This window comes from Thermocrispum municipale DSM 44069, from assembly GCF_000427825.1.
GTDB lineage: Bacteria > Actinomycetota > Actinomycetes > Mycobacteriales > Pseudonocardiaceae > Thermocrispum > Thermocrispum municipale.
This window is the reverse complement of record NZ_ATYT01000013.1, coordinates 1-57,671: the sequence shown is the minus strand read 5'-3', so window position 1 is coordinate 57,671 and position 57,671 is coordinate 1. Positions and strand designations below refer to the sequence as shown.

At 69.5% G+C, this 57,671-nt stretch carries 47 protein-coding genes and 2 pseudogenes (1 of these 49 running past the window's edge); 36 read left to right on the top strand and 13 right to left on the bottom strand.

What is annotated here, in order from left to right; all coding sequences use genetic code 11:
• The 3 genes in view from YWM_RS0112555 to YWM_RS0112545 are tightly spaced (each overlapping or abutting the next) and all read left to right on the top strand, a layout consistent with a single transcriptional unit that may run on beyond the window.
• On the top strand, positions 1–1,383 hold the 3' portion of the coding sequence (locus YWM_RS0112555; protein WP_028851026.1) for a xanthine dehydrogenase family protein molybdopterin-binding subunit. It extends 1,053 nt beyond the left edge of the window; only the last 1,383 of its 2,436 coding nucleotides appear in the window; the start codon falls outside the window, past its left edge; its stop codon occupies positions 1,381–1,383.
• Positions 1,380–2,231: an FAD binding domain-containing protein gene (locus tag YWM_RS0112550; RefSeq protein WP_028851025.1), complete on the top strand. Its 852-nt coding sequence runs from the start codon at positions 1,380–1,382 to the stop codon at positions 2,229–2,231. Before YWM_RS0112555 ends, YWM_RS0112550 begins: the two co-directional genes overlap by 4 nt.
• Positions 2,222–2,923 carry an SRPBCC family protein gene (locus tag YWM_RS0112545; protein WP_028851024.1) on the top strand — a complete coding sequence of 234 codons (702 nt, stop codon included), beginning with the start codon at positions 2,222–2,224 and terminating at the stop codon, positions 2,921–2,923. Before YWM_RS0112550 ends, YWM_RS0112545 begins: the two co-directional genes overlap by 10 nt.
• 50 nt (positions 2,924–2,973) lie before the next feature.
• On the opposite strand, the gene YWM_RS0112540 is transcribed toward YWM_RS0112545, so the two are convergent.
• Positions 2,974–3,732: a lysophospholipid acyltransferase family protein gene (locus YWM_RS0112540; RefSeq protein WP_084612369.1), complete on the bottom strand. Its 759-nt coding sequence runs from the start codon at positions 3,730–3,732 to the stop codon at positions 2,974–2,976.
• 195 nt (positions 3,733–3,927) lie between these two features.
• Between YWM_RS0112540 and YWM_RS0112535 the strand changes: the two genes are divergently transcribed.
• Entirely contained in the window at positions 3,928–6,354 is a 2,427-nt protein-coding gene (locus YWM_RS0112535) for an FtsK/SpoIIIE family DNA translocase (protein WP_084612368.1), read from the top strand.
• Between the two features lie 136 nt (positions 6,355–6,490).
• Here YWM_RS0112535 and YWM_RS0112530 read toward each other — a convergent pair whose 3' ends face one another.
• The gene (locus YWM_RS0112530) at positions 6,491–7,024 is read right to left on the bottom strand and encodes an amino-acid N-acetyltransferase (protein WP_052344839.1); all 534 of its coding nucleotides are present in this window, start codon (positions 7,022–7,024) and stop codon (positions 6,491–6,493) included.
• Between the two features lie 33 nt (positions 7,025–7,057).
• Between YWM_RS0112530 and rimO the strand changes: the two genes are divergently transcribed.
• From rimO to pspM, 6 genes are all read left to right on the top strand, one after another.
• Entirely contained in the window at positions 7,058–8,503 is a 1,446-nt protein-coding gene (gene rimO / locus YWM_RS0112525) for a 30S ribosomal protein S12 methylthiotransferase RimO (RefSeq protein ID WP_028851020.1), read from the top strand.
• Between the two features lie 109 nt (positions 8,504–8,612).
• Positions 8,613–9,179 (top strand): CDP-diacylglycerol--glycerol-3-phosphate 3-phosphatidyltransferase, encoded by a 567-nt coding sequence (gene pgsA / locus YWM_RS23435; protein WP_052344850.1) that lies wholly within the window; start codon positions 8,613–8,615, stop codon positions 9,177–9,179.
• A gap of 13 nt (positions 9,180–9,192) precedes the next feature.
• Entirely contained in the window at positions 9,193–9,663 is a 471-nt protein-coding gene (locus tag YWM_RS0112515) for a CinA family protein (protein ID WP_028851019.1), read from the top strand.
• Positions 9,664–9,797: 134 nt separating this feature from the next.
• The gene (locus tag YWM_RS0112510; RefSeq protein WP_028851018.1) at positions 9,798–10,163 is read left to right on the top strand and encodes a helix-turn-helix domain-containing protein; all 366 of its coding nucleotides are present in this window, start codon (positions 9,798–9,800) and stop codon (positions 10,161–10,163) included.
• Between the two features lie 444 nt (positions 10,164–10,607).
• Positions 10,608–11,474 carry a PspA/IM30 family protein gene (locus YWM_RS0112505; protein ID WP_028851017.1) on the top strand — a complete coding sequence of 289 codons (867 nt, stop codon included), beginning with the start codon at positions 10,608–10,610 and terminating at the stop codon, positions 11,472–11,474.
• A gap of 17 nt (positions 11,475–11,491) precedes the next feature.
• Positions 11,492–12,202: a phage shock envelope stress response protein PspM gene (pspM, locus tag YWM_RS23430; protein ID WP_156914760.1), complete on the top strand. Its 711-nt coding sequence runs from the start codon at positions 11,492–11,494 to the stop codon at positions 12,200–12,202.
• Between the two features lie 30 nt (positions 12,203–12,232).
• Here the strand turns inward: pspM and YWM_RS0112495 are convergent, their stop codons facing one another.
• Both YWM_RS0112495 and YWM_RS23425 read right to left on the bottom strand, forming a co-directional pair.
• Positions 12,233–13,285 (bottom strand): quinone-dependent dihydroorotate dehydrogenase, encoded by a 1,053-nt coding sequence (locus tag YWM_RS0112495; protein WP_425426549.1) that lies wholly within the window; start codon positions 13,283–13,285, stop codon positions 12,233–12,235.
• Between the two features lies 1 nt (position 13,286).
• A complete protein-coding gene (locus YWM_RS23425) occupies positions 13,287–14,222 on the bottom strand; it encodes a ParA family protein (protein WP_084612378.1) in 936 nt (311 codons plus the stop codon).
• A gap of 60 nt (positions 14,223–14,282) precedes the next feature.
• Here YWM_RS23425 and YWM_RS0112485 point away from each other — a divergent pair, with 60 nt between their 5' ends.
• The 3 genes from YWM_RS0112485 to YWM_RS0112470 all read left to right on the top strand — a co-directional run bounded on the left by YWM_RS0112485 (position 14,283) and on the right by YWM_RS0112470 (position 16,889).
• Positions 14,283–15,026 (top strand): class I SAM-dependent methyltransferase, encoded by a 744-nt coding sequence (locus YWM_RS0112485; RefSeq protein ID WP_028851015.1) that lies wholly within the window; start codon positions 14,283–14,285, stop codon positions 15,024–15,026.
• On the top strand, positions 15,016–16,335 hold the full coding sequence (gene dinB / locus YWM_RS23420; protein WP_084612367.1) for a DNA polymerase IV: 1,320 nt from the start codon (positions 15,016–15,018) through the stop codon (positions 16,333–16,335). The genes YWM_RS0112485 and dinB overlap by 11 nt, the downstream gene beginning before the upstream one ends.
• Before the next feature lie 149 nt (positions 16,336–16,484).
• Positions 16,485–16,889: a DUF3040 domain-containing protein gene (locus YWM_RS0112470; protein WP_028851014.1), complete on the top strand. Its 405-nt coding sequence runs from the start codon at positions 16,485–16,487 to the stop codon at positions 16,887–16,889.
• A 230-nt stretch (positions 16,890–17,119) separates the two neighbouring features.
• Here the strand turns inward: YWM_RS0112470 and YWM_RS0112465 are convergent, their stop codons facing one another.
• From YWM_RS0112465 to YWM_RS0112455, 3 genes are read right to left on the bottom strand one after another with little or no spacing between them, the layout of a single operon-like run.
• A complete protein-coding gene (locus YWM_RS0112465) occupies positions 17,120–19,669 on the bottom strand; it encodes a transglutaminase TgpA family protein (protein ID WP_028851013.1) in 2,550 nt (849 codons plus the stop codon).
• On the bottom strand, positions 19,666–20,928 hold the full coding sequence (locus YWM_RS0112460; protein ID WP_028851012.1) for a DUF58 domain-containing protein: 1,263 nt from the start codon (positions 20,926–20,928) through the stop codon (positions 19,666–19,668). Before YWM_RS0112460 ends, YWM_RS0112465 begins: the two co-directional genes overlap by 4 nt.
• Positions 20,929–20,937: 9 nt before the next feature.
• Entirely contained in the window at positions 20,938–21,900 is a 963-nt protein-coding gene (locus tag YWM_RS0112455) for an AAA family ATPase (RefSeq protein WP_028851011.1), read from the bottom strand.
• A 546-nt stretch (positions 21,901–22,446) separates the two neighbouring features.
• Between YWM_RS0112455 and mraZ the strand changes: the two genes are divergently transcribed.
• The 10 genes and pseudogenes from mraZ (at position 22,447) to YWM_RS0112405 (ending at position 34,649) form a co-directional block, all read left to right on the top strand.
• Positions 22,447–22,878 (top strand): division/cell wall cluster transcriptional repressor MraZ, encoded by a 432-nt coding sequence (gene mraZ, locus YWM_RS0112450; RefSeq protein ID WP_028851010.1) that lies wholly within the window; start codon positions 22,447–22,449, stop codon positions 22,876–22,878.
• Positions 22,879–23,057: 179 nt separating this feature from the next.
• Positions 23,058–24,008 carry a 16S rRNA (cytosine(1402)-N(4))-methyltransferase RsmH gene (rsmH, locus tag YWM_RS0112445; protein WP_028851009.1) on the top strand — a complete coding sequence of 317 codons (951 nt, stop codon included), beginning with the start codon at positions 23,058–23,060 and terminating at the stop codon, positions 24,006–24,008.
• On the top strand, positions 24,005–24,814 hold the full coding sequence (gene ftsL, locus YWM_RS23415) for a cell division protein FtsL (RefSeq protein WP_156914759.1): 810 nt from the start codon (positions 24,005–24,007) through the stop codon (positions 24,812–24,814). The genes rsmH and ftsL overlap by 4 nt, the downstream gene beginning before the upstream one ends.
• Complete coding sequence (locus tag YWM_RS0112435; protein WP_156914758.1) at positions 24,811–26,736, top strand: peptidoglycan D,D-transpeptidase FtsI family protein; 1,926 nt, start codon at positions 24,811–24,813, stop codon at positions 26,734–26,736. Before ftsL ends, YWM_RS0112435 begins: the two co-directional genes overlap by 4 nt.
• A gap of 240 nt (positions 26,737–26,976) precedes the next feature.
• On the top strand, positions 26,977–28,398 hold the full coding sequence (gene pyk, locus YWM_RS0112430; RefSeq protein ID WP_028851007.1) for a pyruvate kinase: 1,422 nt from the start codon (positions 26,977–26,979) through the stop codon (positions 28,396–28,398).
• Between the two features lie 53 nt (positions 28,399–28,451).
• Positions 28,452–29,321: an acyl-CoA thioesterase II gene (gene tesB, locus YWM_RS23410; RefSeq protein ID WP_043660897.1), complete on the top strand. Its 870-nt coding sequence runs from the start codon at positions 28,452–28,454 to the stop codon at positions 29,319–29,321.
• Between the two features lie 292 nt (positions 29,322–29,613).
• Positions 29,614–30,494 (top strand): annotated as a pseudogene (locus tag YWM_RS23405) (helix-turn-helix domain-containing protein).
• Positions 30,491–30,679, top strand: a pseudogene (locus YWM_RS26885) (DUF397 domain-containing protein); the annotation flags it as partial. The pseudogenes YWM_RS23405 and YWM_RS26885, both read left to right, overlap by 4 nt.
• A gap of 326 nt (positions 30,680–31,005) precedes the next feature.
• Positions 31,006–31,626: a CoA transferase gene (locus YWM_RS0112410; RefSeq protein ID WP_245566017.1), complete on the top strand. Its 621-nt coding sequence runs from the start codon at positions 31,006–31,008 to the stop codon at positions 31,624–31,626.
• An 11-nt stretch (positions 31,627–31,637) separates the two neighbouring features.
• A complete protein-coding gene (locus tag YWM_RS0112405; protein WP_028851005.1) occupies positions 31,638–34,649 on the top strand; it encodes a helix-turn-helix transcriptional regulator in 3,012 nt (1,003 codons plus the stop codon).
• 244 nt (positions 34,650–34,893) lie between these two features.
• Here the strand turns inward: YWM_RS0112405 and YWM_RS0112400 are convergent, their stop codons facing one another.
• Together YWM_RS0112400 and YWM_RS23395 are read right to left on the bottom strand one after the other, a co-directional pair.
• On the bottom strand, positions 34,894–36,528 hold the full coding sequence (locus tag YWM_RS0112400; RefSeq protein ID WP_084612365.1) for a succinic semialdehyde dehydrogenase: 1,635 nt from the start codon (positions 36,526–36,528) through the stop codon (positions 34,894–34,896).
• Positions 36,529–36,831: 303 nt separating this feature from the next.
• Entirely contained in the window at positions 36,832–37,461 is a 630-nt protein-coding gene (locus tag YWM_RS23395; RefSeq protein ID WP_052344848.1) for a TetR/AcrR family transcriptional regulator, read from the bottom strand.
• Positions 37,462–37,598: 137 nt separating this feature from the next.
• On the opposite strand from YWM_RS23395, the gene YWM_RS0112390 reads away from it, so the two are divergent.
• The 13 genes from YWM_RS0112390 (at position 37,599) to icmF (ending at position 53,946) form a co-directional block, all read left to right on the top strand.
• Entirely contained in the window at positions 37,599–38,747 is a 1,149-nt protein-coding gene (locus tag YWM_RS0112390) for an acyl-CoA dehydrogenase family protein (RefSeq protein ID WP_028851003.1), read from the top strand.
• Positions 38,748–38,779: 32 nt separating this feature from the next.
• A complete protein-coding gene (locus YWM_RS0112385; RefSeq protein ID WP_028851002.1) occupies positions 38,780–39,919 on the top strand; it encodes a CaiB/BaiF CoA transferase family protein in 1,140 nt (379 codons plus the stop codon).
• A 156-nt stretch (positions 39,920–40,075) separates the two neighbouring features.
• Positions 40,076–40,243 carry a hypothetical protein gene (locus YWM_RS26450; RefSeq protein ID WP_169720987.1) on the top strand — a complete coding sequence of 56 codons (168 nt, stop codon included), beginning with the start codon at positions 40,076–40,078 and terminating at the stop codon, positions 40,241–40,243.
• 369 nt (positions 40,244–40,612) lie between these two features.
• Positions 40,613–41,125: a hypothetical protein gene (locus tag YWM_RS0112375; RefSeq protein ID WP_028851001.1), complete on the top strand. Its 513-nt coding sequence runs from the start codon at positions 40,613–40,615 to the stop codon at positions 41,123–41,125.
• Between the two features lie 100 nt (positions 41,126–41,225).
• The gene (locus YWM_RS0112370; RefSeq protein WP_028851000.1) at positions 41,226–42,080 is read left to right on the top strand and encodes a lytic transglycosylase domain-containing protein; all 855 of its coding nucleotides are present in this window, start codon (positions 41,226–41,228) and stop codon (positions 42,078–42,080) included.
• A gap of 318 nt (positions 42,081–42,398) precedes the next feature.
• On the top strand, positions 42,399–42,800 hold the full coding sequence (locus YWM_RS0112365; RefSeq protein WP_211232491.1) for a hypothetical protein: 402 nt from the start codon (positions 42,399–42,401) through the stop codon (positions 42,798–42,800).
• 10 nt (positions 42,801–42,810) lie between these two features.
• Positions 42,811–43,176, top strand: coding sequence for a DUF3817 domain-containing protein (locus YWM_RS0112360; RefSeq protein ID WP_028850998.1), 366 nt, complete (start codon positions 42,811–42,813; stop codon positions 43,174–43,176).
• 663 nt (positions 43,177–43,839) lie between these two features.
• A complete protein-coding gene (locus tag YWM_RS23390) occupies positions 43,840–47,229 on the top strand; it encodes a nitrate- and nitrite sensing domain-containing protein (protein WP_245566016.1) in 3,390 nt (1,129 codons plus the stop codon).
• A complete protein-coding gene (locus YWM_RS0112350) occupies positions 47,226–47,666 on the top strand; it encodes a roadblock/LC7 domain-containing protein (RefSeq protein ID WP_028850997.1) in 441 nt (146 codons plus the stop codon). Before YWM_RS23390 ends, YWM_RS0112350 begins: the two co-directional genes overlap by 4 nt.
• Positions 47,667–47,713: 47 nt before the next feature.
• The gene (locus YWM_RS0112345; protein WP_052344847.1) at positions 47,714–48,046 is read left to right on the top strand and encodes a DUF742 domain-containing protein; all 333 of its coding nucleotides are present in this window, start codon (positions 47,714–47,716) and stop codon (positions 48,044–48,046) included.
• A gap of 40 nt (positions 48,047–48,086) precedes the next feature.
• Positions 48,087–48,650 carry a GTP-binding protein gene (locus YWM_RS0112340; RefSeq protein WP_028850995.1) on the top strand — a complete coding sequence of 188 codons (564 nt, stop codon included), beginning with the start codon at positions 48,087–48,089 and terminating at the stop codon, positions 48,648–48,650.
• 201 nt (positions 48,651–48,851) lie between these two features.
• Positions 48,852–50,552, top strand: coding sequence for a beta-propeller domain-containing protein (locus YWM_RS23385; protein ID WP_169720986.1), 1,701 nt, complete (start codon positions 48,852–48,854; stop codon positions 50,550–50,552).
• A 121-nt stretch (positions 50,553–50,673) separates the two neighbouring features.
• Entirely contained in the window at positions 50,674–53,946 is a 3,273-nt protein-coding gene (icmF, locus tag YWM_RS0112330; RefSeq protein WP_028850994.1) for a fused isobutyryl-CoA mutase/GTPase IcmF, read from the top strand.
• Positions 53,947–54,008: 62 nt separating this feature from the next.
• On the opposite strand, the gene YWM_RS25245 is transcribed toward icmF, so the two are convergent.
• The 4 genes from YWM_RS25245 to YWM_RS26445 form a co-directional block, all read right to left on the bottom strand.
• On the bottom strand, positions 54,009–54,623 hold the full coding sequence (locus tag YWM_RS25245; protein ID WP_052344834.1) for an Rv0361 family membrane protein: 615 nt from the start codon (positions 54,621–54,623) through the stop codon (positions 54,009–54,011).
• Between the two features lie 188 nt (positions 54,624–54,811).
• The gene (locus YWM_RS0112320) at positions 54,812–55,789 is read right to left on the bottom strand and encodes a DUF4878 domain-containing protein (protein WP_028850993.1); all 978 of its coding nucleotides are present in this window, start codon (positions 55,787–55,789) and stop codon (positions 54,812–54,814) included.
• Positions 55,790–55,843: 54 nt separating this feature from the next.
• Entirely contained in the window at positions 55,844–56,521 is a 678-nt protein-coding gene (locus YWM_RS25240; RefSeq protein WP_052344833.1) for an Rv0361 family membrane protein, read from the bottom strand.
• Between the two features lie 544 nt (positions 56,522–57,065).
• A partial coding sequence (locus YWM_RS26445) for an Rv0361 family membrane protein (RefSeq protein ID WP_028850992.1) occupies positions 57,066–57,671 on the bottom strand: 606 nt, incomplete at its 5' end.

The following is a 57,671-nucleotide window of genomic DNA, read 5'->3' as shown; positions in this document are numbered from 1 at the left end:
TACCGGTTCGAGTGCACCAACGTGTTCACGAACAAGACCCCGACGGACGCCTACCGGGGTGCGGGCCGTCCGGAGGCCACGTTCGGCATCGAGCGGATGATGGACGAGCTGGCCGCCGAGCTGGGCCGTGACCCGATCGAGCTGCGCCAGCAGAACTGGATCAAGCACGAGGAGTTCCCGTTCACCACGGTGGCCGGGCTGACCTACGACTCGGGCAACTACGAGGCCGCGACGGCCAAGGCGCTGGAGCTGTTCGGCTACGACGCGCTGCGTCAGGAGCAGCGCGAGCGTCGCGAGCGCGGCGACAAGGTGCAGCTGGGCATCGGTGTGTCGACCTACACCGAGATGTGCGGGCTGGCGCCGTCGCGGGTGCTCGGCGCGCTGCGCTACGCCGCCGGTGGCTGGGAGCACGCGTCGATCCGGATGCTGCCCACCGGCAAGGTGGAAGTGATCACCGGGACCTCGCCGCACGGCCAGGGTCACGAGACGGCGTGGAGTCAGATCGTGGCGGACCGGCTGGGCGTGCCGTTCGAGGACGTCGAGGTCCTGCACGGTGACACGCAGTCCTCGCACAAGGGCATGGACTCGTACGGGTCACGCTCGCTGGCGGTCGGCGGCACCGCGTTGGTGATGGCGGCCGACCGGGTGGTCGAGAAGGCCCGCAAGCTCGCGGCGCACATGCTCGAGTGCAGCGAGGACGACGTCGAGTTCTCCGGCGGCAAGCTCAAGGTGCGTGGGACGGACAAGTCGACCGACATCCAGTCGGTGGCGCTGCACGCGCACGTCGCGCACGACCTGCCGGACGGGATGGAGGCGAGCCTGGACTCCGAGGCGACGTTCGACCCGGAGAACTTCTCGTTCCCGCACGGGACGCACTTGTGCGCGGTCGAGGTCGACACCGAGACGGGGCAGACCAAGATCCGCTCGTATGTGTCCGTCGACGACGTCGGCGTGGTGGTCAACCCGCTGATCGTGGAAGGTCAGGTGCACGGTGGCCTGGCTCAAGGCATCGCGCAGGCGCTGTTCGAGGAGGCGGTGCACGACGAGTCCGGCACGTTGACCACCGGCACGTTCGCCGACTACCTGCTGCCGTCGGCGGCGGATCTGCCCTCGTTCACCACCGACCGCACCGAGACCCCGGCGACCACCAACCCGCTGGGTGCCAAGGGTGTCGGGGAAGCGGGCACGATCGCGTCCACGCCTGCCGTGGTGAATGCGATCGTCGACGCGGTACGCCACTACGGCGTGAACGACATCGAAATGCCCTGCACGCCGATGCGGGTGTGGAAGGCCATCCACACCGGTGAGCGCGCGGCGGGCGGGCCCGGCGACGAAGCCGGCGGCGGTCTCGGCTCGATCGACGCGTCTGGAGGTGCCCAGTGATTCCCGCGGCATTCGACTACGTAGTTCCCGCCTCGGTGGACGACGCGGTTCGTGAGCTGCACGACGCAGGCGAGGACGCCAAGGTGCTGGCGGGCGGGCAGAGCCTGCTGCCGGTGCTGCGGATGCGGCTGGCCGCGCCGTCGAAGATCATCGACATCGGCCGGATCCCGGAACTGAAGGGGATCCGGGACGAAGGCGATCATCTGGTGATCGGCGCGGCGACCCCGCACCACGAGGTGCAGAAGAACCAGCTGGTGCGCGACCACGCGTTGCTGATCGCACTGGCGACCGAGACGGTCGCGGACCCGCAGGTGCGGCATCTCGGCACGTTCGGTGGCGCGCTGGCGCACGCCGACCCGGCGGGTGACCTGCTGGCACCCGCGTTGGCGCTGGACGCGGTGTTCGTGGTGGCCGGCATGGACGGCAGGCACGAGATACCGGCGAGCGAGTTCTTCGTCGACTACTTCACCACCGCGCTGCGGCCGGGCGAGCTGCTGCTCGAGGTCAAGGTGCCGAAGTACACCGGCTGGCGGGCGCACTACGAGAAGTTCAACCGCGTCGCCCAGGCGTGGTCGATCTGTGGTGTGGCCGCGGCGTGCCGGGTCGACGGCGGCACGATCGCCGAAGCCCGGGTGGGGCTGACGAACATGTCGTCGGTGCCGGTCCGGGCCAGGGCGGTGGAGCAGGCGCTCGTCGGGCAGCAGGCGACCGCCGAGGTGATCAAGGCCGCGGCGAGCCACGCCGTGGACGGCACATTGCCCACCTCCGACGGCAACGCGGACGCCGAGTACCGCGAACACCTGGCGAAGGTCCTGACCGAACGAGCGGTGACCGCGGCATGCAGTTGAACCACGAGTTCACCGTCGACGCTCCGCTCGAGGAGGTGTGGCAGGCCCTGCTCGACCCGCATCGGGTGGCACCGTGCATGCCCGGCGCCACGCTCAACGAGGTCGACGGGGACGACTTCTCCGCGACCGTGCAGGTCAAGCTGGGGCCGGTCAACCTCAAGTACAAGGGCAAGGGCTCGTACGTCGACAAGGACGAGCAGGCCAAGAAGCTGGTGATCAAGGCGGCGGGCAAGGACGTCCGGGGCGCGGGCACCGCGTCCGGGTCGGCCACCGTCACGCTGACCGAGGCCGACGGTGGCACCCGCGGCGAGGTGGTCAGCGAGCTGAAGGTCACCGGTCGCCCGGCGCAGTTCGGCCGGGGGCTGATCTCCGAGGTCGGTGGGCGCTTGCTCGGCGAGTTCGCGAAGAACCTCGGAGTGGAGCTGGCGGGCAGCGGTTCCGCGCAGGAGTCGTCGGAGCAGCCGGCAAGTGAGCAGGCGCAAGCAAGCGGCGGCGGTGAGACGCAGGCGCAGTCGTCGGCCGAGCGGGAGAACGCGCCACCGGCGCAATCCGAGTCGTCGCAGGCGGAGCCGGAAGCCTTGAACCTGCTGCAGGTGGCCGGCGTGCCGATGCTCAAGCGGCTTGCTCCGGTGTTGGCGGTGCTCGCCGTGGCGCTCGGGCTGGCGGCGATCCTGCGTTCGCGGAGGAAATAGCGCACGTCAAGCGGCCCGGCCGGTCGTCACCGGCCGGGCCGCTTGACGTGTCATCGGGCGAAGTCCGGTTTCCACGGGCTGACGCTGTCGGTCGGCCGGGTGGGGTCGTGGAAGCGTGGCCGCACCGGTTCGTCGCGGCGCAACGGGATCAGGTTCTCGGTGATGGCGCGCATGATGCGGGTGTGCGCCTTCATACCCGCACCTGGCTGGCTCGGGTCGAGGTCGCTGAAGTCGATCGGGTCGCCGAAGTGCACCTTGAAGGTCGGTCGGCGCAGCGGCGAGGTGATGCCGGAGCGCACCAGCGGGATCACGTCCGCGATGCCGTTGACGGTCTCGGTACCCCAGTAGACGGCTTCGTGCGCGCCCCACTGGCTGATCGGCACGACCGGAACACCGGCGGACAGGGCGAGCCGGGCGGCGCCGGTCTTGCCGCGCTCGGGCCACAGGCCGGGGTCGTGGCTGATCCGGCCCTCCGGATAGACGATCAACGGCACATCGGCCTCGCGCAGCTGCTTGACCGCCGCGGCGAACTGCTCGATCGCGCTCATGCTGTCCTGCCGGTCCACCCGCAGGTGCCCGCTCGCCCGCAGCGCAGGCCCCAGCACCGGGGCGTCCAGCAGGCCGCCGGCGAGCATGAAGCGGGGCGCGATTCCGATGCGACGGCAGGCGGCCATCAACACGATCGCGTCGAAGACCCCGATGTGGTTGGCGGCCATCAGCAGTGAGCGGCCGCGCAGTTCGTTCGGGATGGTGCCGCTGACCTTGAGCCGGCCCATCCCGTTCACCACGCCCACGGACGTGGTAAGCATGCTTTTCCAGACTTGCGGAGTACGCTGATACGCCCATGACCGGCGTCCCTGGCCGATGCCGACTCTGCGTATACCCACCATGGGCGCCAAGCATGGCATGGGCCGCGCGCCGGTTGAAGCGGAGTCCGCGAAAACTGTGGCCCGGTACGCGAGTGGCGCATGTGGCTGGAGTGATGATCGAGCTACCGTGGGGGTATGGGCACGGTGACCAAGGGCCGTAAGTCCGGCCGCAGCACGGCGACGCGTAAGCGGAGCTCTGCTCGCCGGCCAGCCGCGCGCTCCTCGTCGGCGCGCCGATCACCCGCCCGTAAACAGTCGTCCAGCGCGCTCGGCGCTCTGATCAGAGGCACCTGGACCGTGGTGGCGCGCACCGTCGGTGCGGCGGCGCGGGCGGTCGGCCGCAGTCGTGATCTGGAGCCGGAGCATCGCCGCGACGGACTCGCGCTCGGTCTCATCGCGATCGCGCTGGTCACCGCGGTGGGAGTGTGGGCCCGCGCGGCCGGCCCGGTCGGACTGTGGGTCGAGATCGGCTTCCGCACGGTGGTCGGCGCAGGCGCGGTGATCGTCCCGCTGGCGCTGATCGTCACCGGTATCGCGTTGATGCGCAGCGAACCGCGTCCGGAAACCCGCCCCCGGATGGTCATCGGCACGCTGATGACCACGCTGGCCGGGCTGGGTCTGCTGCACATCTTCAGCGCCCGCCCGCAGGACCTGGAGGGCGTGCAGTTCGCAGGCGGCTGGGTCGGCTGGTTCTCCGGTGACCTGCTGGCGCAGGGCGTCACGTCGTGGGTGGCCGTGCCACTGTTGATGCTGGCCGGTGCGTGGGGCCTGCTGGTGTTCACCGGCACGTCCGTCCGGCAGATCCCGGAGCGGCTGCGCAACTGGGGCCTGACCGAGGAAGAACTCGAGTTCGCCGAGCAGGAGCGGGCCGAACAGGAGGAGTTGCAGCGCGCCCGCGAGGAGGAGCTGGCCACCCGTCGTGACGTCCGGCTGCGCAAGCCCGCCCGGCGCAGGCAGGCCGCGCAGGCCGACGAGACGGAGCCGCAGGCGGCGCCGCAGACCGCGCCGGTCAGCCGGGTGCAGCCGAAGGAGCAGAAGCCGGCCAAGCAGGAGCCCGCGCTGTCGGTCATCCGCACGGTGGAGGGCGATTACCAGCTCCCGCCGCCGAAGTTGCTGACGTTGGGGGACCCGCCGAAGGCGCGCAGCAAGGCCAACGACGCGATGATCGAGGCGATCACCGGCGTGCTGGATCAGTTCTCGATCGACGCCCAGGTCACCGGTTTCACCCGCGGTCCGACGGTGACCCGCTACGAGGTCGAGCTCGGTCCCGGTGTGAAGGTCGAGAAGATCACCGCGCTGACCAAGAACATCGCCTACGCGGCGGCCACCGACAACGTGCGGCTGCTCGCGCCGATCCCCGGCAAGTCCGCGGTCGGTATCGAGGTGCCCAACTCCGACCGTGAGCTGGTGCGGCTGGGCGACGTGTTGCGGTCGCCGACCGCGGCCAAGGATCCGCACCCGATGGTGATGGGCCTCGGCAAGGACATCGAAGGCCACATGGTCACGGCGAACCTGACGAAGATGCCGCACCTGCTGGTCGCCGGTTCGACCGGTTCCGGTAAGTCCAGCTTCGTCAACTCGCTGCTGGTGTCGTTGCTGACCAGGGCGACGCCGGACGAGGTGCGGATGATCCTGATCGACCCGAAGATGGTCGAGCTGACCCCGTACGAGGGCATCCCGCACCTGATCACGCCGATCATCACCCAGCCGAAGAAGGCCGCTGCCGCGCTGGCCTGGCTGGTGGAGGAGATGGAGCAGCGCTACCAGGACATGCAGGCGTCCCGGGTGCGGCACATCGACGACTTCAACCGGAAGGTTCGCAAGGGCGAGATCACCGCGCCGCCGGGCAGCGAGCGGGAGTACCGCCCGTATCCGTACATCATGGCCATCGTCGACGAGCTGGCCGACTTGATGATGACCGCGCCGCGCGACGTGGAGGACGCGATCGTGCGGATCACCCAGAAGGCGCGGGCGGCCGGTATCCACCTGGTGCTGGCCACCCAGCGACCGTCGGTGGACGTGGTCACCGGCCTGATCAAGACGAACGTGCCGTCCCGGCTGGCGTTCGCCACGTCGTCGCTGACCGATTCACGCGTCATCCTGGATCAGCCGGGCGCCGAGAAGCTGATCGGGATGGGCGACGCACTGTACCTGCCGATGGGTGCGTCCAAGCCGATCCGGTTGCAGGGCGCCTACGTCGACGACGACGAGATCGCCGCGGTCGTCAACTTCACCAAGGAGCAGGCGGAGCCGAGCTACACCGAGGGTGTCACGCAGGCCAAGGCCGCCGAGAAGCGCGAGGTCGACTCCGACATCGGCGACGACCTGGACATCCTGTTGCAGGCGGCGGAGCTGGTCATCACGTCCCAGTTCGGCTCGACCTCGATGCTGCAGCGCAAGCTCCGGGTCGGCTTCGCCAAGGCGGGCCGGTTGATGGACCTGCTCGAGTCGCGCAACATCGTCGGGCCGTCGGAGGGGTCGAAGGCACGCGAGGTGCTGGTGAAGCCGGAGGACCTGGACGACGCGCTGGCGATGATCCGCGGCGACGCGCCCGAGGACTGACAGCCTGGTCGCCGGCACGCCCGACACCCCTGCACCGGTGGGCTGGACGTCGATCGCAGCCTGGTCGTGGCGGCCGTGCGCGAGTTCCGGCCGTCGACCACACCTCGGCGGGGAACGCGCGCAGCTCGCCGGCTTCCTACAGCTCGAGCAGCATCCGCGTGTTGCCCAACGTGTTGGGCTTGGCGTAAGGCAGGTCGAGGAACTCCGCGACGCCCGGGTCGGGGGAGCGGCGCATCTCCTCGTACACCTCGGGCGGCACCGGTGTCCCCTTGATCTCCCGGAACCCGTGCTTGCCGAAGAATTTCGTCTCGAACGTCAGCACGAAGATGCGTGGCAGGCCGAGCTCCTTGGCGGTCTTGATCAACTCGGTGACCAGCGCGTCCCCGATGCCGCGCCGCCGCGCCGAGCGGTCGACCGCGACCGAGCGGATCTCCGCCAGGTCCTCCCACAGCACGTGCAGCGCGCCACAGCCGAGCAGTCGCCCGTCGGAGGCCTGCTCGGCGACGTGGAACTCCTGGACGTCCTCGTACAGGGTCACCAGCTCGCGCTCCAGCAGCACGCGTCCGGCGTACGAATCGATCAAGGCCTTGATCTGGGGAACGTCGGCGATGCGGGCCTTGCGGATGACGACGACTTCCGATTGCGGCTTCGCTGGTGAGGAATCCTGCACGCGCTCAATCTAGCGCCAGCTACCCTGAAGCCTGTGTCGAATCCCACCACACCAGCCGACAATGCCGCCGGCCGCCGCGTCACGCTCGTGACCCTGGGCTGTGCGCGTAACGAGGTCGACTCCGAAGAGCTGGCCGGACGGCTGCGCGCCGAAGGCTGGGAACTGTCCGACGACGCCGACGAGGCCGACGTGGTGGTGGTGAACACCTGCGGTTTCGTGGAGTCGGCGAAAAAGGACTCGGTGGACACGCTGCTGGCCGCCGCGGACACCGGCAAGAAGGTCGTGGCGGTCGGCTGCATGGCCGAGCGGTACGGCGCCGAGCTGGCCGAGAGCATGCCGGAGGCGGACGCCGTCCTCGGTTTCGACCACTACCCGCAACTCGGCGAGCGGCTCGACGACGTGCTGAACGGCCGCAAGATCGCCGCGCACACGCCGTCGGATCGACGCCAGCTGCTGCCGCTGTCGCCGGTGGCGCGCCAGCAGGCCAGCTCGTCGGTGACGGTTCCCGGGCACGGCTGGCTGCCGAGCGCGCGCCAGCGACTGAGCTCGTCGCCGACCGCGGCGCTGAAGATCGCCTCGGGGTGCGACCGGCGCTGCTCGTTCTGCGCCATCCCGTCGTTCCGCGGGTCGTTCGTCTCCCGGCATCCCGACGAGCTGGTCACCGAGGCCACCTGGCTGGCCGAGCAGGGCGTCAAGGAGCTGTACCTGGTCAGCGAGAACTCCACCTCCTACGGCAAGGACCTCGGGCGGGGTGCGGGCCGCGCGCTGGAGGAACTGTTGCCGAGGTTGGCGGAGGTCGACGGGATCCGGCGGGTGCGGGTGTCGTACTTGCAGCCCGCGGAGACCCGGCCGGACCTGGTGAAGGTGATCGCGTCCACCGCGGGCGTGGTGCCGTACTTCGACCTGTCGTTCCAGCACGCGAGCGCTTCCGTCCTGCGACGCATGCGCCGGTTCGGCTCGACCGAGACGTTTCTGTCGCTGATCGAGCAGGTGCGCGCCTACGAACCGGAGGCGGGCATCCGCACCAACGTCATCGTCGGATTCCCCGGTGAGACCGAGGACGACATCGGCGAGCTCGAGCGCTTCCTGACCGAGGCCCGGCTGGACGTGGTCGGTGTGTTCGGCTACTCCGACGAGGACGGCACGGAGGCCGAGCAGTTCGACGGCAAGCTCGAGCAGCAGGTGATCGAGGAGCGTGTACAGCGCATCCTGGACCTGGTCGAGCACCTGACCGCGCAGCGGGCCGAGGAGCGGGTCGGCCGCACGGTCGAGGTGCTGGTCGATCGCGTGGAGGACGGCGTGCCGGTCGGCCGGGCCGCGCACCAAGGGCCGGATGACGGCGAGTGCCTGCTGCACGGCGGGCCGGAGCTGGCGGAGATCCGACCGGGCGCCATGGTGTTGGGTGAAGTGGTCGAGTCCGAGGGGGTCGACCTGAAGGTCCGGCTCATCGGGCCGCAAGCACCGGCCGAGAGGTCGTGAACGACGGGTGAGCAAGGCTGGCGAGGTTCCGGACGCCGAACGGCCGCAGCCGGAGACCGGTACCCCCGCGACGGCGTCCGCGCCGTCGTCGGATGCCGTCACGGTGCCGATGCTGAACGTGGCGAATCTGCTGACCATCTTCCGGATGGTCATGGTGCCGGTGTTCCTGGTCGCGCTGTTCGCGGGGAGCGAGCCGGACGGCGACTACCACCTGGGCTGGCGGTTGGTCGCCACCGTGCTGTTCGCCGTGGCGTCGCTGACCGATCAGATCGACGGCTGGGTGGCCCGCAAGTACGGCCTGATCACCGACTTCGGCAAGATCGCCGATCCGATCGCGGACAAGGCGCTGACCGGCTCGGCGCTGGTCGGGCTGAGCATCCTGGGCGAGCTGCCGTGGTGGGTCACGCTGACCATCGCCGCGCGGGAACTGGGCGTGACGCTGCTGCGGTTCTGGGTCATCCGTTACGGCGTCATCCCGGCCAGCCGGGGCGGTAAGTGGAAGACCATGACCCAGATCGTGGCCATCGTGGTCTACCTGCTGCCGCTGCCGGACGCCGTGGACCCGGTGCGGTGGGTGCTGATGGGGCTTGCCGTGCTGCTCACCGTCGCCACCGGCATCGACTACGTGGTCCGGGCGTTGCGGTTGCGCGTGGTCGGCCAGAAGGTCGGCAAGTAGGGGGAGCGGTCCGGTGAACGAGCTGGCGGCCGTGGTCATCGAGCGCCTTCGTGCCCGGGGTGAGACGGTGGCCACCGCGGAATCACTCACCGGCGGTGGACTCTGTGCGGAGTTGACCTCGGTTCCCGGGGCGAGTGACGTGGTGCGCGGCGGGCTGATCGTCTACACCGACGAGCTCAAGATCCGGCTTGCCGACGTTCCGCGTGAGCTGCTGGAACGCGTCGGTGCCGTGGATGGCGACGTCGCGAAGTGTCTTGCTGCCGGGGCGCGCACGAAATGCCAGGCGGACTGGGGCATCGGGCTCACCGGTGTGGCGGGGCCGGGGCCGGCCGACGGTATCCCGGCAGGGACGGTCTACGTGGGTCTCGCCGGACCGGACAGCACCTCGGCGCGGCGCCTGCAGCTGTCCGGCGACCGGTCCGCTGTGCGGCAAGCCACGATCGAGCATGCATTGCGGCTACTCGGGGAACATCTTTCCCAGTGAACGCGTTGTCATCAACGACTGGTGACGTTCGCCCTTGGCGGAAGTTCGCTCGATGTTGTGCGGCCCGATGATCCCTGTGGGTACGGTGGAACCACCGCAGGGGGGATTCGGACCGAGCGGAGAGGAGGCTCGCGATGGCCGTGCTGTTGCGCGAGGCGATCGGTGACCGGCTACGTCATGCCCGCACGAACCAGCGGCGCACGCTGCGGGAAGTCTCGCGGTCTGCTCGGGTCAGCCTGGGCTACCTCTCCGAGGTCGAACGCGGACAGAAGGAAGCCTCCAGCGAGCTGCTCGCCGCGATCTGCGAAGCGCTTGAGTTGCCGTTGTCCGAGTTGCTGCACAAAGTGGCAGGCGACGTGGCCGCGATGGACGCCATGGAGCTCGAGTCGAGCGAGGCGTCCGGGCAGTCCGACGCCAAGGGCGAGATCGTCAACTCCAGCGGCAACATGCCGCTGCGCACCACGATCAGCTCGCCCGGCGTGCGCGTGTTCGCTGCCTGAGCTGCCTGGAGCAGGAACGGGATGCGGTCCGGGTGACCGTTGACTCGGCGCGGGTGCCGATCCGGCAACCGTCGAGTTGGGGCGTCCGGAGACCGTGTGATGATCGCTGCCCGGTGGGCGGCACACCGCCGGAGTAATCGTTGCGGTGGTGCGTCCGAAGAATGCGTAAGACGACGCGCGCGTGCGCGGGTAGCGTGGAATAACACCATGTCTGTGCGGCTGCGAGCATGCGGAGGATCACCGGACGCCGGGTCCGGACGGACCCCTCCGGGGCATCCCTGAATTTCCGCGGGTCGCCTGGTCGGTGCAGTCGGAACCTGACACGATGGAGGCGAACCCGAGGGGAGAACGTTCATCGCTACAGGTCGCGGCGGCCGATGAGGCGATCGGCGTGGGACTCGGGCAGCACAGACCAACTGGGAAGCGAGAAGGCAGGCAGAGACGATGGCCAAGCCCAACCCGTTCGTGAAGTTCTGGAAGTACCTGATGGCGGCGTTCTCGAGCAAGATCGACGAGCACGCCGACCCGAAGGTACAGATCCAGCAGGCCATCGAGGAGGCGCAGCGCAACCACCAGGCTCTGTCGCAACAGGCCGCCTCGGTGATCGGCAATCAGCGCCAGCTGGAGATGAAGCTGAACCGGCAGCTCGGTGAGGTGGAGAAGCTGCAGGCGTCGGCGCGTCAGGCGCTCGTGCTGGCCGAGGAGGCGCGGGCGAAGGGCGACGAGAAGAAGGCCGCCGAGTTCGAGGTGGCCGCGGAAGGCTTCGCCGCGCAGCTGGTCACCGCCGAGCAGAGTGTCGAGGACCTCAAGACGCTGCACGACCAGGCGCTGCAGGCCGCCGAGCAGGCCAAGCAGGCGGTGGAGCGCAACTCGCACATGCTGCAGGCCAAGCTGGCCGAGCGCACCAAGCTGCTCTCGCAGCTGGAGCAGGCGAAGATGCAGGAGCAGGTGGCCGCGTCACTGACCCAGATGACCGAGCTGGCCGCACCGAAGAACACCCCGTCGCTGGACGAGGTGCGGGACAAGATCGAGAAGCGGTACGCCACCGCGATCGGCTCCGCGGAGCTGGCGCAGAACTCGGTGCAGGGCCGCATGCTCGAGGTGCAGCACTCCACCACGCAGCTGGCGGGCCACTCGCGGCTGGAGCAGATCCGCGCTTCGTTGAAGGGCGAGTCGGTGGCGCAGGTGACCGACGGCTCGGAGAAGGCTGCCGCGCAGCCGAGCGCGGGCGAGGCCGAGAAGGCTGCGCCGAGCGCGGAGATCCAGGCCGAGATCGCCAAGCGCGTGCAGGCTGAGCAGAACAAGGCGTGAGAAGGCCGGTGGCGCTCGTGCGGCGTCCTGACCTGCGGGCGATCGCCGCTGAGGCGGCCCGGCAGTGGCTGGACTTCACCGATCCCGCGGCTCGTCATCAGCGACGCAAGGAGCGGGCGAGCCGCGGGCTGTTCATCTGGACCGTGCTGGCGTTGCTCAGCGCGGTCGCCGTGGGGTTCGGCAACTGGGTGTTCCTGACCGGCCTGGTGGTCACCGGTGCGTTGGCCGTGCGGTCCGGGGTCAAGCTGCGCAGGCTCAACGAGATGGCCCCGCCGCCGCCGCGCCGGCTGTTGCCCTCGAAGTTCTCGTCCGCTCGCGAGCCGCTGCAACGGCTCGCGCGAGCGGAGACGACGCTGCACGACCTTCTGCAGCAGTTGTCTGCCCAGGGCGCAGGGGTGACCGTCGACGAGGTGTCCGTGGCCGAGGCGAGACAGACGGCTGCGCAGGCCGCGGCCGCGTTGCACCAGCTCGGTGAGCGGATCGTGGCGGTCGAGCGAGCCCGCGATGCCGCGCCACCGGCAGAGCGCCAGGAACTGGACACGGCTGTCCGCCAGCTGCGCGCTCAGCTGGACGAGGGTATCGAGTCCTATCGCGGATTGATCGCCGCGGCGGGCAAAGCCGTGGCGGCCAGGGACAGCGGCGTGAGCGGCGCGCAAGCCGCGCTGACGGACGCGACCGATCGGCTCGCCGGCATGGCGTCGGCGTTGCGCGAGCTCAACGGCTCGTAGGGCACGGTCAGCCTGCGACGGAACTCGGGCTCACCCGTGCGCCAGCGCGCGTGCCATGTGTCGCACCAGCGACGGCCCGGAGTAGATGAACGCCGTGTAGAGCTGGACGAGGGAGGCTCCCGCGTCGATCATGCGCAGGGCGTCGTCCGGCGTGCTGATCCCGCCGACACCGATGATCGGCACGGTCCCGCCGGTCTGCTTGGCGATGAACCGCACCACCTCCAGCGAGCGCGCGGTCAACGGCCTGCCGGACAGGCCGCCGCTCTGCCTGCCGAGGTGCTGCTCGTCCGGGTGCAAGCCTTCCCGGGAGAGCGTCGTGTTGGTCGCGATCAGACCGGCCACCTGGTGCTCGTCGGCGACCTCCAGCAGCTCGGCCAGCGCCTCGTCGGTGAGATCGGGCGCCACCTTGACCAACAGCGGCGTCTTCGGGCGATCCCCGGCCAGCTCGGCCGACAGGCTTTGCAAGGCGCCGAGAAGCTCGCTCAGCGCGGATCGGTCCTGCAAGCGTCGGAGCCCCGGCGTGTTGGGTGAGCTGACGTTGATCGCGAAGTAGTCCGCGTACGGATACAGCGCACGGAGGGAATGCTGGTAGTCGGAGACCGCGTCGTCCAGCTCGGTGATCTTGGACTTGCCGATGCTCACGCCGAGCGGGACCGGCAGATCTCCGGTGGCGGCCAGCCGCTGCGCGAGTGCGTCGGCTCCGGCGTTGTTGAAGCCCATCCGGTTCAGCACCGCCCGGCTGCGCGGCAGGGAGAACAGCCGCGGGCGCGGATTGCCCGGCTGCGCGTGCCTGGTCACGGTGCCGACCTCGACGAAGCCGAAACCCAGCGCGGGCCACATCGGCAGCGCCAGGCCGTCCTTGTCCATGCCCGCCGCGAGCCCTACCCGGTTCGCAAACCGCACGCCGAAGACCGTCACCGGCGACCGCACGGCGAACGCCCGGCTCACCGCCGCCACCACGCGAGGGTGCCTGCCTGCGCGCTGCAGCACGGCCATCGTGCGCTCGTGCACCAACTCGGGGTCGCTACGGCCGGCGCGATACAGCGCCGGGCGGATCAGGCGCTCGAACAGCACGCCCGGCATGTCAGCGCCTGACCGGCTGCGGCTCGTCCGGGCGGCGCGGCTTGTTCGCCCTCGGGGGCTGCGCCTGCGTCGCCGCGCCCGAGCCGTTGGCTGCTTGGTCCGGCCCGTTCGTCGCCTCGGCCTCGTCGGCCTCCGGCGGATCCAGATGATGCCTGCCGCGGCGCGACGAACGCAGCATCCGGGCCAGCACCAGGTTGAACGCCAGCGCGATCTCGCGGCCGCCAGGGGTCGACCACTCGTGGATCGGCGTGCACGATCCCGCCGCCTGCTGCACGGCCAGCCGGTCCGGCAGGGCCACCGGCATGACCAGCGGCCCGAAGCTCTCCCGCAGCTCGGCGATCCGGTACATGTGTTCGTGCGAGCGGCTGCGGAACTTGTTCACCACCACGCCGAGCGGCCGCAGGCCGGGGTTGTGTTCCTTGCGGGTGCGCTCGATGGCGGCGAACGCGCGCTGGGCGCCGGAGACGGCATACAGCGTCGGCTCGGTCACCAGCAGGGCACCGGTCGCCGCCAGCAGCGCGGACCGGGTCAGCCTGCCGAGCGACGGTGGGCAGTCCAGCAGGATCAGGTCGTAGCGCGGCCCGGTGTTCGGGTCGGCGTACCACGCGATGGCTCGCGCCAGGTTGGGCAGCGTGCCCTCGTCCGGCCCTTCGTTGAGCTCTTCCAGGTCGTGGTTCCCGGTCAGCACGTGCACCGACTCGTCCCACGCCGAGCGGGACACCGCTTGGCTGAGGATCGGTGGGCGGGGTGTGGTGAGCACCTCGGCCAGGCCGAACTGGGCCGGCTGAGGGTCGAGCGTGGCGGTGGCGTTGCCTTGCGGATCGAGATCGATCACCAAGGTCTTGATGCCACGGCGGAGGGCGGCGGACGCGAGACCGAGAGCAACGGTCGTCTTGCCGACGCCGCCCTTCAGGCTCAGCACGGCGACAGTTTGCACGGCCACGAGACTAACCGCCCAGTCGAGCGAAGCAACCCCCGACCGGCCTAGGCTGCACGCATGCGGTTGGAGAGCGCGAGCGGTTTGCGCGGGGCGGACGTGGTTCACCGGGTGCTGGACGCCGAGCTGACGGCCGCTCGGCAACGAGGCAGGCAACAGCCCACCGTCGTCGACGTCGGCGGAGGTAGCGGCGGTTGGGCGGTGCCGTTGGCGAAGGCGGGCTGCGCCGTCACGGTGGTGGAGCCGAACCCGAATGCGGTGGCCACGTTGCACCGGCGCGCCGAGGACGAGGGTGTCTCGTCCCGCATCACGGTGATCACCGAGGACGTCGAGACGTTGACCACGGTGATCGCGGAGGGTTCGGCCGACCTGGTGCTGGCGCACGGACTGCTCGAGGTCGTCGACGACCCGGAGTCGGCGCTGACGGCACTGGCCGCGGTCACCTCCGCCGACGGCGCCGTCTCGGTCCTGGTGGCCAACCGGTACGCCGCGGTGCTCAGCCGGGCACTGGCCGGACGGTTGGACGAGGCTCGCGAGCTGTTGACCGCGCCGGAGGGTGTCGTCCCCGCCGGCGAACCGGGCGGTGAGCTGTTGCGTCGGTTCGACGTCGAGAGCGTGACGGCGCTGGTCGAAGGTGCCGGGCTGGGCATCGAGGTGCTGCAGGGCGACGGCGTGGTGTCGGACGCGGTGGCGGACGCCGGCGAGGGCGAGTTGACCGCGTTCGAGCTGGTCGCCGCCGAGCGATCCCCGCTGCGGGAGATCGCCGCGCGATTGCACGTGCTAGCACGGAAGCATGGGGCGTAACACCGATCTGCCCGCGGACCGTCGCCGGTTCCGGGTGGCGGCCGACACCGACCCGGCCGACTGGCCCGATGACACCGGCTGCGGCGTGCTGCACATCGACATGGACGCGTTCTTCGCGGCCGTCGAGCTGCGCACACGGCCGGAACTGGTCCATCGTCCCGTGGTCGTCGCCGGCAGCGGTGCGCGCGCTGTCGTGCTCTCCGCCAACTACCCGGCGCGGAAGTTCGGAGTGCGGTCCGCCATGCCGGTGGCGCAGGCCCGCCGGTTGTGCCCGCACGCGGTCTACCTCCCGCCGACGCGTGGCCTCTACTCGGAGGTCTCCCGCGCGGTCATGGCGCTGTTCCACGAGTTCACGCCGCTCGTTCAGCAGCTCAGCGTCGACGAGGCCTTTCTCGACGTCAGTGGCGCGCTGCGGCGGCTGCGGACCACGCCGGCGCGGATCGGTGCGGAGATCCGTGCCCGGGTCGCCGCCGACCACGGCATCACGTGCTCGGTCGGCGTCGCGCCGGTGAAGTTCGTGGCCAAGCTCGCCTCGGGCATGGCCAAACCCGACGGCATGGTCGTGGTGCCGGTCGACGAAGTGGTCTCGTTCCTGCGCCCGCTGCCGGTCACCGCGCTGTGGGGAGTGGGGGAGAAGACTGCCAGGGCTCTCGAGCGTACCGGATTCCGGACCGTCGCCGACATCGCCGACGCCCCGATCACCCGGCTCAAGCGCGCGGTCGGGGTGGCCATGGGCGAGCATCTGCACGAGCTGGCGAACGGCCGTGATCCGCGCCCGGTCGAGGTCGAGACCCCGGACAAATCCCTGGGGGCCGAGCACACCTTCGACGTCGACCAGGACGACGTCTCGGTCCTCACTCGCGAACTGCTCCGGCTGTCCGAGCGGGTGGCGGCGACCCTACGGGGGAAACGCGTCAAAGGGCGCACGGTGTCGATCAAGCTTCGCTTCGCCGACTTCACCACGATCACCAGGGCGCGCACGCTGCCGACACCGACCGATGTCGCGCGCGAGATCCACGCGGCGGCCGCCGACCTGCTGCGGGAGAATCTCCGGCCGTCCGCCCCGGTCCGGCTGGTGGGCGTTCGGGTGGAGGGATTGACCGAATCAGCCATGCCGGAGCAGCTCCGGCTGGCCGATGACGGAGTGCGGTGGCGCGACGTGGAAGTGGCCGCCGACGCGGCCAGGAATCGGTTCGGCGCGCAGGCCGTGCGGCCGGCGTCTCTGCTGTCCGAGCGGCCCGCGTCACCAGCGCGATCAACGCGGAAAACCGGTGATGGCGGGCCCGGCGGTGACGAGGGCAGAACGTGACGGAGAAGATGTGCACAGAAGTGGAGGATCGGGTAGTCCTGGAGTGTTCGTGCTCGTATCCTGGAGTCAGGAGACCGGAGACGCCGGGGCGATGATGGTGTGGAACAGGTCGAGCGCTGAGCCGCCGACATGCTGCGAGAGGAGGACGGATGCCACTCTCCGAGCATGAGCAGCGGCTGCTGGATGAGATCGAGCAGGCTCTGTACGCGGAGGACCCGAAGTTCGCGTCCAGCGTGCGGGGCAAGCGGCTGGGCAGGCCTTCGCGTGCGCGCAAGTTGCAGGGTGCCCTGCTGTTCGTGGTCGGCATGGCGCTGCTGCCGCTTGGTGTGATGATGCCGGTACGGCTGGCGGAGATCCCGATCGTCAGCGTGCTCGGCTTCCTGATGATGTTCTTCGGTGCGCTGCTCGTCGTGATGGCGTTCCGCGGTGACGGCGAGGGCGAACCGGCCGGAGGCAAGGCAGGCAAGGGCTCACCCAAGCAGGCCAAGCGCAGCGGCTTCGCGCAGCGTATGGAAGAGCGCTTCCGGCAGCGGTTCGAGGAAGACGGTCGCTGAACGCAGCGCGGAAGCCGACCCGATGACGGGTCCCCTTCTGCTGTGATCGTGTCGCTAGCTGACGGCTCGGCGCAGCCCTGGCCCCAGCGCACCACACAGCGTCCGATCTCCGTCTTTGATCACGCAATGCCCGGACGGTAGCGCTTGCTCATGCGGCCCGTAGCGCTTGCTCGCGCAGCGTCCCGGCCCCAACGCGTTCGACTCGCGGCGCCGGCCCGGGCGCTGGAGGCTCAGCGTCTGATCACCGAGCCCGGCAGCAGCCTGGCCTTCAGCGGCAGCGGAGCCGCGCGGTGAATCGCCTCGCGCAGACCCTCGAACGCGGCCACGAACTCCGCGTCCACCTCGCCCTGCGGGCTGTACCACGACCGCTCCAGCGCGCTGACCACCGTGCGCAGATGCCCGCGCCCCTCGGCGTCGAGGTTGAACTGGGTGGCCAGCCTCCGCGCGGTCTCGCGAACCGTCTCCGCCTCGCTGACCGGGTGTCCGCGGTCGGCGCACTCGTCCAGCAGCTCGCGCCAGGCGGCCTGCGGCGCTCGTGCGCGGTCCACCGTCAGATCGTGCAGCCTGTGGTTACGGCTCACCGCCCTGCGCAGCAACGGCACGCTGGCGACGCCTGCGATCAGCATCAGCAGCAGGGCGAGCCACCACGACACGATCCAGCCCAGCAATCCGAGCGACAGCAGCCATCCGCCTGCGGCAGCCAACGGCAACCATCGGTTGACCGCGGACAATCGCTGTTCCGACTCGCCCAGCTGCCGGTGGGTGAACTGGCGGCGTAGCTCGGCCGTGCGCCGCGCCACCAGCACACCGAACACGGTGGCCGCCGCGGCGAGCAACACGACGAACAGCGTCGACCAGCGCGCCCAGCTCGGGGCCTGTGCCAGGCTCTGCTCCTGGGCCCGCACGTCGTTCTCCTGGTCGGGCTGGAGGTCCTCCGGTGCCTGGGTGGACGGCGGAGCCGACGTCGGTTCTTCGGACTCGGGGGTGCTGGTGTCCGAGCTGTCACCACTGGTCGACGTCTGCTGCTGCAGGTACTCGGGGGTGACACCACGTCCACCGGACAACGGCGTGGGGTCGAAGACCACCCAGCCGAACTTCTTGCCCAGATAGACCTCGACCCACGCGTGCGCGTCGCGCGTGGTGATGGAGCGATAGGAGCCCTGCTTGGTGCCCGGGGTGAAGCCGACCGCGACACGGGCCGGAATGCCCTCGCTGCGCACCATGACCGCCATCGCCGAAGCGAACTGCGCGCAGAAGCCGCGCTTGCCGACCAGCAGGAAGTGGGTCAGCGCATCGGTGCCGGTGGCATCATCGGTCTCCACGTCGTAGGTGAACTCACCGGACTCGATGAAGTAGCTCCAGATCGCTCGCGCCTTGTCGAACGGCCGCCACTTGCCGGACACCAGCTTCTTGGTCAGCGACTTCACCCGCGGATCCAGCTCGGGCAGCTCGGTGTAGATCGGGGCCACCTCGTCCGGCGCCAGCGGGGCATCCCGCAACTCTTCGGCGGTCGGCTGATGCAGCGAGGTGAACAGCTGGTACGGCTTGGGCCGTTGGGCGCGCTCGCTGTAGATCGCTCCGCTGATGTCGTCGTAGATCCACTGATCGCCGATGCCGGTGAGCCTGCGCGGATGCCCGATGATCGGCAGCCACACGTCACGCCAGTTCACCGGGTTGATGCGCAGCGTGCGGACGGTCTTGCCGACGTCACCCGGAGCGCGGGGGAGCGGCTCGTTGGCCGGGACCCCGTGCGGCATCTCGCCGTCGTGCAGTTTCCAGCCGAGGTTCGGCTCGTAGGTGTCCAGGGTGAACGCGCGCAGCAGGCGTTCGTCGTCGCCGAGCCCCTCGACGCGGAACACCTCGGTGGTGCCCTGATCGGTGAGCAGGCCCTGCAGCTCGGTCAGCGGCTTGAGCCCGAGACCACCCGTGTACGAGGTGGACGGCCCGTTCTTCATGAACGGCAGCTGGCCGACCGTCCCGATGCCGGTGAACGCCGCACCGGCGAAGAGCCCGAGCGCCAGCGCGGCCGCGACCACCGCGGCAGGCAACGACGACGTCGTGGGAGACCGCTGTTGGGTGGTGCCGCGACCACGCCACTGCTGATGCCGGTGATTGCCTTCCACCGCGATCAGCACGGCGAACGCGGCGGCCCCCAGCGTGAACGACCACCACGGGAGCATCTCGTCGGCCAGCGAGGCCGGGACGGCGTACAGACACAGCAGCACCAGACCGGCGGCGGCCGGCGCGGCCAGCGAGACGGCCAGGGCGTCGACCACCACGGCGACCAGCCCGATGCCGATGGTGACCAGGCAGAGCAGGCCCACCTTCGCCTCGACCGGGGGAACACTGACCCGGATTTGTTCGCCCGCTTCGCTGAGTATCCGATTCAGTTCGGCGAATGCGTCGCCACCAGGGATGATGCCCAGATGGCCCGAGCTGGTGTACAGCCCGGTGATGAGCATCAGCAGCACCACGAGCTGGCCGATCGCGACGACGAGCGACGGCGCGCGCAGCGAGCGCAAGGCCAGACCGGTGCAGCCGACGAGGAGCACCGCCACCAGCACGTGCCCGAACCATTCCGCGCCGCGAATGACCCCGGTCAACGCGGTGGCGGCGCACAGCGTGGCGGCACCGGCCGCGGCGGGCGCGATGATCGAGCCGGTCCACGCGGCGTGCCCCGGCAGACCGTGGACCGGTTCCCGGGACGGCGGACGGCTGCCCCGCGGCGGTGGCGGCGGGGGAGCGGGCGGCCTGGTCGGCGGCGGCGCGTAGGTGGTCATGACTGTCCCGCTCCTGCCGGCTTACGCATGCTGGCCCGGCACAGCCGGGTCCACACCTGCTGCAGCGACGACGCCGGGTCGGCCACCACGACACCCCACCCGGCGGCCTCCAACAGGCGAGCGGACTCGCGGGCGGCCCCGGAGCGTTCGGCCGACGCGGTGACGCCGGTCGACCACGCCGCGGTGTCCAGCAGCACCGCGAGGCTGCGAACACCGCGCGGACGGTACTGACTCAGCTCGTGGATGGCCTGGTTGCTGACGCTGCCGAGCACCGCGACGAGTTCCTGGCCGACGGCAGGGTCGCCGCCCAGCGTGATGTCGCGCTGATGCGCGGGCTGCAGCACGGCCAGCGCGTCCAGGGCGACATCGTCGTAGGCCGCGCCGCTGTCCGGAGGAATGTCGGCGAGCATGTGCCCGTGCTCGGTCACCAGACGGACACGGTGGCCGGCCCGTCGCAGGTGCAGGCACACGCTGGCGGCGAACGACACCGCCCACTCGATGCTGGCGGCTCGGCCCGTGCCGTGGTGGGCGGCCGCCCGGTGATCGATCAGGACCGTGGTTCCGCCGTGCCCCGGCTGCTGTTCCAGGCGCACCATCAGCTCGTCGCGCCGGGCCGTCGAGGGCCAGTGCACCATGCGCAGGTCGTCGCCCTGGCGGTACTGCCGCACGATGGCGTCCGGGTCGCCCGGGCCGGTGCCGCGGCGGGCCGCACCCTCGTCGCCCGCGCCCACCCCGGAGCCGGCCAGCATGCCGGAGAGCCGCTCGGTGCGCGGGACGACCATCAGTCGCGACGGCTTGATCAGTTCGCGCTCGAACTCGCAGATGCCGAACGGATCGGTGACCTTGGCGCGCAGCGGGCCGATCTGCTGCACGCCGCGCAGCGTCGGCCGCAACGGATAATGCAGCGGGATGCGGTGGTCGTGCGGCAACCGCTCGACGATGAAGCGGGGGCGGGTGCCCAGTGAGTACGACACCCTGTCCTCCAGCAGCACCTCACCGGCCGGGAGAACGCCGGTCCGCCACAGCTCGAGCTGCACGTCGACCTGGTCGCCCGCGGCCACCCGCGGTGGATGGAGAACGCGGGTCGCGCCGATCCGCACCCGTGACGCCGACAGGAACACCACCACGAGCAACGGCAACGCGATGACGAACACCGCGACACGCAGCAGGTCGCGCTCGTTGAGCACCCAGGAGCACAATGCGGCCGCGATCCCGGCGGCCAGCAGACATCTGCCCCGGGTCGTCAGGCCGGACAACATGGCGGCCTCCTAGCGCTGTGCCGCGCGCGGCACCGGCACGCGCTGCAGCACCGAACGCACGATGTCCGCTGCGGAACGGCGCGCCGCATGCGCTTCCGTGGTCAGCACCAGCCGGTGCGTCAACACGGGGATGGCGACCGCGTGCACGTCGTCCGGAATGACGTACTCGCGCCCGGACAGGGCGGCCTGCGCACGGGCGGCGCGGATCAGCTGCAACGTGGCCCGCGGCGAAGCCCCCAGCCGCACCTCGTTCAACGTCCGCGTCGCGGTCACCAGGTCGACCGAGTACTTGCGCAACTCCTGGGAGATGTGCACCGACCGCACGCGCTCGATCAGCCGCCGCACCGTCTCGGCGTTGGAGACCGGTTGCAGTTCGGCGAGCGGGTCGTGCCCGGAGTGCTCGTCGACCATCGCCAGCTCGGCGGCCGGATCGGGGTAGCCGATCGACACTCGCGCGGTGAACCGGTCCCGCTGCGCCTCCGGCAGCGCGTACGTGCCTTCCATCTCGATCGGGTTCTGGGTGGCGATCACCATGAACGGCCGATCGAGCTGGTACGTGGTGCGGTCGACGGTGACCTGCCGCTCCTCCATGCACTCCAGCAGCGCCGACTGTGTCTTGGGCGAAGCGCGGTTGATCTCGTCACCCACCACGATGTTGGCGAAGACCGGGCCGGGCCGGAACTCGAACCCGCCGTTCTGCCGGTTGTAGATCGACACCCCGGTGACGTCGCTCGGCAACAGATCCGGGGTGAACTGAATGCGGCTGACCGAGCAGTCGATGCTGCGTGCGAGCGCTTTGGCCAACGACGTCTTGCCGACCCCGGGGACATCCTCGACCAGCAGGTGCCCCTCGGCGAGCAGTGTCACCAGCGCGACTCGCACGACCTCCGGCTTGCCGACCAGCACCCGCTCGATGTTCGTCGCGATCGCCGACACGGTGGCGTGCAGCTCGGACAGATCTGCCGCCCCCACCGGCTCCGACGGCGCGGGACGCGCACCGTTCGCGGAAAGGTCCGCGTCCTTCGTCGGATAGGACAGGTCTTGTCCGCCGACCGCCGACGTGTGGTGGATCCTGGACGTCACTCGGCCTCCCGGATTGCAGGTTTTTCCACGATAGCGCGTGAGTGTGCACCACACGGTGCGTGCGGCGGTCGCCGATCACATGTTCTCAGCAAGGGTGTCAAAGTTCTGTGCGCCGTTGCGTATCGAGCCGATATCCCCACTTCGCCCCACCGCGGAGCCGCGTCAGGTGCCGAAAGTCCGCCGGATCGTTCCACGAGACGCCGGTCGAGCGTGACCCAGGTGGGGGAGATCGGCCGGCGCCGACGGCCTCCCCCACTGCTCCCCACTCGCGCCCCCCTGCGCTGACCTGCAAAGACGGCGTGAGGTCGCCCGGTTTCTCGGCGCGAACCGCGTTGACTGTGGTGAAAAGTGGGGTACGGTGGTGACAAGTGGGGCGAAAGGGAGCTCCGTGGTCGGGTTCGTGTGGAGGCGGGCCCTGTCCGGGAGGTGGGAGCCGTGTTTCTGGGCACCCACACGCCCAAGCTCGACGACAAGGGGCGGCTGACGCTGCCCGCGAAGTTCCGGGATGCGCTGGCGGGAGGACTCATGGTGACGAAGGGGCAAGACCACTGCCTCTACGTCTTCCCGCGTGCCGAGTTCGAGCAGCTGGCGCGGAAGGTGGCGGAAGCGCCGTTCACCAACGAGGCGGTGCGGGCCTACCAGCGCTATCTGTTCGCCGGAACCGATGAGCAACGTCCGGACGGTCAGGGCCGCATCGCGATCGCGCCGGAGTTGCGCCGCTACGCCGGGCTGAAGAAGGAGTGCGTGGTGATCGGCGCGATCACCAGGTTGGAGATCTGGGACGCCGAGGCGTGGCAGGGCTACCTGGAAGAACACGAGGACAGCTACGCGAAGGCGCAAGAGGAGGTCTTGCCCGGGATCTTCTGAGGACGTGCCGTGCGGGCGGCCGCGCGGCACACGTGAGCGAAAGGCAGGAACGGGATGTGGTCAGGCCTCTGTCCGCACGTGCCCTGGTGCACCTTCCCCGGCATCAGGTCGCGGGCAGCGGGCGGAGACCTGACCGCATCCCGTCTCGGTAAGTGACGCGGTAAGGAAGGGGGCGCGGGATGCACGAACCGGTGATGCTCGACCGGGTTCTCGCCCTGTTCGCCCCCGCACTCGGCGACCGGGACGCCGTGCTGGTCGACGCCACGCTCGGGCTAGGCGGGCACGCCGACGCGTTGTTGTCCGAGCACCCGTCGCTGCGGTTGATCGGACTGGACCGCGACCCCGAGGCGCTCGATCGCTCACGTGACCGGCTCGCCAGGCACGGCAGCCGGGTGCACCTGGTGCACGCCGTCTACGACCGGATGCCGGAAGTGCTCGCCGACCTGGGGTTGGCGAAGGTCGACGGGGTGCTGTTCGACCTGGGTGTGTCGTCGATGCAGCTGGACATGCGGGAGCGGGGGTTCGCCTACTCCACCGACGCTCCGTTGGACATGCGGATGGATCCGACGGCAGGCATCACCGCGGCGGACGTCCTCAACACGTATCCGGTCGCCGAGCTCACTCGTGTGCTGCGCGAGTACGGCGAGGAGCGCTTCGCGCACCGTATCGCCCGCGCGGTGGTGGCCGAGCGGGAGCGCGAGCCGTTCCGGACCAGTGAACGCCTGGTCAAGCTGGTCTACGAAGCAGTGCCTGCGGCGACCCGCCGGACCGGTGGGCATCCGGCGAAGCGCACGTTCCAGGCGTTGCGCATCGAGGTGAACGGCGAGCTCGAGGCACTGCGCAGGGCGCTGCCCGCGGCGTTGGACGCGCTGGCCGTCGGGGGCCGGATCGTCGTGGAGTCCTACCACTCGCTGGAGGACCGGATGGTCAAGCGCGCGCTGGCGGCGCGGGCGCGATCGCGCACACCGGAGGGGCTGCCGGTGGAACTGGCCGGGCACGGGCCCGAACTACGCCTGCTGACCCGCGGAGCGGAGCAGGCATCGGAGGAGGAGGCACGGCGCAACCCGCGGGCCAAACCCGTGAAGTTGCGCGCGGCCGAGCGGATAGCGAACGGGGGGAACGCGGCATGACGATGGTGACGACCGGAACGAAGAGCCGGAGCAGGAAGAGCACGCGCACGTCGCGTCGGACCGCGACCCGGACGCGGGAGATCCCGGCTCGGCTCAATCGGCGTGGCCGTACCACTGCCGCGCAGAAGGCCTACGCCCGCCGGGCCCAGCGCACGGCGGCGGTCGAGCATGCCGGTGGGCAGGCGCCCGCGGGCCTGCTGGCTCCGGTGCGGCTGCGACTGCCCAAGTCGCGGGCCTCGTTCGTGCTGTTGATGATGTCGCTGCTGGCCACCGGCGTGGTGCTCACGTTGTGGCTGACCACGCAGGCGATCGCCGACTCCTACCGGCTGGACCGGGTCAGGGCGGAAACGGCCGCGCTGACCGAGAAGGCCGAGCGGCTGCAGCGTGAGGTGTCGCGGGAACAGACGGTGGCCGCGCTGGACCGCAAGGCACGTCAGCTCGGCATGGTGCCCTCCGGCGACCCGGCGCGGATCCTGGTCACGCCGATGGGCAAGAAGAAGCTGATCGGGGAGCCGCAGCCGGCCAAGCCCGCGACGCCGCCGCCGTCGCGGTCGCAGTCGACCAGCGGCGGGGAGCGCAACAGCGACCAGGGCCGAGCATCGTCCGACGAACGGGACAGTTCGTCTCGGCAGAGCTCGAGCGGGTCTCGGCAGGACTCGCGTGACAGCGAGTCGAGCTCGAGCGCGCAGCGGGGCGACTCCGCGCGCGAGGAGTCCACGAACACTCGGCGTAGCCAATCCGACGATCGTGACGAGGACAGCTCGCGCTCCAGCCGTCGGGCGTCCAGCCAATCGGCAGGAGGATGATCGTGGCGGGCAAGCGACCGGCACCGAGCCGACGGGGTGGATCGTCCCGGCGTAAGAAGCGTGCCAAGGCCAGCTTGCGGACGCGCGCCGGCAACGCACTGCGGAACTTGCCCGGCAACCGCTACGGCACAGCCTGTGTCGTTCTCGTGTTGATCCTGGTGGTCGCCGGGTTGAAGTTGATCTACGTCCAGGCGTTTCAGGCCGAGGCGTTGTCGGCGCGCGCCGAGCGGCAGCGAGCCACGGTCATCGACATCCCGGCGCAGCGCGGCTCGATCGTCGACCGCAACGGCACCGAGCTGGCGTTCAGCGTGAAGACGTACACGCTGCAGGTGAACCTGCGGCAGATGCGCAAGACGTGGGCGCAGGTCGCCAAGCAGACGAAGAACGAGCAGAACTTCCAGACCCGGGTGGCCGAGATCGCCGAGTACATGGCGGCGATGCTGCCCGACAAGACCACGGAAGCGGACCTGCTGAAGCGGTTCAACAAGCCCGCGCCGTTCACGTTCCTGGTGGACAACGTGGAGCCGTCGGTGGCCGAGCAGATCACGTCGCGCTACCCGGAGATCGCCGCCGAGGAGCGCGCGCTGCGGGAGTACCCGGGCGGCACGCTGGCGTCCAACGTGGTCGGGTACGCCAACTGGCGCATGGACGATCCCGACGTCGCCAAGCACAACTTGCACGGGCTGATCGGGCTGGAGAGCGCGCGGGACAACGACCTGGCGGGCAAGCCGGGCCGCAGGTTGGTCGACACCGGAGAGGGCGACAACGTCGTCATCCCCGGCACCGAGCGGGACATCCAACCCGCCGTGCCGGGTTCGGATCTCGAGCTCACGTTGGACAGTGATCTGCAGTACGACCTGCAGCGCCGGCTGAGCGAATACGTCAAGGAGACCAACGCCAAGGGTGGCTCGGCGGTGATCCTGGACGCCAAGACCGGCGAGGTCTACGCGCTGGCCAACGACAAGACGTTCGACCCGAACAACCTCTCCGAGGCGTCCGAGGCCGAGTTGAACAACCGTGCGGTGACCACGCCGTACGAGCCCGGTTCGGTGAACAAGGTGATCACCGCGGCGGCGGCGATCGAGCACGGCATCACCACGCCGAAGTCGGTGCACCAGGTGCCGGGCCAGATCCAGATCGCCGACCGCACGGTGCGGGACGCCTGGCCGCACGGCACGCAGGGTTTCACCACCACCGGCATCTTCGCCAAGTCGTCCAACGTGGGCACGCTGATGCTGGCGCAGAAGGTGGGGGAGGAGCGCTGGCTGGACATCGCCAAGAAATTCGGGCTGGGTCAGCGCACCGGCATCGGGTTGCCCGGGGAGAGCCCGGGCCGCGTGCCGCCGCGCAATCAGTGGTCCGGCTCCACGTTCGGCAACCTGCCGATCGGTCAAGGCTTGTCGATGACGGTGGTGCAGATGGCCGGGATGTATCAGGCCATCGCCAACGGCGGGGTGCGGGTCGAGCCGCGCATCGTGCGCGCGACGGTCAAGCCGGACGGCACACGGGTGCCCGAACCTGCGCCGGGCAAGACGCGCGTGGTGAGCAAGCGGACCGCGGACACCGTGCTGCGGATGCTGCGGGCGACGACCCAGGAGGGCGAGGGCCAGAACAGCGGCACCGCGCCCACGGCCGCGCTGGCCGGTTACCAGATCTCCGGCAAGACCGGGACCGCGCAGCAGATCAACCCGGCGACCGGCGCGTACTCGCAGTCGAAGTACAACATCACGTTCGCCGGGATCCTGCCCGCGGACAACCCCCGCTTCGTGGTCGGCATCATGCTCGACGCGCCGGACACCACCCTGCCGCAGGGTCACTCGGCGGCTCCGCTGTTCCACGACATCGCGTCGTATCTGGCGCAGAAGTACGAGATCCCGTTGAGCAAGCGAAAGGCGCCGGTCGTGCCGCTGGTGGTGGACTGATCGGGCGAGTCCGCGACGCAGTCACGGCGCCGACGGGCGCTCGATGCGCGGAGGGTGTGCCCGGCTGAGCGTGCGTCACCGTGTGCCGCGGCCGGTCGCCGCGACCCAACCACAGTTCGCCGCGCTGTGCGACCTGGAGGCGAACCGCCCGGGCCGTACGGGTATCGACTCGGTTACTTCCGGACAGTACTCATCGGTATCGGTTCAGTAGGGCGCGCGCTCCGGCTAGGCTGACTGGCTGTGAGTCGACGCGCGAAGATCGTTTGCACCATGGGCCCGGCGACCGCGAACCCGGAGAAGGTGCGCGACCTTCTCGCCGCGGGCATGAACGTGGCGAGGTTGAACTTCAGCCACGGGACGCACTCCGACCACAAGCAGACCTACGACATGATCAGGGCGGCCGCGGCCAAGTCCGGTCAACCCGTCGGCATCCTGGCCGATCTGCAGGGGCCGAAGATCCGGCTCGGCACGTTCGCCGCGGGGCCGGTGCAGTGGCGTAAGTCCGACGTCGTCCGCATCACCGTGGAGGACGTCTCGGGCACCCACGACCGGGTCTCCACCACGTACAAGGGCCTGGCCGACGACGCCAAGCCCGGGGACCGGCTGCTGGTCGACGACGGCAAGGTCGCGCTCGTGGTGCGCGAGGTCGAGGGCCCGGACGTGATCTGTGAGGTGACCGAGGGCGGCGAGGTCAGCAACAACAAGGGCGTCTCGCTGCCGAACATGGACGTGTCGGTGCCCGCGCTGTCCGAGAAGGACATCGAGGACCTCGAGTTCGCCATGCGGCTGGGGGTCGACTTCATCGCGCTGTCGTTCGTGCGCTCGCCCGCGGACATCGACCTGGTGCATCAGGTGATGGACCGCACCGGGTTGGACCGTGTCCCGGTGATCGCGAAGCTGGAGAAGCCCGAGGCGGTGGCCAACCTCGAGGCGATCGTGCTGGCGTTCGACGGGATCATGGTGGCGCGCGGTGACCTGGGTGTGGAGCTGCCGCTGGAACAGGTGCCGCTGGTGCAGAAGCGGGCCATCCAGATCGCCAGGGAGAACGCCAAGCCGGTCATCGTGGCCACCCAGATGCTCGACTCGATGATCAGCAACTCCCGGCCGACCAGGGCCGAGGCGTCCGACGTGGCCAATGCGGTGCTGGACGGTGCCGACGCGGTGATGCTGTCGGGGGAGACCTCGGTCGGGCGCTACCCGGTCGAAGCGGTGCAGACGATGAGCCGCATCGTCACCGCGGTGGAGTCGGAGTCGACCGCGGTGCCGCCGCTCAGCCACGTGCCGCGCACCAAGCGAGGTGTCATCTCCTACGCGGCCCGCGACATCGGCGAGCGGCTCAACGCGAAGGCGCTGGTCGCGTTCACTCAGTCCGGGGACACCGTCCGCCGTCTCGCTCGCCTGCACACCCGGTTGCCGCTGCTGGCGTTCACGCCGTTGGAGAGCGTGCGGAGCCAGCTGGCGCTGACGTGGGGTACCACGGCGCATCTGGTGCCGGCGGTGGATTCGACCGACGCCATGGTGCGTCAGGTGGACAGCGCGATGCTGCAGATGGACCGCTATCAGCCCGGCGACCTGGTCGTCGTGGTCGCCGGTTCTCCGCCGGGCACGGTGGGCTCGACCAACCTGATCCGCGTGCACCGGCTCGGCGAGGAAGACCTCTGACACCCGCCGGTCGACAGCGGCCGACGACGGGTGCGGCGGGATAAGGTTTCCCAATGGCCGAGCAAGCGCGCACGGTGCTGGACGAGCTGATTCACCTGCTCGACCTGGAGCGCATCGACGACAACATCTTCCGTGGCTTCTCCCCGGACCACGAGCAAAGTGTCCGGGTGTTCGGCGGTCAGGTCGCCGGGCAGGCGTTGGTCGCGGCGGGCCGCACGGTGCCTCCGGACCGGTACGTGCACTCGTTACATGCGTATTTCATCCGGCCGGGCGATACGAAGGTGCCGATCGTCTACGAGGTCGACCGCATCCGTGACGGGCGGTCGTTCACCACCCGCCGGGTGATCGCCATCCAGCACGGCAAGGCGATCTTCGCGCTGTCGGCGTCGTTCCAGATCGCCGAGGACGGCATCGAGCACACCGGGGTGGAGCTGCCGGACGTTCCGGAGCCGGAGTCGCTGCCGACGCTGCCCGAGCGGATGGCCGACTACAGCGAGGAGCTGGGCGGATTCGCCCGCCGCAGGCCGATCGACCTGCGGTACGTCAACGATCCGCCGTGGGTCACCCGAGGCAGCGACGAGCGCAACCACCGCAACCAGGTGTGGATGCGCGCCGACGGCGAGCTGCCGGACGACCCGCTGCTGCACGTGTGCGTGCTGACGTATGCCTCGGACATGACACTGCTGGATTCGGTGCTGGCGCGGCACGGGGTCTTCTGGGGGATGGACAAGGTGCTCGGCGCCAGCCTGGATCACGCGCTGTGGTTCCACCGGCCGTTCCGTGCCGACGAGTGGTTCCTTTACGACACCGAGTCGCCGACCGCGTCCGGCGCGCGCGGGCTGGCCACCGGTCGCTTCTTCACCCGCGACGGGCGGTTGATCGCGACCGTGGTGCAAGAGGGTTTGCTGCGCGTCGTGCGCTGATCTGCGAGCTCGATCGGGCCCCGGGTGGAGTCCGGGGCCGGTCGGGGGCGACCCCGGACTCGCCGGGTACCTGGTCGACGGCAGGGGAGCTGGGGGAGGGATGTGCCGTCGTGCAAGGCGTGCGCGGTGTCGCCTCGTGTCCAGGTGACTGCGCAGAGTGTACCCATGCAATGCAATTTGCAGATCCTCCGGCATCGTGTCGGCGTGCCGTGCTGGCTCGTTTGCGGGGGCGCGATCACGGCTGAGCTGATTAGATGTGCCAGCAGAAAATGATCTGCGCTGGGAGGTGGGGATGCCGCGAGGTACCGGGCCGACCGTCCGCAGGCGGCGGCTGGCCGCCGAATTACGCAGGCTGCGCGAGGCCGCGGATCTGACCATCGACGAGGTGGCGAGCAAGCTGGAGTGCTCGGCGTCGAAGATCAGCCGGATCGAGACCGGGCACGTCGGGGTCACGCCGCGCGACGCCCGCGACATGCTGGAGCTCTACGGCGTGTCGGGCAACGCCCGTGCAGAGCTGGTGCAGCTGGCCAGGGAGGCCCGCACGCGGGGCTGGTGGCACGCCTACAGCGAGGTGTTCACCGGAACCTTCGTGGGACTGGAGGCGGACGCCAGCTCGCTGCGCGCGTTCCAGGCGCTCCTGGTGCCCGGCTTGTTGCAGACCGAGGACTATGCGCGGGCGGTGATCCGGGCGCTGCGGCCGGACGCGGACGAAGGCGACATCGAGAAGCGGGTGTCCGCGCGGATGGAGCGGCAGCGGCCGCTCACCGACCCGGCACCCCCGAGTACTGGGCCGTCATCGACGAAGCGGTGGTGCACCGGTCGGTCGGCGGCCCGAATGTCATGGCGGCTCAGCTCCGCAGGCTGCTCGAGCTTGCGGCACTGCCGCACGTGACCATCCAGGTGGTTCCGTTCGGCACCGGGGCGCATCCGGGGATGGAGGGCCCGTTCCTCATCCTCAGCTTCCCGGAACCGGCCGATCCTGATGTGGTGTACGTGGACGCCACGATGGGCGGCGCCTATCTGGAACTGCCGGCCGACGTCCGTCGGTACTCATTGATGTTCGATCACCTGCGGGCGGCCGCACTGAAGCCGGACGACTCGGTCGATCTGATCGCCAGGCATGCCGAGGCCGCCGCCCGCGCCGACGAAGAGAAAGGGAGTGGGGACAGATGACTCCGGACAGCGTCCTTTCGTGGCGGAAGAGCAGCTACAGCGGCGGGGGCAACGACTGCGTCGAGGTCGCTTTCGACGGCGACGTCACGGCGGTGCGCGACTCCAAGAACCCCGACGTCGGCTCGGTGCGGTTCGGCCGCGACCAGTGGCAGGACCTGCTGGCCGCGATCCGCGCGGGCAAGCTCGGACAGCCGCTGCTCTGTACCGCGTCCGGTCACGTGCCGGACGCCCGGTGGGGACGACCAGACCGCGGTCCGGCCCGGCACCCGACGGGATGCCGGGCCGGACGCTTTTTCGGTGAGCGGGAGAAGCGCAGATTCGGCCTGTGCGGATGCGCGAGCCTGACCTCGGTGCCGGGCGGGCCGTGCGGCGACGCATGAGCAACGAGGGGAACGTCGGCTCCGTCGACCGTCGGCCGCTCCGTCGGCGCCGCCGTGCCTGCCTGCACCGGTGATCGTGGCGCGCCCGTGGGCGCGCCTGTGGGCTCGGGTGCACGGTGGAGGCCATTTTCGTGAACGACTTCTCGACCACGAGCGATGCTGCCGGCCTGTTGGCCGGGGTGCGGGTGCTGGACGTGACCAATGTGCTCGCCGGACCGTTCGCCGGCTACCAGCTGGCGCTGATGGGTGCCGACGTCGTCAAGGTGGAGACGCCGGGCAGCGGTGACCTCGTCCGCCAGCTCGGCGCCAGTCCGCAGCTGAGCGAGCAGCAGCTCGGGGTGTTGTTCCTCGCCCAGAACTCGGGCAAGCGGTCGGTGACGGTCAACCTCAAGTCCGCGGGAGGACGCGACGTGTTCGCCCGGCTCGTGGCAGGTGCCGATGTGCTGATCGAGAACATCCGGCCCGGCGTGCTGGAACGGCTGGGGTTCGGCTGGCCGAGGCTGCGCGAGCTCAACACCCGCCTGATCTACTGCGCGGTCTCGGGTTTCGGAGCGCCGCTGCGGCCGGTTGAGCGTCAGCACCCGCACGCGACCGCGCGTTTCGACAACCGGATCCAGCGGTCTGGCTGGACACGCACGTGGCGTCCCGACGATCGTCGAACACGGCCAGGTTCCGCCGGTAGCGAGTCCCCGGCCGAAATTGAGCCGAGATTGTCGGTGAGATCGGGGACAATGGGACGAGACCGGCGGTGACGAGGAGGACGATGCCGCGACTGGGAACGGGTGTGCCGCTCGTCGGCCGCCGTGCAGAACTCGCACTGATGCGAGATGCGCTCGATCGTGCCGATCGGGGCGTGGCCGGCTGCGTGCTGCTGTCCGGTGACGCCGGCGTCGGCAAGACGCGGTTGATCGCCGAGCTGCGCAGGCATGCCGAGGAACAGGGTGCGCTGGTGCTGTCCGGCGGCTGCATCGACATCGCCGAGGACAGCTTGCCGTATCTGCCGTTCGCAGACGCGTTGCTGCCGCTGGCCACCTCCGACGATGCCGCGATGCGCGCGGTGGTGCGTTCACATCCGGCGCTGCGTCGCCTGCTGCCGCACCAGGAGGACGGCAGCAGTGGCGCGGTCGAGCAGGAGATGCGCCGGGGCACGTTCTCGGCGCAGGATCTCGGCCAGCTGCAGCTGTTCGAGGCCGTGCTCGGCGCGCTGAGCGAGCTGGCGTCCGAGCGGCTCGTGCTGCTGGTGATCGAGGACTTGCACTGGGCGGACAGCTCGACCCGGGATCTGCTGTCGTTCCTGCTGGCCCGGCTGGGAGAGCAGCGGCTGCTGGTCGTGGCCAGCTACCGCGCCGACGACGTGCATCGCACCCACCCGTTGCGTCGCATGCTGGCCGAGTTCGCGCGCCTGCCTGCGGTGACGCGCGTCGCCCTCGAGCCTCTGGAGGAGGCGGACGCCCGGCGATTCGTCGAACAGGTGGCGGAGGAGCCGCTGACCGAGGACGTCATGGCGGGCATCGTGGAGCGCGCGGAAGGCAACCCGTTCTTCATGGAGGAGCTGACCGCCACCTGCCTGGAGTGCGAGGGAATCCCGGCGGCGCTGGCGGACGTGCTGCTCTCGCGCGTCGAGCGCTTGTCTCCGCGGGCGCAGCAAGTGGTCCGCATCCTGTCGGTGGCCGAGCGCGGCGCCTGGCATCAGGCTATCGCCGAGGTCACCGACATGAGCGAGGACGACCTCGACGCAGCATTGCGGGAGGCGGTCCAGCACAACGTGTTGGTCGTCAACAACGGCAAGCACTACGCGTTCCGGCACGCCCTGCTGCGCGAGGCGGTGTACGAGGACCTGCTACCCGGTGAGCGCGTGCGTACCCATGCCGCGTACGCGCGGCGGATAGCCAAGCAGGGTGGCCCCAAGCAGTACCGGCTGTTGGCCTATCACAGCTTGGAGAGCAACGATCTGCCCACGGCGTTGTCCGCGTCGGTGGCGGCCGCGGACGAGGCGGAGGCGCGCGGTGCTCCGGCGTCGGCGCTGCGCAGCGTCGAACTCGCTTTACGGCTGTGGGATTCCGTGCCCGCCGATCAGCGCCCGGAGGATGTCGACGAGCTGCGGCTGCTGGACATGGCGGCGGTGCTGGCCGGTCGTTCCGGGGAGGTCGATCGCGCCATCTCCTACGCCCGGTCGATGGTGAAAGCGCTCGAGTCGGGCCGTATCGAGGTGTCCGATCACCGTCGCCGTGCGCGCATCTACCGTCGCCTGGCGCAGACACTGCACGCCACGGACGGCACGTTCTGGGAGGCCCCGGACGCCATCGAGAAGGCGTGGCGCCTGGTTGCCGACGACGAGCCGAGCGAGACCAAGGCCTGGGTGCAGGTGACCCGTTCGTCGATCCAGCGGTCCATGGGCCACAAGGATCTGGCGCTGGCGAGTGCCCGGAACGCGATCGCGGACGCCAAGGCGGTCGGAGCGGTCAGCGCCGAGGCGGACGCTCTGGTCGCGTTGGCCATTCAGATCGAGGCGCAGGGCGACATCGCGGGATCGCGCGAACGCCTTCGGGAGGCCCGTCGCATCGCCGAACAGGCCGGCGCACTCAACGTCGAGCTCCGCGCGCGCTTCTACCTCGCGCTGAGCTATCTCGACAAGGGTGAGTTGCGGCAGGCGCTGGAGGAGTACACCGCCGGCGCCACCAGGGCCGCCGAGACGGGCCTGACCTGGAGCGAAGCGGGCGTCGAGCTGCAAGCCCACCGCCTTCAGGTGATGGACACGCTCGGGCTGTGGGACGAGGTGTCGGCCGAGGTGGGTCGCTACTCCGGGCCACCGTCGATCGGTGCCGCGCGCATGCGGGCCACCACCGCCCTGGTGGCGGTTGCGCGGGGTGATTTCGCCGAGGCGGAGCGCCAGGTCGAGGACCTGCGCGAGCAGTGGCATGTCGACGGGCAAGTGGCCGTTGCCGCGGCTGCCGCCGGTGCCGCGCTGGCCATGTGGCGGGGCGACCCGGTCGAGGCGATGGCGCGGGTCGAACAGGCCAAGGAGTGGATCTCCCATCTGCCGTTGACCGTGCTGGCCGGCGTCCGCATCGGGGCCATCGGTATCGCTGCGGCCGCCGACCGAGCCGAGACGGCACGGCTGATCTCGGACACGGACGTGGTCGCGGCCGCGCTGGCCGAAGGCGAAGAGATGTACAAGTGGGTGGGGGAGGCGTTCCACAACGGGCTCCCGCGCAGCGGCACGATGGGCCCGGAAGGTCTGGCGTGGATGGCCCGCGCGGAAGCCGAACGCAGCAGGCTGCTGGGCAAGTCGGACGTGCAGCTGTGGGAGCGTGCGGTCGAAGCGTTCGGCTACGGGGCGGTGTACCTGCAGGCGTTGTGCCGGTGGCGGCTCACGGAAGCTTTGCTGGCCGAGGGGGACGCGCGCCGCGCCGGTGAAGAGCTGCGCAGCGCCTATGACACCGCCCGCGATCTGAAGGCCCGGCCGCTGATGGAGGCGATCGAGCAGCTTGCCCGGCGTGCGCGGATCTCGCTGGACGGGGAGGCGGTGGCGGAGGTCCCCGCCCGGGTGCCGGAGGATCCACTCACCTCCCGCGAGCGTGCGGTGCTCGAACAGGTGGCACTGGGCCGCACGAACAGGCAGATCGGGGAGGCGCTGTTCATCAGCGAGAAGACGGTGAGCGTGCATCTGTCCCGGGTGATGGCCAAGCTCGGCGCCCGCCGTCGCACCGAAGCGGTCACGGTGGCTTACGAGCGTGGTCTGTTGGAGCGCCCGCGCCAAGCCACACCGCAGTAGGACAGCGTGAGCCAACCGAGACGGAAGGGCTTCAGCAGCTGTAGCCGGGACGTCGGGGCGGTGGCCGGCTCAGCGGCAGGGCGTCGCCGCGTCGTCCGACTGGTGCCGGGGCCCGCTTCTCCGTCGACATGCGCGACGGCCCACGCCGCGCACAGCGCAGCCCTTGCCGCTTTCGCCGACGGCATCCTGCTGCGCCGTGTGTGTCCGTCTGCCCCGGGCCTCGGGCCAGGACCGCAGACGAGCCCTACCGCCGCAGCTGGTGCAGCACCTTGACGCCCCGGCTGAGCAGCGCTGCCCACAGCTTCGCAGGCATCCCCTTGAACGGCCGCAGCTTCAACCCACGTTGAAGGGCGATCGTCTGCACCTCGGTGAACCGCTGGATGCCGTCCGCACCGTTGCGGCGGCCGACCCCGGACTCCCCGAAGCCACCCATCGGCGCATCGATCGAGCCGAAGCTCGCGGCGAACCCCTCGTTCACATTCACCGTGCCTGCGCGGATCCGCGCTGCCACCTCGCGCCCGAACCGAGGGCTGCTGGTCCACACGCTGGCGTTCAGCCCGTACTCCGTGTCGTTGGCCCGCGTGATCGCCTCGTCCACATCCGAGTAGGAGTAGACCGACACGACCGGCCCGAACGTCTCCTCGGCGTAGGCCTTCATGTCCGGCGTCACTCCGGTGAGCACGGTCGGCTCGTAGAACAACGGGCCGATGTCCGGCCGCGGCCGACCTCCCGTCAGGACCTCGGCGCCCTTCCGGCGGGCGTCCTCGACGTGCTCGGTCGTCGTCGCCAACTGACCGGCCGATGTCAGCGAGCCGACCTCGGCCGAGTAATCGAGCGCGGCGCCCAGCCGTAGGGACGCCGTCTTGGCCGCGAGCGCTCGGCAGAAGTCCTCGTACTGCGACTCGTGCACGTAGATGCGCTCGACCCCGACACAGATCTGACCCGCGTTGGCGAAGCACGCCGTGACCGCACCGGCCGCGGCCGAGTCCACCTTCGCGTCCGGCAGGACGATCATCGGGTTCTTGCCGCCCAGCTCCATCGAGTAGCCGCGCAGCCGCTGCGCCACCTGGCCGGCCAGCTGCTTGCCGGTCGCCGTCGACCCGGTGAAGGCGAAGTAGTCCGACTCGTCGATCAGCGCCTGCCCGATCACCGATCCGCGGCCGAGCACGACCTGCCACACCCTGTCCGGCAGTCCGGCCTTGGCCGCCAGTTCGTGCAGCCACAACGCCGACAGCGCGGTCTGGTTGTCCGGCTTGTGCACCACCGCGTTCCCGGCCGCCAGCGCGGGCAGTACGTCCATCGCGGTGAGCACCAGCGGATAGTTCCACGGCGTGATGATCCCGACGACTCCGCGCGGATGCCGCAGCTCGGTCGTCTTCGTCAGCAGCGGGAACACACCCGCACGGCGTCGCGCTCCGAGGTGCTTGGCGGCCGTGCGCGCGTAATAGGAAGCGGCCAGCGCCGATCCAGCTACTTCGTCGTAGGCGTCCATCCGGCTCTTGCCGGACTCCACCTGGATCAGATCGAGCGCCTCGTCCTGATGGTCCAGGATCAGCCGCATGAGCCGCCCCAGGAACTCCTGTCGCTCGGCCACCGGTGTGGCCGCCCACGACCGCTGCGCCTGCCGGGCCACGTCGAAAGCCACCCGGGCCTCGGCGTCCGACGCTTGCGGCAAGGAGACGATCGGCTGCCCGGTGAACGGCGCGGTCATCGTCACCGCATCCGCGCGGCCGCCGACGACCCGGGTCGTCAGGATCTGAGCTCGCGCCACGGACGGAGCGCCTGGCACGCCGCCGATCGGCTGCGTCGGGTCACCGTCCACCACCGGCTGGGTGCCGTTCGTCCCCATGGTCACGCTCGGCTTCGCGGTACTCGTCATCCGGCCCTCCGGTTACTGAGCAGTAGCTCCTGGTTCGACACTACCCACGCACCGCGAGGGCGGCCAACCATCGCGCGTCCGTGTGCCTTGCAGAGCGGGCGCTCGGACGACGGCAACGGACTTTTCGCGCGAAGACGTCATGGTCGGACGGCTTCGCTGTCTTACTCCTTGAGCGCGCAGCCGGTCCGTGCGAGGGCCGAACCGGCTCGCCGCTTCTCGCCGCGGCGCCGGCAGGTCGACCGGGTTCGATTCGCCGGCGCCAGGCGACCGACCTGCACGGTGCGTGATGACCTCGATCTGTTTTCAGCCCTCCAGTGCGGCCCGCGCGAGCCGCTTCCACGCGGCGATCAGTCGATCCCTCCGAGCGGGATCTCCGCCCAGGAATTCGTCCAGCGCCAGTCCGCGGATCACGTGCACGGTCAGCCAGTACAAGTCGTCGACGAGCGGCGTATCGGGCTTGCCCGCCAGCTCACGGAACGTCTCCAGCGTCGCCCTGCCCAACGTCCGGTCGACCGGCAGCATCGCCGCCGCCAGCTCCTCGTCGGTTCTGGCCGCCACCCACAACTCGACGAACGCCGCGGCGAGCTTGCCGGAGAACCCACGTCGGATGACCTCGATGCCTGCCTCGACCGGGTCGTGTTGACGCAGCGTGTCGGCGGAGGCGACCAGCTCGGCAGCGATGCGGTGGGTCAGGTGTTCGACCGCTGAGGCCATCAGCTCCGCCTTGGTGCTGAAGTGGTGCTGCTGGGCCCCCTTGGACACCCCGGCCCGGGCACAGATCTCCTGCACCGAGGTGCGCGCGTAACCCAGCTCCACCAGGCAATCCACGGTGGCGTCCAGCAGTGCGGTCCGCGTGTGCTCGCTGCGTTCGGCCTGCGTGCGATGGCCACGTGGGGCGCTGCGCCCGGCGTTCTCCCGATTGAGCGTCGTCACCGGTGCCTCCTTGATCCGACTCGGCGCCACCCGGTACATTCCGACCAGAACTTACATTCTGTTTGGAATGTTTTCCAGCTCGGCCGGACCGACCGGCGGAGCGGACAGGCCGACGCCTTGAGTCCGAAGGAGTGCCGATGCCGTTGCAGCTGCCGCCCAGCGCCTGGAGCGCCGACCTGGGGGACTTCCGGGAACTGGCCCGCGACTTCTGTCAGAAAGAGCTCGTGCCGCACCAACAGCGGTGGGCCGAACAGAAACATGTCGACCGCGAGCTGTGGACCAAAGCCGGCGAGGTGGGACTGCTGTGCCTGTCCGTCCCCGAGGAGTACGGCGGGGGAGGAGGCACGTTCGCTCACGAGGCCGTCCTCTACGAGGAGCAGGCGCGCAGTGGCGACGGTGCCTGGGGTGTGAGTGTGCACAGCGGCATCGTGGCGCATTACCTGCTGGCGTACGCCTCGGAATCCAAGAAGAAGGAATGGTTGCCCAAGCTGGCCAGCGGGGAATGGGTCGGCGCCATCGCGATGACCGAGCCGGGCACCGGTTCCGACCTGCAGGGCATCAAGACCAGGGCGGTGCGGGACGGTGACGAGTACGTCATCAACGGCGCCAAGACGTTCATCACCAACGGGCACCACGCCGACCTGGTCGTGGTCGCGGCCAAGACGGATCCGGACGCGGGCGCGAAGGGTGTCTCGCTGATCGTGGTGGAGACCGACCGGCCCGGCTTCCGGCGCAACCGGGTGCTGGACAAGATCGGCCTGAAGGGTCAGGACACCGCCGAGCTGTTCTTCGACGACGTCCGGGTGCCCGCGGAGAACCTGCTGGGCGACGCCGAAGGCCAAGGCTTCATCCACCTCATGCAGCAACTGCCGCAGGAGCGGCTGATCATCGGCGTGACCGCGGTCGCCGCGATGGAGGCGGCGGTCGACATGACGCTGGAGTACACCAAGGAGCGCACGGCGTTCGGCCGCCCCATCTTCTCGTTCCAGAACACCAAGTTCACGCTGGCCGAGTGCGCCACCGAGGTCGCCGTGGCCCGCGCCTTCCTCGACCAGTGCATCGAGCGGCACCTGAAGGGTGAGCTGGACGTCCAGGGCGCCGCGATGGTCAAGTACTGGACGACGGACCGGGTGAACCGGGTGGTCGACGAGTGCCTGCAGCTGTTCGGCGGCTACGGGTACATGACCGAGTACCCGATCTCGCGGGCCTGGACCGACATGCGGGTGTCGCGCATCTTCGGCGGCACCAACGAGATCATGAAGGACATCATCTCCCGCGCGCTGTGAGCGGCGGTGGCACGACCGAGAGGAGTTTGTTCATGGCCGGACCGCTGGCCGGAGTGCGTGTGGTGGAGCTGGCGGGCTTGGCGCCGGGGCCGTTCGCCTGCACGGTGCTGGCAGATCTGGGCGCCGACGTGATCCGGGTCGACCGGGCCACCCCGGGCCAGGATGTGCTCACCGTCGAGAACGACCCGCTGCAGCGCAGCCGCCGCTCGATCGGCGTCAACACCAAGACTCCGGAGGGTGTCGAGGTGGTCATGCGCCTGGTCGAGCGTTCCGACGTGCTCGTGGAGGGCTTCCGGCCCGGCGTGACCGAGCGGATGGGTCTCGGCCCGGCGGACTGCCACGCGCGCAACCCGCGGCTGATCTACGGGCGGATCACCGGCTGGGGTCAGGACGGTCCGCTGGCGCAGCGTGCCGGGCACGACATCAACTACGTCGGGCTGTCCGGTGCGTTGGAGCCCATCGGTCGCGCGGGCCAGCGCCCGGTTCCCCCGCTGAACCTGGTCGCGGACTTCGGTGGCGGTGGGATGCTGCTGGCCATGGGCATCCTGGCCGCGCTGGTCGAGCGGCAGACGTCCGGTAAAGGACAGGTCGTCGACGCGGCGATGGTCGACGGCGCTGCCTTGCTTGCCACCAGCCTGTACGGAATGCGTAGCACCGGGCTGTGGTCGGACAAGCGCGAGGACAATCTGCTCGACGGCGGCGCGCCGTTCTACGACACCTACGAGACGGCCGACGGCAAGTATGTGGCGGTCGGCGCGATCGAGGAACGGTTCTGGAACGACCTGCTGCGTGTGCTCAAGCTCGACGACCGGGAGCTGCCGGCGCGCTACGACAAGCGCAACTGGCCCGAGCTGCGCAAGATCCTGGCCGAGGAGATCGCCAAGTACACCCGGGACGAGCTCAGCGCGATGGCGGAGAACACCGATGCGTGCCTGACCCCGGTGCTCACTCCGGAGGAGGCGCCGACGCATCCGCACAACGCCGCGCGGCGCACGTTCCTGCCGGTCGGCGACACGGTGCTACCGGGCCCCGCGCCGCGGTTCGACCGCACGCCGCCTGCGGACCCGACACCGCCGCACGAGACGGGGGCCGACACCGAGCAGGTGCTGTCCGAGTTGGGCATGGACACGGTCGAGATCGAGCGGCTGCGTGCGGCGGGAGCGATCGCGTAGGCTTCCGCGGAGTGGCGCCGCCGGACGGTCGCGACATGCCTTGCGGTGACGCGCATGTCAAAGGGTCGTCACGGTCGGTCGTTTACTCTAAGCTCATACCCGAACACGCACGGCATGGCGGAGCATGCCTGCCGCGAGAAACGATCGGATGGAGCTATGTCGCCCAACGCCAAGAAGGTTCTCATCGTCGGCGTGGTTGCGCTCGTGCTGTTCTTCCTCATCTCGCAGCCGACTGAGTCCGCCAATGCCGTGAAGGACTTCCTGGGATGGCTCCAGGACGGGGCCGAAGGCATCATCACGTTCTTCAAGGAACTGTTCAACTAAGCCCGATCAACGGCGGCCGGAACGCACGAATGCGGCGTTCCGGCCGCCGTCGTGCGCTTGGCACCGATCGCGGGGATCGCGGCAAAACCCCTGCTCACGGCATATGCACATGCACGCGCATGTGCGGTGTCTCACATTGCGGGCGGACGTTGGGCCGTCCGGGTGGATTGTCACGGAATCGGCCCAGGTCACGAGAATCATTCCGATTTGTCTCTGGCGTAGTCGAACGACTTCCCCCTACCTTGCTCACAGCATGTGACCGGTTGGCTCTGCTCGGTCAGTGGACACGTCCCACGCGGCGGGCACCGGGAAAGGACAGTGAGGCTGCGCGCTCGTGATGAGCCGCCATATCCGGTGAGGAGAAGGGATATGACCCACGATCCTGGCGTCGAGGCGTTGATCCGGCAGTGGTCACAGGAGCGCGACGAGTCCGCGGAGGACGTCGAGATCGCTCGCATCAAATCCGAGTGGCTCGCCGAGGCACCCAGCCAGGAGCCAGGGATCCCGGGGCAGCGCGGCAGCGCGGGCACGGCCGACTGGGCACGGATCGAATTCGCCGACTACGAGTACCTGGAAGCGATGCGGAAGCGGCTGCCCGGGGTGCCGGACGAGTTGCTGGCCGCGGCGGCGCGGTGGTGGCAGATGGTCGGCGGCCTGGCCGAAGCCGAGGAGTGGTGGGACGCGGGCATCAGCCCGCTGGACCAGCGCGCGCTGGAGTACCGGGCGGCCGGCCTGACCCCGTCCGACTTGAGCTGCCACCTCGGCCCGTACACGGTGCTCGAACACCTGCGCCGCGGCAGCGCGGCCGCGTGGTGCGTCGCCCGTCTCGCGCGCGCCCGCAGGGACTCTGCTTCCTACGCGCGCAAGGACGTCGCGTCGTAGAACTGACCGGATCTTCATCCGAGGCTTGGTATAACGGCGAGTAACGCCGACAACTCCTCGCGCGTTGTACCTGTGCAGCCGAGGGATCCGGAGAAAGTCTTTGGTACGCCAGTCGCGAGAAGAAGCCGAGCCCGCCACGGAGGGGTCGCGCCGCATTCCCGGTGTGGCGCTGCGGCTGGGCGTCGTGGTGGCGGTACTCGCCGTGGTAGCGGGTGGCATCTGGGGCCTGACGCGCGCTTCGGAGCCCGAGCAGAGCCCCACCACCATGGAAATTCCTGCGCTGTCGGTGAAGGCGGCCGACGTCGAACCGGGCTCGGTGGCACCGGTCAGCATCACCGTGAAGGACAAGCAGCGCGCGGGTTCGAAGAAGAAGGCCAAGTCCAGGCCGGCAGGCGGCCTGGAGGCATGGGCGAAACGCACCGGCAAGATCATCGGCGTGCCGCCGCGCGCGTTGCTCGCCTACGGCAGGGCCGAGATCGCCACTCGGCAGGCGCAGCCGGGATGCCGGGTCACCTGGGCGACGCTGGCGGGCATCGGCCGGGTGGAGTCCAATCACGGGCAGTTCGGTGGCGCCGTGCTCACCGACGCGGGTCTTCCCAGCAAACCGATCGTCGGCGTGCCGTTGGACGGCTCGGGTGGATTCCGCGAGGTCAAGGACACCGACGGTGGCCGCTACGACGGCGACAGCAAGGTCGACCGGGCGGTCGGCCCGATGCAGTTCATCCCGAGCACGTGGCAGCGGTGGGCCTCTGACGGCAACGGTGACGGGAAGGCCGACCCGCAGCAGATCGACGACGCGGCGCTCGCGGCGGCGCGGTACCTGTGCGCGGGCGGGCGGGACATGGCCAGCGCGAAGGGGTGGTGGGACGGTCTGTGGTCCTACAACCGCTCCGTCGAGTACGCCCAGAAGGTCTTCGCGCTCGCCGATGGTTACGCCCGGGCGGTGCGCGGCTGATCGGTGCCTCGCAATGCGAGGAGGCCCGAGCTGGGTACGGCTGGTCTGGGTTGCCCGGCTGCACGGCTGGTCTCGGTTGCGTCGTGGGTTGCCGGCTGCACGGCTGGTCCCGGTTGCGCCGTGGGTGGCCCGGCTGTACCCGGTTGATCATCGGGCACGCCGATGATCGGGGCTGCGCCGTACGTAGCTGACCGCCGGTCACGCGCTCTCTGACGTCGGCCGGAGCGTGCGCGGCCGAATGCGGGCCATGCGCGTATTTCGAAGCAGAGTTGTACAGGTAGAAGGCGTGCGGCCGCGCGCCTGCGGTAGCGTCGAGGTGTGCAGTCGAAGCTGGCGCGAACGTTGTCCGCGGTCGCCGTCTCCGTGCTGAGCCTGGTGGTCTGCCTGGCGTTGGCCTGGTGGCAGTGGCAGCGGTACGAGTCGGTGTCCGGGACGTGGCAGAACCTGGGCTACGTCCTGCAGTGGCCGCTGTTCGGGCTGTTTCCCGCGTTCGCCTTCTGGCGCCTGCACAAGCTTCGGCAACAGGCGCGTCCGGCCGTGCAACAGGACGAGTCCGAACCGCAGGCTCCGGCCCCGCCTGCCGAGCCCGACAAGCCGGAGCAACGGCCGATCACCCGCACGAACGTGACCCAGCAGGCATCCGACGACGCCGATGACGAGCTGGCCGCGTACAACCGCTACCTTGCAGAACTACACGCGAGAGATCAGCAGGCACGCTAGGAGGCTCGGCATGACTTCGTCCCAGACGCCCGCGTCGGCGGACACCACGGCTGAGGAGTCGGTCAAGCCGAACGTGCTCGCCGCGCTCAAGCGCTTCCGCGTTGCCGCGATCGCCACCGGCATCGGCCTGCTCATCCTGGTCACCGTGATGGTCATCCGGTACGGCTGGGACAACCCGACACCGTCGCAGGTGTGGTCGCCGATGCACGGCGCGCTGTACATGATCTACATCGCGCTGGCGGTCGACCTGGCCATCAAGGCCCGCTGGTCGATCAAGGGCATCCTGCTGGTATTGCTGGCCGGGTGCGTGCCGTTCGTGTCGTTCATCGCCGAGCGGAAGGTCACGCACCGCGTTCTGGCCGGCCGCTCGATCTGATGGTGATTCCCTGACCAGTCGTCCCCGAAGCGGGTGAATCGGCTGCAATGTGCAGCGGCCATAATCGGCACGTGCGCGCTGCGACTTGAGGGGTCGGCAACCAGACCACATCATCGGGGAAAGTTTGCCCGGCCGAGTGTGGACACAAGTACTTTGCGTGCCGCCAGTTGGGTCCCATCACCGGTAACACTAGGCCGAACGAGCGAAGATCACGACGAACCCGGACCCGCCGGCGGTCACGGTGCGGATTCGGACAACGATCAACCTGCGGCACGATCACTCCATAACCCGATCTGAGTACCAAAAGCGCAGGTCAGAGGCCGGATTGCGACAGCTCTCGGAGATCACCTGATAGGTGTAGGCTCTGCTTCGATTCGTCACAAATTTGTTATCGCGTGCAAGAGTTTGCGAGGAGGTTCGGCTCGCTGTGGCTGACAGTGGCCATTCCGGCCGGCCGGCTTCCGGGGACTCGGACGGCCGCACGAGGACCGGGCCGGAGTCCGTACGCAGGCTCCGCGCGGCGGCTGGGAGCGGATAGCTCGTGGATCCGGACCCGCCGGCTGTCGGCGAGCAGGATGCAGAGTGCAGGTTGCAGCCCGGTGCTGCTTGTCGGCGTGGACAGCCGCAGCTGGGGTGCATCGTGGTGGACAGGGAGTCACATACGTGACGGAAGCAGGACAGGGCGCTAGGCAGGTGCCGGTCGAGGAGCTGATCGGGCAGGAGCCGCCGCGACAGCATCCGTGGCGTCACCGGCTCGGCAACGCGTTGGCGTGGCGCGACTGGAAGCTGCCGGTCAAGCTGGCCGCCGTGACGCTGGTGCCGATCGTGTTGGCGATCGCGCTCGGCGTCTCCGTGCTGACCAGCACCGGCGACAGCTCGGCCAGCTACCGCCGGATCGATGCGTTGATCCGGATGAGTGCGGCTTCCGGCAGCGTGCTGGACGCGGTGCAGCGGGAGCGCATCGAGACGGCCGCTCAGCTCACCAAGGGCGTGGGCACGACTCCGGCGCTGCGCCAGGCGCGGGCGGCCGTGGATGCCAAGGTCCCGCGGCTGCGCGATGCCATCGGCACCGCCGTGGAGCTCGACCCCGGCGTTCGGGGTGCGGCCACCGAGGCGCAGCGGATGCTGCAGCGCCTGGACGGCCTGCGGTCCGACGTGCAACGGGGGCGGCTGGACGTGGTGCCCTCGATCGAGGAGTACACCGCGATCACCAAGGCGCTGCTGACCCTCGACGGCGCGGCCACCGCCCGGGTGAGCGACCCGGAGATCGGTGGCACTCCGCAGGCGCTGCGTGAGCTGCTGGCCGCCAAGGAAGAGATCTCGCTGCAGCACGCATTCGTCGCGTTCGGCGCCGCGCGCGGGTCGCTGGCCCCGTCCGAGCTGTCCGAGGTGCGCACGTCGGAGGTGCGCATCGAGGACCGCCTCGACAATTTCTTCGCGGTGGCCACCCCCGCGCAGCGCTCGCTGCTGGAGGCGTCGGTCAGCGAATCCAGCGCCGACGACCGCGCCCGCATGGCCCGCTCCGTGCTCGGCGAGTTGGGTGTGTCGTCCGACGAAGCCATCGGCAGGCTGTCCGAGCGCGAGTGGCAGAACGCCTCGGGTCGCGTGTTCGACCAGCTCGGCGGCGTGGTGGACCGGATCGCGGCGGACGCCCAGCGGAAGTCCGGCGAGCTGGCCGACCAGGCGCGCACCAGTGTGCTGATCTTCGCCGGGATCCTCGGGGTCGCGTTGCTGATCGCCATCGCCGCGGTCTTCGTCATCACGCGGCACCTGCTGCGCTCGCTGAAGACACTGCGCAACAGCGCGATGACGGTGGCGGAGAAGCGCCTGCCCGAGGCCGTGGCGGCCATCCAGCAGGGCAAGGGCAAGGACCGGCCGGTCGAGCCGGTGCCGGTGCTGACCCGCGACGAGGTCGGCGAGGTGGCCCGCGCGTTCGACGCCGTGCACAGCCAGGCGCTCAAGCTCGCCGGCGAGCAGGCCGACATGCACAGCGCGTACTCCGGCGTGTTCGTGAATCTTTCGCGGCGCAGCCAGAGCCTGGTGCAGCGCCAGCTGCAGCTCATCGAGCGGCTGGAGCGTGACGAGGAGGACGCCGACCGGCTGGCCATGCTGTTCCAGCTGGACCACCTGGCGACCCGGATGCGGCGCAACAACGAGAACCTGATGATGCTCTCCGGCGCGGAGAGTGGGCGCCGCTCCGGCAGGCCGGTCAGTACCGCGGACGTGCTGCGCGCCGCGGTCAGCGAGATCGAGCAGTACCAGCGCGTGGTGGTGCAGACGCCGCCGACCACGAAGGTCGTCGGTCACGCGGCGAGCGATCTGATGCGTCTGATCGCCGAACTGCTGGACAACGCCACGTCGTTCTCCCCGCCGGAGACGCAGGTGACGGTGTCCAGCAGCGTCGGGGCCAACGGTTCGATGGTGATCGACATCGTCGACAAAGGCATCGGCATGAAGGATGCCGAGCTGGCCGAGGCCAATGCCCGGATGGCCGAGGCGTCGTCGCTGACCATGGTGACGTCGCGGCGGATGGGCCTGTTCGTGGTGGGCAGGCTGGCCGCGAAGCACCGCATCGGCGTGACGTTGCACGGCGGCCAGGACATGCAGGGCGTGCGCGCCACCGTGGTCGTCCCCGAGGATCTGGTGCTCGGCACCGGTGGCGGTCCGCTGACCTCCGAGCTGCCGGTGATCACCGACGACGGGCCGGTCACCCAGGAGTTGCCGGTCACCTCGTCGCCGAACGGGACGGCCAAGGCTGCGTCCAACGGCGCCGTCACGGCCAAGGACGTGGTCAACGGTTCCGCGCGGGCCGAGAAGGGTGACGAGGAGTCGTCCGAGCTGCCCGCGGGTTCGGAGCTGTTCAAGCCGGGCACGTCACCACTGTCCGACTGGTGGAACGCCACCGCGGCGGCGGAGGAGCCGAAGAAGGCCGACAGCGAGGACAAGGGGACCACCGAGGCGGCCAAGACCGAGGACACGCCGATCTACGACGAGATGCTGTCGGTCTGGTTCCGCACCGGCCAGGGCAAGCCGTCCGATGCGGAGTCCGACGTCGAAGCCAGGCACGACGAGCTCTCGTCGGACCAGGCGTGGGAATTCGCCGCCGACGAGAACCTGCAGGCGGTCAAGGAGGTCGCCAGCAAGCCGGAGCCGTCGACGCTGACCAAGGCGGGCCTGCCCAAGCGGCAACGAGGCGAGCATCTGCTCCCGGGCAGCGCCACCCCCGCGCAAGCGCAGCCGGAGAAACCGAGCCGTGCGGCCATCGGTGCGGCGGAGCGGCAGCTGGACCCCGCGAAGGTACGCAGCAGGCTCAGCGGGTTCCAGCGCGGTGTGCAGCGCGGACGGCATCACGCCCGCCGGGCGGCCGAGCAGTCGCCGCACCCGCAGGCCGGCAAGGTCGACGGTGCGGGGATCGCGGGGGCCACGCCCGCGAGCCCGATCGGGACGGAGCGGGCTGCCGCGGACGCTGCGAAGTCGACGTCGACCCCGGGCGCTCCCAAGCAGCCCGTGGGTGCCGACAAGCAACCGGCCGCAAAGGATGCGGCAGCGAAGCAGGACACGTCCGCGAACGGTGTCGCCGGGCAGGCCGCGAGCGACGGCGGTGCCGAGGCGCAGCCGGTGACCGGGAACGGCGGGACGGAGCAGGCCAAGTCCGGCAACGGTGTCGGCGAGCAGGCCAAGCCCGGCGAGCCCTTGTCCCAGCAGGACTGGGAGTTCTCCACCGACGCGGCGTGGCGGGAGGCGACGGCGGTGGCCACCCCGAAGCCGTCGTCGTTCACCGAGGCCGGGCTGCCGCGCCGGCGCCGCGGTGAGCAGCTGCTCCCTGGTTCCGCCGGGGCGCCGAACAAGCCACCGACCGCGAAGACACCCAAGCCGGAGCGTGACCCGGCCGCGGTCCGGGGGCGGCTGAACAGTTTCCAACAAGGCTTGCGACGCGGCCGCGCCGGTGCCGCGCGCGCCGGGCGCAACGGCGACGAGCCAGTCAGCGCGGCGGCAGCGAAGCCGGCGTCTGCGATGAAGCACGACAAGACCGAGAACATGGAGGGTGAATGACCGCCTCTGGTCCCCAGCAGAACCAGTTCGGTTGGCTGGTGAACGACTTCGCCGAGCGAGTCCCCGGTGTGGCGCACGCGGTAGTGGTGTCCGCCGACGGGCTCTTGCTCACCTCCTCGGCCCGGCTGCCCCTGGACCGTGCCGACCAGCTGGCCGCGGTCGCCAGCGGCCTGGTCAGCCTGACCCAGGGCGCCGCGCACTGCTTCGAAGCGGGCGCGGTCACCGAGACCGTGGTGGAGATGGAGCTCGGCATCATGATCCTGATGTCGATCAGCGACGGGTCATGCCTTGCCGTGCTCGCGTCGCCGACCTGCGACATCGGCCAGGTCGCCTACGAAATGACGTTGCTGGTCGACCGGGTCGGCCAGATCTTGACCCCTGAGCTGCGTGCGCAGCTGCAGGGCTCGTCCGGTTCGCTGCTCGGCAGCCCGGCCTGACGGATCACCTGAAGGAGTGCGTAGTGAGATCCGACGACGGCACGGCCATGGTGCGGCCGTACATACGCACCAAAGGCAGAACGAAGGCACGCTATTCACTGGAGCTGGAGACGCTGGTCTCGGCGAAGGAGGGCGTGCTCACCGACGACCAGCCGGCGGAGCTGGAGCAGCGCACGCTGGTCGAAGCGCTGCCCCAACCCCGTTCGGTTGCCGAGCTGGCGGCTACCCTGCGCATGCCGCTCGGTGTGGCGCGGGTGCTGGTCAGTGATGCTGCGGACGCCGGCTTGGTGAATGTGCACAAGACGCTGTCCGGAGCGGACGGCGCCGAGGCTCACCTGTTGTTGATGGAAAGGGTGCTGAGTGGACTCCGTCGGCTTTAAGACTGAAGCGGAGGCCGCAGTGGGCTCCGGCGCGCAAACCATGACGTCGGCGAAGATCGTCGTCGCCGGTGGGTTCGGCGCGGGAAAGACGACGTTCGTCGGCTCCGTCTCGGAAATCGTCCCGTTGACCACCGAGGCGATGATGACCGACGCCTCGATCGGCATCGACGACCTCGCGGCCACCCCGCTCAAGGCCACCACCACGGTGGCGATGGACTTCGGCCGGGTGTCGCTGGACGACGACTTGATCCTGTACCTGTTCGGCACACCGGGGCAGCAGCGGTTCTGGTTCATGTGGGACGACCTGGTCCGCGGCGCCATCGGAGCGGTGGTTCTCGCCGACACGCGCAGGCTGGCCGACTCGTTCGCGCCGATCGACTTCTTCGAGGATCGCGGCCTGCCGTACGTCGTCGGGCTCAACGGGTTCGACGGCAGGCATCCGCACAAGGTCGAGGACGTGCGCGAGGCGCTGGACATCGACCCGGAGATCCCGATCGTGCTGTGCGACGCGCGGGAGCGCGAGTCGGTCAAGCACACGCTGATCACCTTGGTCGAGTACGCCATGCAGCAGTGGATCGCCCGCCGCGGAGCCGTCGCCAGCTGATCACCACACCATCGATGCAACCGCCTGCGGTGGTGCTTCCGTCCATGGCGCATGAAGCGATGGGGAGTAGCCGCTGCGGCTGTTGTCCTGATGTGTGGCGTGGCGGGGTGCGACTCCGGGGAGGGCCCGCCACAGCGAGACAGCGACGGATCGATCGGGGCGGCGGACGCACAGCTCGTCGCGTATGACTCGTGTGCGTCCGTGCTGGCGACCTTCAAGCAGGCGGCGCTGCGGGACGTGGCGCGGTGGACTCCCGCGCGACTGGAGAGTCCGCATTCCCTGCCGTCGGACAAGCTCAGCTCGCCGGCAGAAGGCGGTACCGAGCACTCGTCGACCACTGTTCACGAGCCGGGCGTGGACGAGCCCGATGTGGTGAAGACCGACGGGCATCGGCTGGTCACCGCGGTCGGGGGCAAGCTGCGTGTGGTTGATGTGACCACCCGCAAGGAGATCGCCACCGCCGACCTGGACGGAGGAGAGATCTACGGCTTGATGCTCGACGGCGATCGAGCCCTTGCCGTGATGCGCTACGTCAGTGGCCCGCGCGACAGCCAGGGGACGCGGTTCGTGCAGGTCGACCTGACCGCCGGGCGAGTGACCGGAGAGCTGACCGTCGACGGCCAGTTCGTCGATGCCAGGGTGACCGACGGCATCGCGCGCCTGGTGCTCAGCTCGAGGCCGCAGGTGGACTGGGACAAGCCGATCAGCAACCGCGCGCCGGAGAAGTCCAGGGAGCAGCTCAAGCGGCTCATCCGGAACTCGACGGTGGACGACTGGCTGCCGCACTACTCGCTGCGTTCCGGCGGCTCGACGTCGTCCGGGCGGCTGGTGGACTGTTCGCGTGTGTACCACCCGAAGCCGGTGGACGGGGTCGAGCTGCTGACCGTGCTGACGCTGGACATCGACGGCGAGCTGGCCAAGGGCGACCCGGTGTCGGTCTCCGGCGACGGCTCCGAGGTGTACAGCAACGGCAAGAATCTGTACGTGATCGACGGTGACGTCGACCGGTTCGACCCGTACCCGCGCGCGGACGTCCGCATCGCGCCGATGCCGCGCAAATCCCGCACGAAGATCTACCAGTTCGACATCGCGGGCGAAAAAGCGCCGGAATTCGTCGCGTCCGGAACCGTCGACGGGAAACTGCTCAACCAGTACTCGATCTCCGAACACGACGGCTTCCTGCGGGCAGCGACCACCACGACCAGGCAAGCCCGGCTCTCCGGCAGGCCGGATTCGGAAAGCGTGGTGACCGTGCTGCGGGCGCGCGGCGAGAAGCTCGAGCGGGTCGGCTCGCTCGGCGGGCTCGGCAAGGGGGAGCGGATCCACTCGGTGCGCTTCCTGGGCGACGTCGGCTACGTGGTGACGTTCCGCGAGGTCGATCCGCTGTACCGCATCGACCTGAGCGACCCACGTAACCCGAAGCTCGACGGTGAACTCAAGATCACCGGGTACTCGTCGTACCTGCACCCGGTGGCGGAGGGGCGCCTGCTGGGCATCGGGCAGGAAGCCACCACGGAGGGCAGGTCGACCGGCCTGCAGATATCGCTGTTCGACATCGTGAGCGACGCCCCGCAGCGGCTCGACCAGCTGCACATGGAGGGCGGGGTGTCCGACGCGGAGCACGACCCGCACGCGTTCCTGTACTGGCCGGAGCGCGACCTGGTGGTGGTGCCGATCGGTGCCCATCCGGAGCAGAGGCGAGGTGGCGCATTGGTCCTGCGGATCGAGGACGACCACATCGAGCGGGTCGGCCTGGTCCGGCACACCGAGGGTGATCCGGCCGAGGCGCAGGTGGTGAGGTCGGTCGTCGTCAACGACACGCTGTGGACGGTGTCCGCCGCCGGCGCGCAGGTCAACGACCTGGACGATCTGGACCGCCTCGATTTCCTCGCGTTCGACTGAGCCGCGGTCATCGCTCGCCCGGTAACCGGACTGTGTCCTGTCCCACGCCGACGTGTGGTTATAAAATAGTAGGAAGTCCTAGTATTTTGGACGGCAGGACCCGGCCAGTGAAAGGCGAGCGATGACCGGCAAGACCGATCTGCACCAGCCGAAGAACCCCGTGCGGTTCGTGACTGCGTCGAGCCTGTTCGACGGGCATGACGCCTCGATCAACATCATGCGGCGCATCCTGCAGTCGCAGGGTGCCGAGGTGATCCACCTGGGCCACAACCGCTCGGTGGACGAAGTCGTCACGGCGGCCATCTCCGAGGATGTGCAGGGCGTGGCGGTGTCGGCCTACCAAGGCGGGCACGTCGAGTACTTCACGTATCTGGTGGAGCTGCTGAACGAGCGCGGCGCCGGCCACATCAAGGTCTACGGCGGTGGTGGCGGCGTGATCGTGCCGGAGGAGATCGAGCTGCTGCACTCGCGCGGTGTGGCGCGCATCTTCTCGCCGGAGGACGGCCAGCAGCTGGGTCTGCCCGGGATGATCAACCTGATGATCCGCGAGTGCGACTACGACCTCGCGGCGCAGGGCCCGCAGTCGATCGAGCAGGTGCTCGCCGGGGACACCGCGGCGCTCGCCAGGGTGATCACCCAGTTGGAAGCGGGCGTGCTGCCGGACGAGTGGATGTCGGCGCTGCAAGAGGCCGCGGCGAAGCGGACCGTCCCGGTGCTGGGCATCACCGGCACCGGTGGTTCCGGTAAGTCGTCGTTGACCGACGAGCTGGTGCGCCGCTTCCGCGTCGACCAGGAGGACAAGCTCCGGATCGCGATCGTGGCGATCGACCCGACGCGCCGGAAGGGTGGCGGCGCACTGCTCGGTGACCGGATCCGGATGAACTGCCTCGAGGTGTGGCCGGACAGCGGCCACACCGGCTCCGGCAGCCCGATCATGTTCCGGTCGATGGCCACCCGCACGCGCAGCGGCGAGATCCCGGACGCGTTGGCAGGCACCATCACGGCGTGCAAGGCGGCCGGATTCGACCTGGTCATCGTCGAGACGCCGGGTATCGGTCAGGGTGATGCGGGCATCGTCGAGTACGTCGACACGTCGCTGTATGTGATGACGCCGGAGTTCGGTGCCGCATCGCAGCTGGAGAAGATCGACATGCTCGACTTCGCCGACGCGGTGGCCATCAACAAGTTCGAGCGGCGCGGCGCCGAGGACGCGCGGCGAGACGTGTCCCGCCAGCTGGTGCGCAACCGGGAGGAGTTCGGCAAGTCGCCGGAGGACATGCCGGTGTTCGGCACCAGCGCGGCGAAGTTCAACGACGACGGGGTCACCGCGCTCTACCACTTCCTGCGCGACGAGCTGGCCGAGCGGGGTCTGTCGGTGTCCACCGGGGTGCTGCCGCGCGTGTCGACGAAGGTCTCGACGGACGCCAGCATGATCATCCCGCCGAACCGCACCCGCTATCTGGCGGAGATCGCCGAGACGGTGCGGGCCTTCCACCGGGAGACCGCCCAGCAGGCGGAAGCCGTTCGCAAGCTCGATCAGCTCACGGCCGCGCGCGACGCGCTGGCCGAGGCGGGCAAGGACACGTCAGCGATCGAGGAGCTGATCGCCGTCGCGGACGAGGCCGTGTCGGAGGAGTCCAAGCGCCTCCTCGCCGAGTACGCCGAGCGGGCCGAGGCCTACCGCGGGGAAGAGCTCGTGGTGCGGATCCGCGACAAGGAGCTGCACACGCAGCTGTGGCGGGACACGCTGTCCGGCAGCCGCGTCCCCCGCGTCGCGCTGCCGCGCTACGTCGATCGCGGCGAGCTGCTGGCCTTCCTGCGGCGCGAGAACCTGCCGGGCTACTTCCCGTACACCGCGGGCGTCTTCCCGTTCAAGCGGGAAGGGGAGGAGCCGGGCCGGATGTTCGCCGGTGAAGGCGACCCGTTCCGCACCAACCGCCGGTTCAAGTACCTGTCGGCCGACTCGGAGGCCAAGCGGCTGTCCACCGCGTTCGACTCGGTGACGCTGTACGGCCACGATCCGGACACCCGGCCGGACATCTACGGCAAGATCGGCACCTCGGGCGTGTCGATCGCGACGCTCGACGACATGAAGGTGCTCTACGACGGGTTCGACCTCACGTCGCCGCTGACGTCGGTGTCGATGACCATCAACGGCCCCGCGCCGACGATTCTGGCGTTCTTCCTCAACACGGCGATCGACCAGAAGATGGCCGCGTTCCGCGCGGAGCACGGTCGTGAGCCGAGCGCCGAAGAGGCCGAGGAGCTGCGGGAATGGACCCTGCGCAACGTGCGTGGCACGGTGCAGGCGGACATCCTCAAGGAGGATCAGGGGCAGAACACCTGCATCTTCTCCACCGAGTTCTCGCTGCGCATGATGTCCGACATCCAGGAATGGTTCATCGAGCACGGCGTGCGCAACTTCTACTCGGTGTCGATCTCCGGGTACCACATCGCCGAGGCCGGGGCGAACCCGATCTCGCAGCTGGCCTTCACGCTGGCCAACGGGTTCACCTACGTCGAGGCGTATCTGGCTCGCGGCATGGACGTCAACGACTTCGCGCCGAACCTGTCGTTCTTCTTCTCCAACGGCATGGACGCCGAGTACACCGTGCTCGGCCGGGTGGCCAGGCGCATCTGGTCGGTGGCGATGCGCGAGCGGTACGGCGCCAACGAGCGGTCGCAGAAGCTGAAGTACCACATTCAGACCTCCGGCCGGTCGCTGCACGCGCAGGAGATGGCGTTCAACGACATCCGCACGACGTTGCAGGCGCTGTGCGCCCTCTACGACAACGCCAACTCGCTGCACACCAACGCCTACGACGAGGCGATCACCACGCCGACCGAGTCGTCGGTGCGCCGCGCGATGGCGATCCAGAAGATCATCAACCAGGAGTGGGGCCTGTCGAAGAACGAGAACCCGCTGCAGGGGTCGTTCATCGTCGAGGAGCTGACCGACCTGGTCGAGGAGGCCGTGCTGGCCGAGTTCGAGAAGATCTCCGAACGCGGCGGCGTGCTCGGTGCGATGGAGACCGGCTATCAGCGTGGCCGCATCCAGGACGAGTCGATGCTCTACGAGCGGCTCAAGCACAGCGGCGAGCTGCCGATCATCGGGGTGAACACGTTCCGCAACCCGTACCCGGACGACGAGGAGCACGTCGTCGAGCTGGCTCGGGCCACCGAGGAGGAGAAGAAGTCGCAGCTACAGCGGCTGGAGGACTTCAAGCAGCGCCACCGGGTGGAGGCCCAGGAGGCATTGCAGCGGTTGCGTGAGGCGGCGCGCAACAACGAGAACGTCTTCGACGTGCTGATGGACGCCGCGCGGGTCTGCACGCTGGGCCAGATCACCGAGGCGTTCTTCGAGGTCGGGGGTCAGTACCGCCGCAACGTCTGACCTGCTGCACAGCACAACGCCCCTCGCCGGCTCGGCCGGGAGGGGCGTTGTGCGCGACAGGGTCAGGAGCAGATCTCCCACTCGTCGTCGGCGTTCTTGGTCAGTCGGATGGTGCGGGTGGCGCTCCCGTCCGCCCCAGTGGTCTTGAAACGTGCGGTCGCCTTGTCGTCGCCTTTCGTCTCGACCTCGTCGAGCTCGATCCTCGCGTCTTCCGGGACGGACTTGAAGACCTCTTCGTCGAAGTTTTCGACTTCCTTGTCGATCTCCTGGACGATCGCGTCGCACATCAGCGCCTTGATGTCGTCGGCGTCGCGGTCGTTGAAGGCGTCGGCGAAGGCTTCTGCGGTTTCCTCCGGGGTGCTGCCCTTGCCGCCGCCGCTCAGTGCGACGACCAGCACGACGACGAGAAGGACGACGAACGCGCCCGCGCCGCCGAGAATCCATGGCAGCGCGCTTCTCTGCGGCTGGCCGAAGCCCTGTTGCGGGTAGCCGCCCGGTGGGAAACCGCCCTGCTGCGGATCCTGCTGGTAGGGACCCTGCGGCTGGTAGCCGCCGAACTGGGGATCCGGCTGGGGCTGACCGGCGGGCGAACCGTCCTGTGGCGGCTGGCCGCCGTACGGGTTGGGTTGCTGTGGATCGTTCGGGAACGGCCCGTGCGGGCCCGGAGGCTGCGTCATGACGTGGTCTTTCCGTCGGTGGTCAACTCAGACATTGATGAGACGGGAGAGGATCCGACGTGGATTCACCCGATCCGGCGTAGTTCTGCGGTTTTCGCTGTCTTTCGTGCGTCAGCTGCGATTGATGTCTCGCTCGCTCCGGTTTGCGGCCTCCTCACCGGGGTGGCCGGCGAGGAGGCTCTGGGCGGCTACTCGTAGCAGACCTCCCACTCGTCGTCGACGTTCTTCACCAGCGGGATGGCCGCCGGGGTGCCCTCGTCGACGGTGGCCGTGAAGTGTGCGATGGCCTCGCCTTCGCCCCGCATCTCGATCCGTTCGACCTCGATCATGGCCTCCTCGGGGACCCCTTCGAACGCTGCCCGGTCGAAGGTCCCGGTCCGCTCCCGTTCTTCGACCTCCTGCAGGTGCGAGTCACACATCAGTGCCTTGATGTCGTCGGCGTCGCGGTCGTTGAAGGCGTCGGCGAAGGCTTCTGCGGTTTCCTCCGGGGTGCTGCCCTTGCCGCCGCCGCTCAGTGCGACGACCAGCACGACGACGAGAAGGATCACGAACGCGCCCGCGCCGCCGAGAATCAGCACGGTCGGGTTCGTGGACCACGGGCCGAGACTTCCCGAGTTGGTGCTCTGTGGCGGCGCCGGCGAGAAGCCGCCCGGCGACTGACCGGTCGGGAAGCCACCGGAGTGGGGGTCGGCAGCTGCGCCTGGTGGCTGGTCCGACGGGGCCGCGTTCTGCGTGCCGCCGGGGGCGGCTGCGGTCGGTGATGGGCCTGCCGAGGCCGCGGCCTGCGGGCCGGGCTGAGCGGCTTGGGCGGCTGGACCCTGGTGCGGGCTTGCCGGGACATGGTCCGTCTGACTGGCCTGCGCGGCGTGCTGCGGCGTTGGTTGGTGACCGGCCGGGGCGGCACCTCCAGGATCGGCCAGGACCTCCTGGTCAGCACCGTGCGGGGCCGACGGATCAGCGTCACCGAGCCGGCGGTCGTCGGCCGGGGCTGCGTCACCGAGCCGGGCGTCGGCCGGGGCTGCGCCACCGTGCGGCGGCTCGGCCGGGGTGGCCTGCTGCCAGTCGGTCCGGCCGGCCGTGGCGGCGCCGTGCGCTGCGACCCCGCCGTGCCGATCCGGTTGTCCGGAATCGTTCGGATGCCCGTGCGGGCCGGGTGGCTCCGTCATTGCTGGGTCCTTCGGTGTTGCGGTCAGACACCGATTGGACGCAGTGAGATCAAGTCAGGATTCGCCCGATCCGGCGGTTTCCTCCTCGACGCAGACCTCCCAGACGTCGCCGTTCTTCACCAACGGAACCTCGATGGTGCCGTCGTGCTGCTTGCCCTCTTCCACCTGCTTGTAGTGCGCGGTGGCGGTGTCGTCCCCGGCTTGCTCGACCTTGGTCAGCTCGATGTCGATGTTGTCCGGTGCGTTGGCGAACGCCTCACCGGAGTCGAGCGCCTTGCCGGTCTCGCCCTGGAGATTCGCTTCGCAGAGCAGAGCCTTGAGCCCGTCGGCATCGCGGTCGTTGAACGCCGTGGCGAACGCTTCGGCCGTTTCCTGCGCGGTTCCGCCTTTGCTGGCCCCGCTGCCGAGCACCAGGATCAGCACGATGACGCCGCCGATGACGACGAGCGCGCCGAGGCCCCCGAGGATCCACGGCAGCTTGCTCTTCTTCTTGTCGTCTTCGTCGGCGAACGGGTCGTCACCGGGGAACTGGCCCGGTTGGCCGTACGGGTGCTGTTGCTGGTCGGGCCACCCACCCGGTTGCTGCTGCCATCCACCGGGTTGACCTGGCCATCCCTGCTGCTGCGGCCAGCCGCCCTGCTGCGGGTACGGCTGCTGAGGGAAACCGCCGCTGGGCAGCTGCCCTTGCGGATAGTGCGGGTACGGCCCCTGCGGGCCGGGCGGCTGGGTCATGTGTCTCCCCGGTTGATCAAGCCACTGCGTGGTGGCCCAACTCAGTGAGCGCAACGGTAGCAACACGCGTTGTCGGCTCCGGGAGGAGGGCGTGGGCAAAAAGCGGTCGGGACCTGCGAAGGTCCGACCGCTCTGGTGGAGATCTGCGCGACGCGTCAGGGCAGCGGGCTCTTCTTGGGCGGTTCACCGCCGGGGAAACCATCGGACGGTGGGTGGCCGGGTGGCGGGCCCTGTGGCGGGCCGTAACCACCCGGCCGGCCCCGTGGTGGTCCGTAACCGCCGGGCTGGCCGTGCGGCGGGCCGTAGCCTGGCTGCTGCTGCGGGAAACCGCCGCTGGGCGGCTGACCTTGCGGGTGCTGGGGACAAGGACCTTGCGGGCCTGGTGGTTGGGTCATCTGCGCCCTCGGTTGATCAACGCTACCTACGGTGGCGGAACCGAAATGAGCGAAAGACAGCAGCGGCGAGAGCGCTCCGGGGGCGCATTCCACACAAAAGTGGCCGGGACCCGTGCAGGTCCCGGCCACGAGCGTGGTGTCTGTCCGCCTCAGTTCGGCAGGTCAGGAACGTCCGGCAGGTCGGGCATCTCCGGCACGCTGATGTCCGGCATCTCCGGGATGCTCACGCTCGGCATCTCCGGCATGGCCGGTCCGGATCCCGTTTCGCTGCCCATCGTCGGCATGCCGGCCAGGCCGCAGAACTTCCACTCGTCGTCTTCCTTGACGAACTTGAACTTCGCCTGCTTCTGCTTCTCGTCCTGGGTGGCGGTGAAGGTGGCTTCGGCGGTGTTGTCGTCGACCTCCTTGACCTCGGTGACTTCCGCGCTGACGCCGTCCGGGATGCCGGTGGAGATGTCGCCGCCGCCGAGTTCCTTGGCCTTCTCGAGCTGCCCCTTGAACTCTTCGCAGGTCATGGACGCCAGGCCGTCGAGGTCGCCGTCCTTCATGTAGTCCAACGCTGTGTTGGCTGCCGACTCGGGGTCGCTGGTGCCGCCACCGCCGAGCAGGACGATCAGCAGGATGACGCCGCCGATGACGACGAGGGCGCCGACACCGCCGAAGATCCACGGCAACGGGCTCTTCTTCGGCTGCTCACCGCCGGGGAAACCGCCAGTGGGCGGAAAGCCGGGCGGCGGGCCCTGCGGTGGGCCGTA

Coding starts and splice junctions, on each gene's coding strand:
- YWM_RS0112545 (WP_028851024.1), top strand. CDS start 2,222: ATGCAGTTGAACCACGAGTTCACCGTCGACGCTCCGCTCGAGGAGGTG.
- YWM_RS0112540 (WP_084612369.1), bottom strand. CDS start 3,732: ATGCTTACCACGTCCGTGGGCGTGGTGAACGGGATGGGCCGGCTCAAG.
- YWM_RS0112535 (WP_084612368.1), top strand. CDS start 3,928: ATGGGCACGGTGACCAAGGGCCGTAAGTCCGGCCGCAGCACGGCGACG.
- pgsA (WP_052344850.1), top strand. CDS start 8,613: ATGCTGAACGTGGCGAATCTGCTGACCATCTTCCGGATGGTCATGGTG.
- YWM_RS0112510 (WP_028851018.1), top strand. CDS start 9,798: ATGGCCGTGCTGTTGCGCGAGGCGATCGGTGACCGGCTACGTCATGCC.
- YWM_RS0112505 (WP_028851017.1), top strand. CDS start 10,608: ATGGCCAAGCCCAACCCGTTCGTGAAGTTCTGGAAGTACCTGATGGCG.
- YWM_RS0112495 (WP_425426549.1), bottom strand. CDS start 13,285: ATGCCGGGCGTGCTGTTCGAGCGCCTGATCCGCCCGGCGCTGTATCGC.
- YWM_RS0112485 (WP_028851015.1), top strand. CDS start 14,283: ATGCGGTTGGAGAGCGCGAGCGGTTTGCGCGGGGCGGACGTGGTTCAC.
- dinB (WP_084612367.1), top strand. CDS start 15,016: ATGGGGCGTAACACCGATCTGCCCGCGGACCGTCGCCGGTTCCGGGTG.
- YWM_RS0112470 (WP_028851014.1), top strand. CDS start 16,485: ATGCCACTCTCCGAGCATGAGCAGCGGCTGCTGGATGAGATCGAGCAG.
- YWM_RS0112465 (WP_028851013.1), bottom strand. CDS start 19,669: ATGACCACCTACGCGCCGCCGCCGACCAGGCCGCCCGCTCCCCCGCCG.
- YWM_RS0112460 (WP_028851012.1), bottom strand. CDS start 20,928: ATGTTGTCCGGCCTGACGACCCGGGGCAGATGTCTGCTGGCCGCCGGG.
- rsmH (WP_028851009.1), top strand. CDS start 23,058: ATGCACGAACCGGTGATGCTCGACCGGGTTCTCGCCCTGTTCGCCCCC.
- ftsL (WP_156914759.1), top strand. CDS start 24,005: ATGACGATGGTGACGACCGGAACGAAGAGCCGGAGCAGGAAGAGCACG.
- YWM_RS0112435 (WP_156914758.1), top strand. CDS start 24,811: ATGATCGTGGCGGGCAAGCGACCGGCACCGAGCCGACGGGGTGGATCG.
- tesB (WP_043660897.1), top strand. CDS start 28,452: ATGGCCGAGCAAGCGCGCACGGTGCTGGACGAGCTGATTCACCTGCTC.
- YWM_RS0112405 (WP_028851005.1), top strand. CDS start 31,638: ATGCCGCGACTGGGAACGGGTGTGCCGCTCGTCGGCCGCCGTGCAGAA.
- YWM_RS0112400 (WP_084612365.1), bottom strand. CDS start 36,528: ATGACGAGTACCGCGAAGCCGAGCGTGACCATGGGGACGAACGGCACC.
- YWM_RS0112390 (WP_028851003.1), top strand. CDS start 37,599: ATGCCGTTGCAGCTGCCGCCCAGCGCCTGGAGCGCCGACCTGGGGGAC.
- YWM_RS0112385 (WP_028851002.1), top strand. CDS start 38,780: ATGGCCGGACCGCTGGCCGGAGTGCGTGTGGTGGAGCTGGCGGGCTTG.
- YWM_RS26450 (WP_169720987.1), top strand. CDS start 40,076: ATGTCGCCCAACGCCAAGAAGGTTCTCATCGTCGGCGTGGTTGCGCTC.
- YWM_RS0112375 (WP_028851001.1), top strand. CDS start 40,613: ATGACCCACGATCCTGGCGTCGAGGCGTTGATCCGGCAGTGGTCACAG.
- YWM_RS0112360 (WP_028850998.1), top strand. CDS start 42,811: ATGACTTCGTCCCAGACGCCCGCGTCGGCGGACACCACGGCTGAGGAG.
- YWM_RS0112350 (WP_028850997.1), top strand. CDS start 47,226: ATGACCGCCTCTGGTCCCCAGCAGAACCAGTTCGGTTGGCTGGTGAAC.
- YWM_RS0112345 (WP_052344847.1), top strand. CDS start 47,714: ATGGTGCGGCCGTACATACGCACCAAAGGCAGAACGAAGGCACGCTAT.
- YWM_RS0112340 (WP_028850995.1), top strand. CDS start 48,087: ATGACGTCGGCGAAGATCGTCGTCGCCGGTGGGTTCGGCGCGGGAAAG.
- icmF (WP_028850994.1), top strand. CDS start 50,674: ATGACCGGCAAGACCGATCTGCACCAGCCGAAGAACCCCGTGCGGTTC.
- YWM_RS25245 (WP_052344834.1), bottom strand. CDS start 54,623: ATGACGCAGCCTCCGGGCCCGCACGGGCCGTTCCCGAACGATCCACAG.
- YWM_RS0112320 (WP_028850993.1), bottom strand. CDS start 55,789: ATGACGGAGCCACCCGGCCCGCACGGGCATCCGAACGATTCCGGACAA.
- YWM_RS25240 (WP_052344833.1), bottom strand. CDS start 56,521: ATGACCCAGCCGCCCGGCCCGCAGGGGCCGTACCCGCACTATCCGCAA.